Here is a 50,524-nt window from a genome sequence, read left to right as displayed (position 1 = left end):
AAGGTCCCTGGCTGAATCAGCTTGATGACATTATCGTTGGACACGGCGTATCACTCCTTCAATGGAGAAGTGGAGGCTCGAACACCCCCACGATACGCCGCCTTACCGATTCATGCTGTCACCAACTTTCGGCCATAGCTCCGGCAGCCGGCGAGGCGCCGCCTACTTATAAGAGGGCTCACGGATGCAGACGCGCCAGGTAACGCGGTTTGTTATGCTTGATCGGCATTCCTGGCGCGAAGCAACGGGGGGAAATAAATTGTTTAGGGACGCGAGGTCTGGCGCCATTCTTCTTGCAACCGCCGGCGCCGTCTCTGTCCTGCCGTTAGAACACGCCAAGGCCATGACCGATAAGGAGCAAATGCAAATGCTCCTCAACCAGGTCAGAGAGCTCAAAGCTCGGATGGACAAAAGGGACCGGGAAGAGCGTGAGCGTCGCCGCGTGGAAACGGCGAACGGCGGTTCAAACGCCAAGCAAACCGCCTCAAAGGAAATCGCGTCGAGCGGAACGGCAACGCCGCCGAATAAATTCCTCTACAAAGGTCTGGAGATCATACCGGGCGGCTTTCTGGCGCTGGAGTCCGTCTGGCGCAACCACTGGCTCGGCGCAGACGTCGCCACCCCATTCAACGCCATTCCCTATGGCTTCGCCACGGCCGGCCACACGGACGAGTTCCACTTCAGCGCGCGCGCGACGCGTCCCGCTCTCCTCATACGCGGGGATCTTAGTCCGACGACGCATATTCAGGGCTATTTCGAAACGGACTTCCTTGGCGCAGCCCAGACGGCGAACGCCAACCAAAGCAATTCATACAATCTCCGCGTTCGACAGGCCTACACGAATATCGACAATGACGATTATGGGCTTCATTTCACGGCAGGTCAGACCTGGTCGCTCATAACGATGAATTCTGCGGGGACCCGGCCGGATACGTCGTTACAGCCGCCGACGATCGACCACAATTACATGCCCGGCTATGTCTGGGATCGAAATCCTGGCGTCCGCATCTATAAGGACTTCGGAAAGCAATTTTGGTTGGCTCTGGCCGCAGAGGGCTCGGCCAACACCTTCGCAGTGCCCGGCCCAGGATTCGGGCCCGTCTCCACGCTCCTTCCAAACAACCTGGGGATTCCCGCGCCCGCGGTCCTCGGCCTGGCGACGAACGGCGGCGCATTCAATACTTTGAACACTTATTCCTTCAACCGACTTCCCGATCTCATCGGCAAGGTCGCATGGGATGCGCCACTCGGCGACCGGACGGTGCATCTGGAAGCGTTCGGGGTGGCGCGCGAGATGACCGAGCGCGTCTATTTCGGCAATCATCGAGTTTGGGCCGGCGGCGTTGGCGCCGGCGCAATCGTCCCGATCATTCCTAAAATCCTGGATTTTCAAGTATCGGGAATGGTCGGACGCGGGGTCGGCCGTCTTGCTGCGAGCCAGCTTCCCGACGCGACCTATTCCGTTTTCGGCGCGCTCGAGCCCCTCCATCAGCGCAGCCTGCTCGTCGGCCTGACATTGCATCCCACGCCGCAAACCGATGTTTTCGCATTCGCGGGCGGCGACATCGCCGGCAAGAACCCGCAAGTCGCGGCCATCAACGGCACGATCTATGCCGGCGGATATGGCAATCCGCTCTATAACAATGTCGGCTGTAGTCTGGAAAATCCCATATCGCAGGTTACGCCGGGCGTCGCCGCACCCGTTCCACTTGCTGCGCTCGGCAATCCCCTTTTCGGTTGTTCCGGACAGACCCACGCTTTGCGGGAACTCACCACTGGAGGCTGGCACACATTCTACGATGGACCGGCCGGCAAAATCAGGGTCGGCGTGCAATTCGCCCATATCATTCGTAACGGCTTCACCGCGGTCGGCGGCGCGCCACGCGGCTCCGAAAACCAATTATTGACCAGCTTCCGTTACTTCCCCTTCTAGGGCCGGATGGGGCTCTATTAATTTTGATGAGGGGTGATTCAGTCCTGACGCGTCTGAGCCTGTGCAATGAACTCGCACCCCCCATGCGCTTCATTGTTCGAAAGCCCATATCCGGCTCCAATCGCTTTTCATGCTGATGACGAACCAACCGTGCCGCTTCGCCTCGTCATGCAAGGACTGAGGAAAAGCCCCAATTCTGGTGTCAGGCAATCCGAGCGCCGGACCATAGGCGTATTCGCGCTGGGCGTCGTCGTGCAAAACCAACATTCCGAATCGCGCGCCGTCCCCCGACGTCGTGTATTCGAGCATCTGCCGGTCGCCCGTTGAGTTCCCGAATGCGGCGCGCGGCCGACGACCGATCATCAAATGGATTGCCTCGGGCTTGCCGGCGCCGACGTCGCTGAGCAGCGTATCGGGGCTCTCGATGAGAACGGGACGCCCACGCTCGTCATAACGGTAGCTTACGCTCTCCAGAGTCCCGACCACCTGCTCGGGCGGAACGCCATAGGTCCGCTCTGCATAGACCCGCACGAAATCTTGCCCGCCTCCGGTGACGATGTAGGTCCGATAGCCGTTGGCGCGCAGATGCTTCATCAACTCGAGCATCGGCAGATACGTCAGCTCGGTATAGCGGCGCCCCCAGCGCGGGTGTCTCGCTGTCTCAAGCCATTTCTCCGCATCCGCTCTAAACTGCTCGACGCTCATGCCGCTGGGCTGCACGGCCATGATCTTGATGAGCTCCTTCGTGGAAAGCTTCGATATCGCCGCCATGTTGCGAGAGAGCGCTGTCTTGAAGGGTTCGATCTTCGCCAGCGCGGGTCTTGCCTGTACGACGGCAGGCAGGCGATCCAGACAATACATCAACTGTGGATATATCGGATGGGACGCCCATAGCGTGCCATCCTGATCGAAGACCGCGATGCGCTCCTCGGGCGGGGCGAATTTCGTACTGGATGGATCGGTCGTCGCTCGAATGAATTCGACGATTGCATGTTTGGTCGGACCTTCGTTCCATGACGGAAGCGGATCGCTTCCCGCCCTGACAGACGATCCCGCCATCAGGCATGTTGTGACCATCACAGCGATCAGGAATCTCAATCGAACCAGCGCTTTCATCAGTCCTCCCTGATAAGCCGACAGTCGTCCAAAGCGCGCCTCCGACGACGTCGCATGTCAGCGCTAACGAATGCTCGACGATAGACGATGGGCGAGGCCATTTATAAGCGATTTGCGTGATCGATTGTGGTTGCCATCCCGACGCGAACATGAGTCGCCTTCGAGCCCGGCGCCTCGACTTTGGGAGCAGCTGCTTCGCGCCGAAAATCTATCGAGAGCCACAAGCGCCGCGACAAATTTGCAACGCTTGGCGCAATTCGTCGATGAAAGACGCGAGAAGATCGGAACAGAGCTTGATTTCATTCGTTGTTAGGATGACGCTCCTAAATCGGTTGTTCAGTGGTCCGTCTCTAAAGAAGGAGATTTCCAATGACCACCAGGAAGCTTCAGCGAAGGCGAAGCGCGATCAGGTCGCTTCTCCAGAACCTCGAAACTCGTCCGTTCTGCGGGGATCATTTGCCGCACTCCGGCGGATGGCTGAGTCAGCCCCGGCCGAAACTGTCGCGCGGCTCGTCCAGCGTCGGCGGTCAAGGCGATCGTCGATAGAGATTTGCGGCGGCGGCGCCTGTGAGCGCCTCAGCCGCGCCAGCATTGGACGCGGACAGCGTTCCGCAAGCGAACGCCCCGACCGTGGATGTAACGGCGGGGCGTTCTGCATAGAGCGGCAGAGGTCGCATGCAGCCTCGATAGAGGGTCCTTGGAGGCGGCGGCAGCTCTTGCCGCGGCGCTACTTTTCGGCTCGGGGGGATTCCGGCGCCTCCAGCACATTCTCAATCGGGCAGTCGAAGTCCCAGACAACGCCTGCGCTGTCGTATTGGAGGCTTGCATCCCCTCTCAGGTTCAGTCTGATCATGTCACGAATGACTGTGGACCCGAAGCCGTTGCGCGCGGGCGGAACGACCGTGGGACCCTCCGTCTCACGCCAGCGCATCGTGAAGCGCCGGCCTTCGCCATCGTGCTCGCGGACGCCCCATTCGATGTCGACGCGGCCATCCGAATTGGACAGAGCGCCATATTTGACGGCGTTGGTCGCCAGCTCATGCAGCGCCATGCTGAAAGATTGCGACGCCGCGGCCGAGATGATCAGCGGCGGGCCCGTTAGCGCGATGCGATAGCCGATCAAATCCTCCAGATGGGCGAGCTGCGAGCGCACGAGATCGCCTAGCGGGACGCCTTGCCAATCGCTGGCGACCAGCAGGTCCTGATTGGCGGCGAGAGACAAAATGCGCTCCTGAAATGTTTCCTCGAAGTCGCGTCCTGAATCGCCCGCGGTCGCTCGTGCGATGGCCAGCACGATGCTCAACATGTTTTTCGAGCGGTGATTGAGCTCGCGCATGAGAAGAGCGCGCTGTTCCTCCGCGCGCACGCGTTCAGTCACATCCCTCGATAGCACGGCGACTCGCGGGCTTTCCGCTTCCTCGATGCGGAAGACAAAGGCGTCGTAGATCTTGCCGAGCGCGCGCGCTCTGCGGACGACGCGTTCGGCGTTCCCGGACACCCCGACTCTGCCGATCGTATCGATCCAATCCTTTTCCAGGCTGGGCGCAAGCGCGCGACCGCTCCGCCCTTCAACGTTCTTCAGCCCGGTAATCGCCTCAAATGCTGGATTGACTTCAAGGAAGCGGTAGTCGACCGCATGACCTTCCTCGTCATAGAGCGGCTCGACCACCGTGAAGCTTTCGTCAATGGATTCGAACAGCAGGCGGTACCGCGACTCGCTGTTGCGCAGCGCCTCCTCCGCGCGCGCCCGCTCAATCGCCGACCACGTTCGCTCGGCGACATCTTCGGCGACCGCCGCCTGAGCGGCGCTCCACGTCCGCGGTAGCCGCGAATGAACGGTAACCACCGCGACCAGCCGGTCGTCCTTGACCAGCGGCGCGGCCAGAAAAGCGGAAATCGAACGGCTTTCGAATGACCTTAGGGTCTCAGGCGCCGCCGTGCGCGGGTCGTTGCGGACGTCGCTGACGACGATTGTTTTGCCACGCTTGAGGTCTGCGATCAGGGCCTCCCCCCAACTCTCGAGACGATGGCGGCCGGCGCTGCCTGGCGCCGCGCCGTCGTTCCAGTCGTGCTCAACAGTTGCGTATTCGCCGGCCTCGTCGATCTCCGCATAGGCTGCCTGGTTGGCTTCGAGGCGCCGGCCCAGGACCCCGCTTGCCGCAGCCTGAATCGCCACGGGATCCGCCAGCGGGCGCAAACGGTCATTCAGATCGATGAGGAGATTTTGCCGAGCCTCGCGGTCCCGACGGTTCACCTCGCACGTCAGCTGCTCCATCGTGTCGCTTATGGCGAGTAGGATCAGGTTAAGCTGGTCGAGCCGACGGCCATTCAGCAGCATCACGCGAGGACCGAAGCCTTGGAACACGTGTTCGATCTGGTAGTCGTCGAAACTCTGGCGGCGAGGGAGAATGTCCTCAAGCAGCCGTCGCAGCTCCGGGGTGTCCCACTGGCCATTGCCCAGCTCGTAAACGAGACGTCCTTCCGTCTCTTTGGGGTCTCCACCGAAGAGACGATAGAAGGGCCGATTCGCCGAGTGAACCGTGAGGTCCCAGTGGAGAACCAATAGCGCTTCACGCACGCTGTCGATCAGTTTCTCGGCGAATTCTATTCGGCCATCGAGTTCATCACGGAGCCGCTCACGCTCGGTGTCATCGGATATCGCAAGCAGGATGCAATCTTTTTCATCCGGCCTGCGGATGCGCTTGGCCTTGAGCCGCAGGATGCGCCGGCCGACACCTTCGAAGACCTGTTCGACGCGGTAATCCTCGATCGTACTGTCCCGCTCCACAATTTGTTCAAGCAGGCGCCGCAGCTCCGGAATGTCCCATTGCCCGTCGCAAATCCCATAAACCGGCCGGCCGACTGTCTCCTCGCGCGTCACCCGAAACTGGCTGAGAAACGCCTTGTTGGCGACCTCGACCGTGAGCTGTGAATCGAGCGCCAACAGGGGCAAGCCCACGGTCTCCAGGATCGAGCTCGCATAGGCGGAAATGTCCGTCTCGGTTGACATGCCTACCGAACTCAGATCGACGATCGCCCTCGCGAAAGGTAAGGCGTTTGGACGCGAGAGGAACCCCGTAATGCGGAAGGCAGGCGGGCAAGGGGGTGCGATCGTCCGGCGAATCTCGATTATGATGCCCGTCAATCGCCATTCACTGTCGATTCGAGGGGAAACGTGCTTTTAAAATTCTGGATGTCGCAGACGACGCTGGTCATGGCGCTCATGCTCACATTCGCCATGGCCGCCGTCGCGCTTTTCCTGTGCTGGCTTAGCTTCGCCTCGCGCTTTGCCGCCTATGTGCAGAACTGGAAAGGCGTCGTGCCGCCCTTCGTGGCCGTCCCGGCGACCCTGTTTGGCCTGCTGATGACGTTCCTCTCGCAGGACGTCTGGGACGCAAATCGCAGCGCCTATCGCGCCATCGCCATGGAGCGCGAGCAATTGGCGACGCTCGCGGCGCTTTCGGGCAATCATGGACTCAACGCGGATGATATTCCGCGCGCCGTGCGTGACTATGTGGAAACCGCCGTTGGCCTCGAATGGAAGACCATGGAAGACGGCAAAGAATCGCCGGAAACCGAGGCCGCGCTGAACAGACTCACGCGCGCGGTCGCCAGCGCGCGAATCGAGCCGGCCTTTCAGCGCGCGCTCGTCGATACGGTGATGCGTTTGCGATCGGCGCGGGAACAGCGACTCGCGATTGCGGGGGCCTTTCCCGACGATCGCAAATGGGCGGCGGTGATCATCATCGCCTTCATCACGCAAATCGCCCTTGCGATCGTGCATCTCGACCGCCCGAGGCCTCAGCTTCTCGCGCAGGCGATTTTCGCTTTGGCGGCGATCGTCCCCATATCGCTCGTCGCATCCGTGGACGATCCCTATTCGCCGCCCAGTGCGGTGAGTTCGGAGCCGCTTGCGCAACTCCTGGAGCGCTATCCGCAAAAGTGACCGGGCCGCCCTCTGTGAAAGCGCCCTGCAGAGGCAGCTAAGAGTTCCAAGAAAATTGCATTAACCTTCAACGAGCGGCGAGGCGCGTTGCTGCGCCGAACCCGGGTTCGATCGAGACAGCCAAATGGTCGAAATACGAAAGGTGGTTGGAACCGCTTTTGTCGTGGCGGAATTCCGCAATGATGAAAACAAGGAAGCTCATCCGCTCTACCGCGATCCCTTTGTCCACCTGTTCCTCAATCGGGAATCGAAAGAGGCGGCGGATCGCATTTCTCAATCGTTCCCGCCGATCAGGAACAATGTGCGACTGAGGACGCGCTACTTCGACGACCGGCTTCGTCTTCAGATCGATCAAGGATGCCGACAGATCCTCATACTTGGCGCCGGACTCGACACAAGGCCGCAGCGGATCGCGGCCGAAGGCGTCGCCTATTTCGAGATCGATGCTGCAGAAACCCAGGCGTTCAAGAAGGCGAAACTCGAAGCAAGCGATGTTGATCCCAATACGAAATATATCGGGGCGGATTATGTGACGGATGGAATGATCGGTCTCCTTGGTCGAAACGGATTTGATTTCAAACTTCCCACGCATGTCATATGGGAAGGGAACACGATGTATTTGGATGAAGCGGCGGTCTGCCAGATCTTGACGGACCTCATGCGCCACATCAAGAGCTGCTCGGCGTCCTTCGACTATATGGCTGAGGATGTAGTCAACAACGCCACTGGCGATCCTGAAATCACCAGCGTCGTCGAGAGATTCGCCGCCATGGGCGCTCCTTGGACGTACGGGATCGAGAATCTTGCGGAGCAAGCCGCGCGGTGCGGGGCGAGCGTGCTCGATCGTTGCACAGTCGCCGACCTTCATCGGACCTATTGGCCGGATCAGCCGTTAACGTCGCCTCTTTACGGGCGATATTCGCTTTGCACGGTGGGGAATGCTGTAACTTTGCAGTAGGGTCGCGCCGGGCCTTTCCCAGCGCTACATGGATTAAATCACAAAATAGGAGCCCTCTATGCCCCAAGGCGTTCGCTTCACAGGCGCTTACGAAGTCTCAGCGTTGCCGGCGCTGATCCCGGGAAGCTGGTATATTGGGTTTGCATGCAAAAAGTGCGGTCAGCACTTCGCCATTTTGACCGAGCCTACAGGCACGGGCGCTTTGGAGATATCCGGGCCCGCGACGTTCAGCGTGACGTGTCCGAACTGCGACACACGCGGCGAATATTCCGCGACCGACATTACACAGTTTCAGGCGGCTCAGGGCGGCCCATCGTCGACCGCCTGAGGCGAGTCGCCGTCCCCTGGCGGCCCCTCACTTGCCGCAACAGCGCTCGCGGCTCAACCGGCCCGTTCGTAATGGGCGGTGAAGTGCCGCAGAAATGGCGCCTGTTCAGTGATCCGGTAGGCTTCGATTGACTCGCGCTGGCGGCCGATGGCGTCCAGCACTTCAATCAGATAGTCGAAATGGCTCTGCGTATAGACCCGGCGAGGGAACGCCAACCGCACCAATTCGTGCGACGCTGGGATTTCCTCTCCCCCCTCTGGCGCAGGCTTTCCAAACATGACGCTGCCGAGCTCGACGGCGCGAACGCCGCCTTCGAGATAAAGCGCGTTGACGAGCCCGATGCCGGGATAGTCGCTGGCCTTCAGATGCGGGCAAAACGCGGCCGCGTCGATGAATATGGCGTGGCCGCCGGCTGGGCGCACGATCGGTATGTCGCGCGAGATCAGCGCCGACGCCACATATTCGACGGTCGCATGCCGATAGCGCTGATAGTCATATTCCAACGCTTCCAACAGGCCGACGGAGATTGCTTCCAGATCACGGCCGGCGAGACCGCCGTATGTCGGAAATCCTTCGGTCAGGATGAGCAGGTTACGGAAATCATCCGCCCATGAATCATTGTTGCAGGCCAGAAATCCACCGATATTTGCGAGCCCGTCCTTCTTTGCGCTCATCGTCGCCCCATCGGCGAACGAAAACATTTCCCGCGCGATTTCCAACAGGCTCCGATCGGCGAAGCCCTGTTCGCGCTCTTTGATGAAGAACGCGTTTTCCGCAAAGCGGCATGCGTCGATGATCAGCGGGATGTTATGCTTTTCCAAGATTTGCTTGACGCTCCGGACGTTCTCCATCGACACCGGTTGGCCTCCACCGGTGTTGTTGGTCACTGTCAGCATGCAGAAAGGAATATTTCCGGCGCCTTCGGCCTCGATCAACTGCGCGAGTCGCGCGAGGTCCATATTTCCCTTGAACCGTTTTTCAGAATGCAAATCGCGCGCTTCGGTCGACGGCAAATCCGTCGCGACGGCGCCGACATATTCGATGTTCGCGCGTGTCGTATCGAAGTGACCGTTGTTGGGAACGACATTCCCCTTTTTCAAACGCGTCGCAGCCAGAATGCGCTCGGCGGCGCGTCCTTGATGCGTGGGGAAAATATGTTTGAAACCGGTAATCTCGCGCACGGTTCGTTCGAAGCGCCGCCAGGAGCGACTGCCGGCGTAGCTCTCGTCGCCGAGCATGAGAGCCGCCCATTGGCGGTCGGACATGGCGCCCGTGCCGCTGTCGGTCAGCAGGTCGATGGTGACGTGGTCGGCGTCCAGAAGGAAGACGTTGTTGAACGCCCTGGCGAGAAGGACTTCACGCTCGCTGCGCGTGGTGATGGGCAGCGCCTCGGTCATCTTGATGCGAAACGGCTCGATGATCGTTCTCACGGGAATGCTCGCGATTGAATGCCGAAACCGACCGGGCTGTCGGCCACGTGCTCTTCAAATGGGCACCATCGCATGGCTGGTCCACTTCCTTTCGCCAAGCGCGAAGTGCCGGCATCGCCGCTTCTTTCAGAGGGGCGCGAGCTTCTTCGCTCTCGTAGATGATTCACTGGCGATCGTCGGGCAGTTCGCGAGCGTTCTGGCGTTCGCGCATTTGACGCGGCAAGCGCATGGCGGCGATCGGATGCCGACAGATTGCGCTAACCCTGCCGTGTCGCCCGGAAATGCAGCGACATCAATTATGGGCGACTGCGCCGTTCAACGGCGATCGTTACTGCTTCTCCCCGAGCCGTCCGAAAAACTTGCGAACCGAATTCGCGGTGCGCTTCAGAAAAGTGGAGAGGCCGTCGGTCTTTCGAGAGGCGTGACGGCTGGCGTTCCTGTCCTTGGCTTGCTGCTTCGGTTTGGCGTCCACGCCGCCATTGACCGCTCGGCGCTTTGACTCAGAGGCATTTTGCTCTTGTTCGGGCCTGATCTGCTCACGCGATCTTTCCGGCGCGACGGCCGCAGGCTCCGCATTTGAATTCTTGTCCGGCTTTGCAGTCGAGGCGCCTTCAGGGACGCGCGGAACGGGCGACGGCAGAGTCGCCGCTGGCGCAGCCTCATTTCCAGGGAGAGCCTTGTCTCCCTGCTCACGCTCTTGGGATGGAGACGGCGCTTTGATGCCCGGCGCGGCGCCCGGCGCAACAGGATTCTGTTTTGATCCTTCTGAGGTTTCGGCCGGAGGCGCGGCAATGATTGCGGCGTCGCTCGACCCTGCCGGCGCGGCGCGGCTCGGATGTGTCGGCGCGTCGTTTGTCGGCGCGCTCCCATTCTCCATGGGCTTTGTCGCCGGGGCGTGCGACGTCTCCGCCTTGGGCAATGCGCCTTGGCTGCGATTGATCGTTTGCTTTTTTGTCGGCGGCGACACGCCGGGCGCGTTAGCGCGATTGGTGGAGTCGACAGGGCCCCACAGCGCTGTTGTGAGGCCAATGACGGAAACCAAACCGCCAACAACGACGAGGCTGGCGATCATGATGATCCGGCCGGCGCGACTCGGCCGCTTGTCGAGAACCGTTCCGTCGTGGCGGCTTACAAGAGGTACAAGTGCTGTTGCTGAAGCTTCATCATTGGCGCCCGCCAAGTGTTGGTTCGCAGACCCAAGATCCTCGGACAGGCTGATGCGCTCCACCACGAAGCCGCTATCCGATGGCGACGAGTCCAGATCTGAAATGGAATGGTCGTCGCCAACGCCCGCCGCTTCCGCTTCATCCGGTCTAGCGATCGTTTCTCGTCGCCGTTCTTCTTCCTGGTGACGCTTGAAGCCTTCGATGAGCCAGTTATCGACCGGAACTTCCTTGCTTGCCGTATGCGCGCTACGGGATTGATGACTCGCCGCTTTTGCGCGCTCCTCCTCTTGCCGGCGCCTGAAGGCTTCAGCGATCCAGTTACCGCCGGATCCGTCGTGAGCGCGGCGCGTTTCGGCGATGTCGACATCGCCTGGGGAAGAGCCGCGCTCGCCGCTTCGCCGCGCGTCTTCGCGGCGTTTCAAGGCGCCGAGCGTCCAATCGCTTTCGAGAATTTCTTGCAAAATCTCATCCCCACTCACCGGCTCCGCTCCTGCGCTCAAGGCTGCAGCGACGATCATCCGGGAACGCATGAGGTCTACACCAATGTTCGATGCTAGCCGACTGAGGGCGTGCGTCAATGATCCTGGGCTAGACTCCAACTTGGTCAAGTTGGAGGCGCGCCAAATGTCGGCTCGAACAGCCCCATAACGCAAGCGTCGCTCAAACAGGGGCAGCCGCGATCGAACGTCCAATGCCGAGCTTACGACACGCCATGTGGAGTCGCCATGTGGTGTCGCCATGTGGACGCGCCATGTGACGGTGGCGCAGAAACGGCCATTCGAGGTAAGCTCTCGCTGGAGCGGGAAGAGATACAAAAGAGCTGGAACGCCGCGGCGGCCGCGCCTGGTGGCCACGACGGAAGCGAGTTCAGAAATTTAGACAAAAGGAAACAGACTATGCGGACCGTCCTCAAATTTTCGATTGCGCTGGCGTTTGTTGGAATCTCCCATCCCGCACTGGCGGCCCAGTGCGGACGCTCGGCGGCGGGCTTCGACAATTGGAAGCAGGAATTTGCTCAGGAGGCGCGCGGCCAAGGCATAGGTCAGGCTGGCATCAGCGCGCTGATGGGCACCCATTACAACGCGGCGACGATTTCCGCCGATCGCGGCCAGAAGAGCTTCCGCCTTTCGCTCGACCAATTCCTCGCCAAGCGCGGCGGCTCGGCCATCGTGTCGCGCGGCCGCGCGCTCAAGCGGTCTTACGGCGGACTCTTCGCCCAGATCGAGCAGCGCTACGGCGTGCCGCCGGGGCCCCTTCTCGCGATCTGGGGAATGGAGACCGGCTTTGGCGCGGTGCATGGCAACCAGCACGCGCTGTCGGCTGTCGCGACATTGGCCTATGACTGCCGCCGCTCCGACTATTTCACCGATCAGCTCTATGCCGCGCTGACGCTGGTCGATCGCGGCGCGCTGTCGCCGAGCGCCCGCGGCTCGATGCATGGCGAAATCGGCCAGACCCAGTTCCTGCCGAAAAACATCCTGAACTACGGCGGAGGCGGCAATCTCGACAGCGCGGCGCCCGCGCTCAACGCCACGGCGAATTTCCTTCACGCCCATGGCTGGCGCGCCGGCGGCGGCTATCAGCCCGGCGAAAGCAATTTCGGGGCGATCCAGGCGTGGAACGCGGCCTCGGTCTATCAACAGGCGATTGCGCAGATCGGCCGACAGATCGACGGCGGCGGCGCCTCCCAGTGACGCGCCAAGCCAAAAAAACGCCGGCGCAATTGGCGCCGGCGCTCATTCCAAAAGCGCCCGAGGCGAGGCGCTATCACTCAGCCGGAGTCGCCTCGGGTCCGTGATCCTCGTCTGGCGCAGTCGGCGGAGGCGGCGGCGGGGGTTTGTGAGCCTTGGCCGCAGCCGTCGTCTCGCGACGGCGATGGACGAGATAGATCGCGAAGGCGGCGACCGTGCCGAGGCCGAGCGTAAGATAGATCGGCAGGGCGCGCATGAAGCTCTTTCCCACCGAGAAGGGGAAGCGCGACACCCAACGCTCTCCATGATCGCCTGTGACGGTGACGATGCCGACGAAATACCCGGGTTCATTGAACGTATGTTCGAAATTAATGGTGCCCGTCGGGTAGCTCTTGGGTTCCCGGTAGGCGACAGTGACGGCCTGGAGATCCTCGTTTTCCTTCTCCTCCCCGCCGACATCCTTGACGATGCGCAGTTCGACCTTCATGTCGCGCAGCTCTTCCTGCTCCGCGTCGAAAACCATGATGATCGGCCCGGTGGCCGGAATGTCCTCGCAGAATTCGTTCTTGGACGCCTCCGGCAGATAGCCGGTGAAATTCATGATATCCGGGCCAATGAAGAGCCGGCACCGGCCTTCGGCCGCCCCCAAGCGCCCATGCGCCTCGGCCGGAGCGGGCGCGCCGGCGACCAGCGCCACGACGCCAGCCGCGGCCAAAAAAATCGCGAGGCGAACGCCTCTCGCGAAACGGCAAGCGCCCTGCGGCGTGAAGCGATCTTCGCCCACGTCCGGCGCGGGATGCGCTTCCGGATTTCCACCATCACGCATGATGACCTCCTGGGTCTTCGTGTGACAAGAACACGCGACTCTCAGAAATGTTGCCTTCGCGCCGCACAGCCCGCCCCCGTAAAGCTTACGCTCCAGGGAGCCGCTCTAACAACGCCTGAGGCTTGATGTTAGCGGATTTCGCCGCATCAGCAAGGGTGCGACGATCAGTCGCTGTTTCCGCGCTGCGCAACGTGGCGGGTCCACCCCGCGCGCGGCGCTGTCGGGATCGCCGGCGCTCAAACGAACGCCGCGCCGAGGAATCGATTTTGCAGCGCGAAAATAAAATTGACCAAAATCAGAAAAAATATCGTAAGTCTGCTCTCCGTCGTGAAACCACGTTAAAAACCACCTTAACAAGAGTTCATTCGTGGAAAGCTTGCCACCCAATTAAGGCGGAGCCATATTCAGCGCGAGGCTGGGGTGCGCTTCCCATATTGCGAAACGCGGAACAGCCAACCAGACCAAGAGGATCACATGTCCAACTTCGACCGCAACACCAGCTTCGGCTACGGGCGCGGGGTCGCGCGGCCGACGACGGCTGAGATCGACCAGGGCCTGCGCGCCTATATGCTTGGCGTCTATAATTATATGACGCTCGGCCTCGGCGTGACCGGGCTCGTCGCGCTCGGCGTTTACATGCTTGCTGTCGCCAAGGTGGCGCCCGGCGCGATCGAGCTGACATCCTTCGGCCACACGCTCTACGCCACGCCCCTCCGCTGGGTGGTGATTCTGTCGCCGCTGGCGTTCATTTTCTTCATGGGCGCGCGCGCGAACACGATTTCGGCGGCGACGGCCCGCAATCTCTTCATCGCCTTCGCGGCGGTGATGGGATTGTCGATGTCCTCGCTTCTGCTCGTCTTCACGGGCGTATCGGTCGCGCGGGTATTCTTCATTACCGCCGCAGCGTTCGGCGGGCTGAGCCTTTATGGCTACATGACGCAGCGGGATCTGTCGGCCTTCGGCTCCTTCCTGGTGATGGGCGTCTGGGGGCTCGTGATCGCCGGCCTCGTCAATCTGTTCCTGCAGTCGACTGGCCTGCAGTTCGCGCTGTCGATCATCGCGGTTCTTGTGTTCGCCGGCCTGACGGCCTGGGACACGCAGAACATCAAGGACATGTATTACAGCAGCGACAGCTATGAAGTCGCGCAGAAGAAGAGCGTTTTTGGCGCGCTCTCGCTCTATCTGGACTTCATCAACATGTTCCAGTCGCTGCTGTTCCTGTTCGGCCAGCGCAACAACTAAACGGTCGACCAGACCGATTGAGAGCCCCGCTTCGGCGGGGCTTCTTCTTGCGTACGCCTCTGCGGGACGGCCCGCCTGTGGCAGACGCGCCGAGCGACCTAACGAGGACCCTTAATGGCGGACGTCACATTCCCGGCTGCTGCGGCGGCGGGATTACTGTCCTTCCTCTCCCCCTGCGTCCTGCCTCTGGTGCCGCCCTACCTGACCTATCTTGCCGGCGTCAGCATGGAGGATCTCGAACTCGAGACCCGCTCCCGCGCGCGGCGCGACATTCTGCTGTCGTCGATTCTGTTCGTTCTTGGCTTTACGACGGTCTTCGTCGCGCTTGGCGCGACGGCCAGCGCCTTCGGCGGCGTGCTGCGCGCCAATCTGCATATCCTGTCCTGGGTCGCGGGCGGGATTATCATTCTGATGGGCTTGCACTTTATCGGCCTGCTGAAGGTCAGCCTCTTGTATCGCGAGAAGCGCGCCGAGATCACGAAGCCGATAGGGCTTTTCGGCTCCTATGTCATGGGCCTCGCTTTCGCCTTCGGCTGGACGCCCTGCATCGGGCCGATCCTCGCCGCGATCCTCGCCGTCGCCGGAACGCAGGAGACGGTGACGCTCGGCGCCGCTCTGCTCGCAACCTATTCGCTCGGCCTCGGTCTGCCTTTCATCCTGGCCGGCTTGGCGCTCGGCCGCTTCCTCGCTTTCGTCGCGCGTTTCCGCCGGCATTTCGGCAAAGTCGAAAAAATCGTCGGCGTGCTGCTCGTCTTTACCGGCGTCGCCTTTCTGACTGGCGGCGTGCAGGAGATGTCCTATTGGCTACTGGAGCTGTTTCCCGGGCTCGCCAAGCTCGGATAGGCGGAACGCAAAACCCGCTCTATGACGAGCATCGGCTGCCGGAGATCGACCGGCTGCGCGGCCTCGTCATGGTCCTCATGGCGCTCGACCACATGCGCGACTTCTTCGACGCGGACGTCATGCGCTTCTCGCCGACGGATCTCGATCACACCTATCCTTTTCTGTTCTTCACGCGCTTCATCACGCATTTCTGCGCGCCGACCTTCACCGTTCTCGCCGGCGTGAGCGCCTATCTCTACGGCGTGAAGGTGAAAGACCCCGCGGCGCTTTCGAAATTTCTCGCCGCGCGCGGTCTGTGGCTCATCCTGCTCGAAGTCGCCGTCATCAGCCCGATCTGGAGCATGGGCTGGGGCCGGATCGAACTGGCGACGCTTTGGGCGATCGGCTGCAGCCTCGTGGCCCTCGCCGCCCTCTCGCGCCTGTCGCCGCGAACCGTGCTGCTCGTCGGCGTCGCGATCATCTTCGGCCATAATCTCCTCGATGGGATTCACGCCGCCGACCTTGGCGCGTTCGGACCGTGGTGGTCTCTGCTGCACGAACCCGGCAAACTGCCCTTCGGCGCGCCGGGCGGCGTCCTCTATCCGGCGCTTCCCTGGATCGGCGTCGGCGCGCTGGGTTACGGAATCGGGCCGCTGTTCCTCAAGCCGGCGATACGGCGCGACCGCACGCTCTATCTCGCCGGCGGCGCGGCGCTGGCGCTTTTCGTCGTGCTGCGATTCTCCAATCTCTACGGCGATCCGCGTCCCTGGAGCGTGCAGCGTGACTCCATTTTCACCCTGCTCTCCTTTCTCAACGTCACGAAATATCCGCCCTCGCTTCTCTATCTTCTGGTGACGCTTGGCGGCGCGGCGTTGACGCTGCCCGCGTTGGCGCGCGCCGGCGAAAAGATCGGCGAGGCGCTGACGGTCTTCGGCCGAACCCCGTTGTTCTTTTATGTCCTGCATCTTTACGTCGGCGCCTTCGCGGCGCTGGCGCTCACCTTGGCGCGCGGCTATTCCCTGCAGGACGTCGCCGCCTGGGCAAAAGGCGCAGGCCCGCCGCCGGAATTCGGCGCGGGGCTCGCGGGCGCTTACGTCGCGTGGATATTGATTGTATTGGCGCTGTACCCGCTGTGCCGCTGGTTTGCGGAGGTGAAGCGCCGACGCCGCGATCTCTGGTGGCTGACGTATTTGTGACGACGCGGCGCCAAGTTGGCGCACGGCGTCGCCATTAAGGTTTCGGCGTAAGCCGCCTTGGTGGTCGGGCAGCGCGCTTGTATAGAGGAACCCGACCCAGGAGCGCCGGTTCCCGCTCACATGAGGGCTTACGCCAGAAGGCGGGAAAAACGGAATGCTTGAAAAGCTGGTCGCCTTTTGCCTCCGCTGGCCTTGGACAGTGGTTTTGCTCACTCTCTGTCTGACGGCGGGGGGCGTATATGTCACCGCTGAGCGGTTCGCCATCGATACGGAGACCGGAAATCTGTTCTCGCCAGATATCCCCTGGCGCAAGAATGAAGCGGCGCTCTATAAAGCCTTCCCGGACCTCCTCGACGTCATCGTCGTCGTCATCGACGGCAAGACCAGCGAAGAGGCCGACGACGCCGCGAAACGTCTCAACGCGGCCCTGCAGGGCAAGCCCCTCCTGTCGCGCGTATGGCGCCCGGACGAGCACGAATATTTCCGCAAGAACGGCCTCTTGTTCCTGCCGGTCCCCGACATCGAAAAAAATGTCGGCGTGATGATCGGCCAGCGCGACGTTCTCGAACCGCTCGCCGAAGATCCAAGTTTGCGCGGCCTGTCGAGCGTGCTCGTCGGCAACTTCAAGTCCGCCTCGGGCAGCGAACGCGCCATGAAAATGTACATCAGCGGCGTCGAGGAGTTTTCCGCCGGGATCGAACAGGCGCTCGCTGGAAAACAGGCGGAGGTCGACTGGGGCAAGCTGCTGGCGTCGAGCGGAAGCGCGCCCGCCGCGCCTGAAATGGACAAGCGGCGCATCGTGATCGCCAAGCCGGTCGTCGATTATTCCGACCTTGAGCCGGGCGCCGACGCGATCAGGCTGGTGCGAAAGACAGCGGCCGACCTGCATCTCGACGAGCAACACGGAGTCAAGCTGCGCTTGACGGGTCAGGTGCCGCTCGCGGACGACGAATTCGCCACCATCTCGGAAAACATGACTCTCAACACCACTGGCACGCTCGCCGTGGTGACGCTCATTCTGTTCGCCGCGCTGCGTTCGCCAAAGCTGATTCTCGCTGTCCTCGCCACCCTGCTCGCCGGTCTCGCGATCACGTCAGGGCTCGGGATCTTGATGATCGGCCGCTTCAACCTGATCTCGGTCGCCTTCGCCGCGCTGTTCATCGGGCTTGGAGTCGACTTCGGCATTCAGTTCGCGACCCGCTATCGCGAAGAACGGCACAGCGACGACAATCTCGAACGCTCCCTGCTTTCGGCGACCCGGGGCATCGGCAGCTCGCTCACGCTCGCCGCGGTGTCGCTGCTCGCGGGCTTTTTCTGCTTTCTGCCGACCTCGTTCAGCGGCGTGTCCGAACTTGGACTCATCGCGGGCGTCGGCATGATCGTCGCCTACATCGCGACTCTCACATTCCTGCCGGCGGCGATCAAATTGCTGCGCCCGCGCGCCGAGCATGTGCCGATCGCGACCACCTCGCTCGCCGCCGTGGACCACTGGATCGCGCATCACCGGGCCTTCGTGCTGATCGCCACGGCGATTGTCGTGCTCGCCGGCATGCCGGCGCTGATGCATCTGACCTTCGACTCCAATCCGATGAATCTGCGCGATCAGAGAGTGGAATCGGTCGCGACGTTTCTCGATCTCTCCAAGGACCCCAAGACGGCGCCGAACAAGATCGAGGTGCTCGCGCCGTCGATCGACGCCGCGCGCGAAATGGAAAAGAAGATCGAGGCGCTGCCTGAAGTCGATCACGTCGACTCGATCGACTCCTTGGTCCCCAAGGATCAGGACGACAAGCTCGCCCTCGTCGACATGGCGGTTTCGCAATTGCGCGGCGTGCTGAATCCCAAGATGAAGTCGCCGCCAAGCGACGCCCAGACCATCAAGACGCTAACGAACGCCGCCAAGGCGCTGCGCCGCGCGACGGCGAAGAAGCCCATCCCCGCCGTGACGCGCTTCGCCGACGACCTCGACGCTCTCGCCAAGGCGAGCCCGGAGACGCGCGCCATGGCGCGCCAGGCGGTGTTCGGCGGCTTCGACAAGATGCTCGGCGAAATCCGTCAGGCGCTGCAAGCGCAGCGCGTGACGATCGAAACGCTGCCCGAGGATTTGCGTCGCGACTGGATTTCCGACACCGGCCTGGTGCGCGTCGAGGTGACGCCCAAAGGCGACAGCAACGACCGTGTCGTCATGACCGAATTCGCGCAAGCGATGCAAGCCATCGCGCCGGACGCGAGCGGTCCGCCGGTGATCGTGTCGGAAGCGCAAAAAACGATTACGCGCGCGTTTCTCGAAGCTGGACTCTACGCCTTTATCGCGATCTTCATCATCTTGGCGGTGGCGCTGCGCAATCCGCTCGACGTCGCCTTGACGCTGGGCCCGCTGGTGCTCGCCGGCATCATGAGCCTTCAGGCCGCCGACTTGCTCGGCATGTCGCTCAATTTCGCCAACATCATTGCGCTGCCGCTGATGTTCGGCGTCGGCGTCGCCTTCCACATCTATTATGTGATCGCTTGGCGAAAGGGCGTCGTCGACATGTTGGCGTCGAGCCTGACTCGCGCCATCTTTTTCAGTTCTCTAACGACGGGCACCGCTTTTGGCAGCTTGATTCTGTCGAGCCATCCAGGAACGGCGAGCATGGGCCAGCTTCTCGCCATTGCGCTGTTCTTCACATTGCTCGCCGCCTTCATTATCGTGCCGGCGTTTCTTGGCCCGCCGCGCGCCCCAGCACCGGATGCGGGGGACGTGGCTTGACGGAGTCGGCGTTCCGCCGTTCGCTACTTTGAGCGAATCATATTCATCGCAACCGAACAGAGGTCCGGCGTCATGAGAAAAGCACTTCTACGCATCGCGATGGCGACGGCCCTCTGCGCCCCCACGGCGGCGTACGCCGTCGACGCCGTTTACGGCGTCTGGGTTCGCGAAGGACATCCGAACGACAAGCTGGAATTCTACGACTGCTCGGGCAAGCTTTGCGCCAAGGGGATCGAGGCGATGCCAGATGGCTCACCGGCCCCGCAGGTCTTGCGCGACGCCGCCAAAACAACGCCCAACCACTGGGAGGGCGAGATCAATGATCCCGAGAGCGGCAAGACCTACATCGGCAAGATCGCGCTTGATTCGCCGACGTCGCTGACGATGACCGGCTGCCTCGTCGCCTTCCTCTGCCAAAGCGAGACCTGGACGAAAGTTTCCGGACCGACCAAGCCGGCGGCCGACGCCAAGCCCGCCGGTCAGCCTGCCGCCAAAACGGCCGCGCCCCCGCCGGACGCGAAGGAGCCTGCTGCGGCGAAACCCGCAGCCCACGAACCAGCGGCCAAGGAGACGGCGAAGCCTGCAGCCAAGGCGACGAAACCGGCGAAAGGCAAGACGACAGCCCCGCCAGCCCAAACTGAATAGCGGCGCGCTCCAGCGCGCGGCGGGGACGGCCTTACCGATAGGTAACTTGACCGTCGCAGCGCGCCGCGCGAGCTTAGAATTCACAGCTTTTCGCGCGTTGACGGCCATCGCGCGCCTCCCCGCCGCCGCTTAGAGGCCCGCAACTCGTCGCTCGTCAGGTCTTCGGTCGAGCGATACGAGTTCGCGAGTTGCAGAGACGAGCGACGGGCCTTCCCCACGCCTCCACTGGCGCTTAAGGAAGGGGACGCTCAGGCCGTTCCCGCGGTTCCTCTGGAGACGTCTGCTACTTGACCGCGCCCGCTCCGTCTCGCTCTTCTCGACCAGCGCTGGCGGCCGCCGCGACGCTCGCGGCGGCGCTCGCCGGCTGCGATCTGGAATGGGACAAGCCCAAGCTGTCGGCGCCGCCGCCGGCGCGGTTCATAGAGGCGAAGCCGCAGCCGCAGCCGCCGATTTCCGGGGGACGGAATTTCGCTGTCAAATTCGGCTCGAAGGAGCTGACCGGGCTCGTCGAGCGCGCGCTCGACGACAACCTCGACCTCGCGGCGGCGATCGCCCGCATCACGCAAGCCGACGCTCAGGCGCGCATTTCAAGCGCCGCGCAATGGCCGTCGGTCTCCATGACGGATATCGCCCGCACGACGCGGACTCCCGGCACGACGATCAACGTCGGCTCCGCGAGTTCCGGATTTAATCCGTCCACCACGTCGAGTTCGAGTTCGAGTTCGACCTCTACCTCGAGCTCCGGGTTCCGCGCGCGCAATTTCGGCTTTTTCCAACTTGGCCTGACCGCGAGCTATGAAGTGGACTTCTGGGGCAAGAACGAGGACGCCTCCATGGCCGGGCGCATCCTCGCCAACGTCTCGCGCTTCGACCGCGACGTCGTCGAAATCTCGACCGTCGCCGCCGTGCTGAACGCCTATTTCCAGGTGCTCACGGCCCAGGATCGTCTGCGCATCGCCCGCCAGAACGTCACGATCGCCCAGCAGGTCATGGACGCCATCAACGCAAGGCTCGAAGTGGGGGTGGCGACCGTGCTCGACACGTCGCAACAGCTAACCATCCTTGCCCAGCAACAGGCGACCATTCCGCCGCTCGAACAGACCCTGCGCCAGACCCGCAACAATCTTGCAGTGCTGCTGGGACAGACGCCCGAAAGCATGACCATCAGGGGCGGTTCGCTGACTCGGTTGAGCTTTCCTCGGATTGCGCCGGGTCTGCCGTCGGAAGTGCTGCTACGCCGCCCCGACGTGGCCGAGGCGGAAGCGCGACTCGCGTCGCAGGAATTTTCAGTGTTGCAGGCGCGGGCCGCCTTTTTCCCGTCTCTAACCTTGACCAGCCTCTATGGCTTCCAGAGCGCGCTGCTCTCGACGCTGCTTTTGCGGCCGGACGCCATCGCCATACAGCTCGCCGGGACGATCACGCAGCCGATGTTCGACGGATGGAATCTGCAGGGGCAATATGACCTGCAGAAAGGCCGCTACTCGGAACTCGCGGCGCTTTACCGCAAGCAAATTCTGACGGCGTTGTCCGATACCGAGAACGCGCTGATTGCAATACGCGAGACGGACCGCCAGATGAAGTTCCTGAGCGTCGCGGTGACGGCCGCCCGCCGCGCATTGGAGGCGGCGGAAATGACTCTGCGGGAAGGGACAATCGACATCGTGACGTTGGCGCAGACGCAGACGAGTTATTTCCAGACGCAGGAGCAGCTCGCCATCGCGCGGCTCTCTCATTTTCAGGCGGCGACGAGCCTTTATCAGGCGCTCGGCGGCGGCTGGGGGCCGACGACCCGCGAAATCGAGATCGCCCGCTCCAACGCGGCCTATGAAGCCGACAGGGGACCATGGCCATGACCCGCGTCAGCCGAAGGGCGCTGCTCACGATCGGCGCGCTCGCGCTCGCCGTCGCCCTGGGCTGGGCGTATCAGGCCGGAAAGATTCCCGGATTCGGCGCCAAGGACCAGGGTCCCGGCGCGGCGCGTTCCGGCGGTCCGCGCGGCGACCGTATCGTTACGGTGACGACTGCGAAGACGCGTCTCGACGACGTTCCCGTGACCATTGACGCCGTCGGCACCGTGCAGGCGCTCAACACGGTGACGATCCGCACGCAGGTCGACGGGCGGCTGCTGCGCCTCACCTTCACCGAGGGACAGGACGTCCGCAAGGGCGACATATTGGCCGAAATCGATCCGGCGCTCTATCAGGCGCAATATGATCAGGCGGTCGCCAAGAAGGCGCAGGACGAGGCCAATCTCGCCAACGCCCGCGTCGATCTCGCCCGCTATGAAAGGCTCGTCGTCGGCAATTTTGCGTCCAAGCAGCAGCACGCCACCCAGAAGGCGACCGTCGCTCAGCTCGAAGCGCTGGTGCGGGCCGACAAGGCGGCGATCGACAACACCAAGACGACGCTCGACTATGCGACGATCCGCTCGCCGATCGACGGGCGCGCCGGCATCCGCCTCGTCGACGTCGGCAATATTCTGCATGCCTCGGACCAGACCGGCATTGTCGTCATCACGCAACTCAAGCCGATCTATGTCGTATTCACCCTGCCTCAGCAGGCGCTGCCCGCGGTGCAGAAGGCGCAGGCTCAGGGAAGGGCCAAGGTCTCGGCGCTCAGTCCGGACAATGCGACGCCGATCGAAATCGGAGAGCTAAGCGTCATCGATAACCAGATCGACCAGCAGACGGGAACGGTGCGTATCAAGGCGACCTTTGCGAATCAAACGCTGTCGCTCTGGCCCGGCCAATTCGTCAATGTGCGTCTGATGCTCGACACGCTGAAAAATGTTATCGTGACCCCGAGTCCTGCGGTGCAGCGTGGGCCGAACGGGGCTTTCGTCTATGTGGCGGGCCCTGACAATATCGCGACAATGCGCGAGGTGACGACGGGTCGCCAGGACGAGAAAATCGCCGTCATCGCTTCGGGGCTTCAGCCCGGCGAGGTCGTCATCACCAGCGGCTTCTCCCGGCTGACGGACGGCGCAAAAATTCAGATCATGAATGCGCCTTCGGCTGCAAGCGCCGACGATGTCGGCGCCAGCAGCGAAGACCAGCGTTCAAACGCGGCGCGCGGAGCGCCGACCCGACGCACGCGAGGTAATCGAACGCAAAGATGAACGTATCTGCGCCCTTCATCCGCCGGCCGGTGGCGACGTCGCTCTTGGCGTTCGCCGTGCTGCTGTTTGGCATGATGGGGTATTTGCGACTTCCCGTCTCGCCGCTTCCGCAGGTCGATTTTCCGACCATTCAGGTGACGACGCAGCTCCCCGGCGGCAATCCCGATACGATCGCATCGCTGGTGACGGCGTCGCTCGAACGGCAGTTCGGCCAGATCCCGTCGCTGACCAGCATGTCGTCGCAGAGCTCTTTCGGGCTTTCGCAGATCACGCTGCAATTCGATCTCGACCGCAACATCGACGCGGCCGCGCAAGACGTTCAGGCGGCGATCAACGCCGCCGCCTCGACGCTGCCGCGCAATCTCCCCTATCCGCCGGTTTACGCCAAGGTCAATCCCGCCGACACGCCAATCCTGACGCTGACGCTGCGTTCAAAGACCGCCACCCTGCGCGATTTGAGCGATCGCGCCGATACGCTGATCGCGCCGCAGCTCTCGCAGGTCTCCGGAGTCGGCCGCGTGTCGGTGCAGGGCGGCGTCCGGCCGGCCGTGCGCATTCAGGCCGATCTTGCGCGCCTGGCGGCCAATCGCATCGGCATGGAGGATTTGCGCCTCGCCATCGCCGCGGCGAACATCGCCGGCGCCAAGGGCTCGCTTGACGGCAGGCGACAGTCATACATGCTGGACGCCAACGACCAGATTCTGCACGCGAGCGAATACAACGACATCATCGTCGCCTGGCGCAACGGCGCGCCGGTGATGCTTCGCGACGTGGCTCAGGTCATCGACGGCCTGGAGAACGCCCGCGTCGGCGGCTGGCACAATGGCGAGCAGACGGTCGTTCTCGACGTGTTGCGCCAGCCGGGCGCCAACATCATCAACACGGTCGAGCTGGTCAAGAGCGAACTGCCGCAGATTCAGCGGGCGCTTCCCGCCGGCATGTCTCTGGAGATCGTCAACGACCGTACCGTAACGATCCGCGCCTCGATTTTCGAGGTGCAGCTGACGCTTGTCATCGCCTCGGCGCTCGTCGTGCTCGTCGTGCTGATGTTCCTGCGGAGCTGGCGGGCGACGGTCATCGCCGGCGTTAGCCTGCCGCTCTCGATCATCGCCACATTCGCGATCATGTGGGCCGCGGGCTTCTCGCTCGACAATCTGTCGCTGATGGCGCTGACCATCGGCACGGGCTTCATCGTTGACGACGCGATCGTGATGATCGAGAACATCGTGCGCAATATCGAGGAAGGCAAAGCGCCGCGTCAGGCCGCGCTCGACGGCGCGCGCCAAATCGGATTCACGGTCGTATCGCTCACCGTCTCGCTTATCGCCGTCTTTATACCGCTGCTGTTCATGACCGGCATCGTCGGACGGATGTTCCGCGAATTCGCGCTGACGTTGACGATCGCCGTCGTCATTTCGGCGGTGATCTCGCTAACGCTGACGCCAATGCTTTGTGCGGCGCTGCTGCGGATGTCGCCGCCGCGGGGACAATCGCGATGGGAGACGCTTTCGCTGGCGCTCGATCGCGCTTATCACGTCTCGCTCGATTGGGCGCTCAAGCGCGAGAGATTCATGCTTGCGCTCACCGTCGCGACTCTGGCGCTCACCGTCGCGCTCTACGCCGTTATTCCCAAAGGCTTCCTACCGCGACAGGACACCGGCGTGCTGTCGGTGGTTTTAGAGGCCTCGTCGGACGCGTCCTTCGATAAGATGACGGCGCTACAGGCGAAGATCGCCGAAGAGTTTCGCCGCGACCCGGACGTGAGCGGCGTGACATCGGTGCTCGGCGTCGGCCCCCTCAATGCGACGACCAATGTCGCGCGGCTCACCGTGATGCTGCGTCCGCATGACGAGCGCCGGGAGAACGCCGAAAAGATCGCCGACCGTCTGAAGGCGGCGGGCGAACAAACGCCGGGCGTCACGCTTTACGTCCAGCCGGTTCAAGACATCCAGATTACGACGCGGCCAAGCCGGTCGCAATTTCAATATACGCTGACCGCCGCTGACGGCGGCGAATTGCTGACGTGGTCCGGCCGATTGCTCGATCGACTGCGCATGACCCCAGGCTTGCGTAACGTCGCCGCCGAAACGCAGGAGGGCGGTTTGCGCACGCTGATGCGAATCGACCGCGACAAAATGGGGCGGCTCGGCATTACGGCGCAAAATGTCGACGACGCGCTGAACGACGCCTTTGGGCAGCGGCAGATTTCGATGATTTACACGCAGTCGAATCAATATCGCGTCATTCTTGAAGCTGCGCCTCAATATCTGCGCGACCCGTCGGCTTTGGAGAAGCTTTATGTCGCGCCGCTTGGCGGCGGACCGCAGACGCCGCTTGCGACTTTTGCGCGCCTGGAAAATCTCTCCGCGCCGCTTTCCGTCGCGCATCAGGATCAGTTTCCAGCCTCGACAATCAGTTTCGATCTTGCCGAGGGCTATTCGCTTGGCGACGCGGTGAAAATGATCGCCAACGCGGAAGCCGCAGTCGGCATGCCGTCGTCAATCGTCGGCGTATTCAGCGCCGACGCCGCCGAATTCAACAAGTCGCTGGCGAGCCAACCCTGGCTCATTCTCGCGGCGATCGTGTCGATCTATATCGTGCTCGGCGTTCTTTACGAAAGCTTCGCCCATCCCTTCACCGTCCTGACGACCTTGCCGTCGGCGGGCGTTGGCGCGCTGCTCGCGCTGCTCGCCTTCCACATCGAGATGTCCATCGTCGCGCTGATCGGCGTCGTTCTGCTGATGGGCATCGTCAAGAAGAACGCGATCATGATGATCGACTTCGCGCTGGACGCCGAGCGCGACGACGGGCTCTCGGCGCGCGACGCGATCGTGCGCGCCTGCCATCTGCGCTTCCGTCCCATCATGATGACGACGCTTGCCGCGCTCTTCGGCGCGCTGCCGCTCGCACTCTCGCATGGGCCGGGCAACGAGTTGCGCATTCCGCTGGGCGTCGCGATCATCGGCGGCCTGCTGCTCTCGCAGGCGCTGACGCTTTACACGACGCCGGTCATCTATCTCGCCGTGGAGCGGCTACGTGTGCGGCTCTCGCCGCCGGCCGAGCCGCCAGCCGCGGAGGAGTTTGAACCGATCGGCCAACTGCCGAAGCCGCCAACCCGCGAGGCCGCTGAGTGAACGTCTCCGCGCCCTTCATCACGCGGCCAGTCGCGACGACGCTGCTTGCCGGCGCGTTGTTTCTGCTGGGAGCCGTCGCCTATTTTTTCCTGCCCGTCGCCAGCCTGCCGGAGGTGGATTTTCCGATCATCGGCATCTCCGCCCAGCGCCCGGGCGCCGATCCGCGGACGATGGCGGCGTCGGTCGCGGCGCCGCTCGAACGTCGCCTGTCCACCATCTCCGGCCTGAATGAGTTGACTTCGACCAATTCACTCGGTTCGACTCAGATCATCGCCCAGTTCGACATCTCGCGGCCGATCGACGCCGCGGCGCGCGACGTGCAGGCGGCGCTTAACGCCGCGCTCACCGACCTGCCGACCGATCTGCCAACGATGCCGACCTATCGAAAGGCAAGCCAATCCAGCATGCCCGTGCTCGTGCTGGCGATGACCTCCGACACATTGCCGACGAGCGCCATTTTCGATGCCGTCGACTCCGTGATGCTGCAGCGCGTTTCGCAGGTTCCGGGCGTCGGCGAGGCGCGCCTCGCCGGCGCCGAGCAGCCGGCGATCCGCGTCCAGGTCGACAGCGCGCGGCTCGCCGCCATGGGGCTCGGCGTCGACGCCGTCGCCAATGCGCTCAACGCCGCCAACGCCCACTCCTCCGTGGGGGCGCTCGGCGGCGATAGGAGGGAGATCACGCTCGCCACGACCGATCAGCTGTCGACGCCTGACGATTATCGCAACATCGTCATCGCATCGCGCAACGGCGCGGTGGTCAAGCTCGGCGACGTCGCCACGGTCGAGCGCGGCGTCAAAAACCGCAACGCCGCCGGCTGGTTCAACGGCAAGCCCGCCGTGCTGCTTATCGTCACCAAACAACCCAACGCCAATGTGATCGAAACGGTCGATCAGATTAAGGCGCTGTTGCCGCGGCTTCAGGAATGGATACCGAGCGGCATCAAGATCGACGTGCTCGCCGACCGCACGCAAACGATTCGCGCCAGCATTCATGACATTCAGCGCACGCTGGCGATCTCCGTCCTGCTGGTGATGATGGTCGTCTACGTATTTCTGCGCCGTTCGACGCCAGTCATAGCCGCCGGCGTCACCGTGCCCCTTTCTCTGGTCGGCACTTGCGCGGCGATGTGGGCCGCCGGTTTCTCGCTCGATAATCTATCGCTGATGGCCCTGACGGTCTCGGTCGGCTTCGTCGTCGACGACGCTATCGTCATGATCGAAAACATCCAAAGCAACGCCGAGCGCGGTCTGAACCGCATGGAAGCGGCGCTGGTGGGCGCGAAGCAGATCGGCTTCACCGTCCTTTCGATCAGCCTCTCGCTCGTCGCCGTTTTTATACCGCTGCTCTTCATGGAAGGCGTGATGGGCCGGCTGCTGCGCGAATTCTCCTGGACGCTGACCTTCGCGATTGCGATTTCAACGGTCATCTCCCTGACAGTGACGCCGATGATCTGCGCGCGCTTGCCTGCGCATCGCGAGAAGCCGCCATCGCGCTTCGATCGGATCGTCGAAGGCGCTCTCGACACGGTCGTCGATCTGTATGCGCGCAGCCTGCGGCCGGTGATCGATCATCCGTGGGCCACCCTTATTGTCGTTGTCGTCTCGATCGCCTGGACGGTGCGTCTCTACGAAACGATCCCCAAGGGCACGCTGCCCCAAGACGATATCGGCCTGATCAATGGAACCACCGAGGCGTCTGGCGACGTGTCTTTCGCCGAGATGGAGCGGCTGCAAAGGCTCGCGTCTGATACGCTGCTCGCTGATCCGGATGTGGCCAATGTCGGCTCGTTCATCGGCGCGAAAAGCTTGACCGCCTCGATGAATCAGGGCCGGCTGTTCGTCGCCTTGAAGCCGGCGGACGAACGGCGTGCGTCGAGCAAGGAGGTGATCGCGCGCCTGCGCGGCCAATTCGCGAAAATCCCCGGCCTCAGCGTGTTCATGGTGCCTTCGCAGGATCTGCGAAAGGGCGGGCGGATGAGCAAGTCGCAATATCAGTTCACTCTGTCGAGTCCGTCTGTCGAAACTCTCGAGACGTGGCGCGACAAGGTGGTGGCGCGCCTAAAGCAGGCGCCCGAGCTTGTCGACGTGACCACCGATCAGGAGCGCGGCGGCCTTCGCGCCAAAATCGTCATCGATCGCAACGCCGCCTCCCGCATGAATGTGCAGATCGCCGCCATCGACGCGGCGCTGAATAGCGCGTTCGGCCAACGGCAGGACGCGATCATCTATACTCAGCGCAACCAATATCGCGTGATCTACGAAACGCCGCCCGAACGGCAGCGAGACATTCGCGACCTCGCCGGAGTCTACGTGACGTCGACGACCGGCGAGCAGATTCCGCTGACCGCGCTCGCCCATATCGAGCGCAGTTCGACGCCGCTCGTCGTCAATCATCAGGGCGTGGTGCCGGCGACGACCATTTCCTACAATGTCGCGCCCGGCTACAGCCTCGACGCGACCGTCGCGGCGATCGAAACTGCGATTGCAGAACTCAATCCGCCGGGTGGCCTGCGCGCCGAATTCGCAGGCGACGTCGCGGATTTCCGCAAGGTGGCGGCGGGAATGGCGGCGTTGATCATTGCCGCTCTGCTTTCGGTCTACATCATTCTCGGCATTCTCTACGAAAGCCTCATTCATCCGATCACGATCATCTCGACGCTGCCGTCCGCCGGTCTCGGCGCGCTACTGTCGCTCGAACTGTTCGGCGTCGAATTCACCATCATCGCCTTCATCGGCATTTTGCTGCTGATCGGCATCGTCAAGAAAAACGGCATCATGCTCGTCGACTTCGCCTTGCAGGCGGAGCGCGACGGCGGCATGTCCGTGCATGACGCGGCGCTCGCGGCGGCGCGCGAACGCTTCCGTCCCATTCTGATGACGACGCTCGCCGCGATTTTCGGCGCGCTGCCGCTCGCCTTCGCGACCGGGATCGGCGCCGAACTCCGGCGTCCGCTCGGCATCACCATCGTCGGCGGATTGCTGCTCAGCCAGGCGCTGACGCTCTACACGACGCCAGTGATCTATCTGCTGATGAGCAGGCTTAGGCGCAAAAAACCGGCGACGCCGGCGCACCAGCGCATCACGCCGCTAAAAGCCCACGGCGCTTGACGTTAGAGGGCGCCGCGAAAAAGTGGACGCCGGTTTTTCGCGTAAAGCGCGCTCTAAGTTTTTGGAATCGATCACGTCATCTGCGCTTAGGCGATTCCGCCTAAACGCAGCGTGATCTAGTGCGCCGGCGTTTGCGGCGTTTCGAAGAAGAAGCGCAACACCTGGGCCGCGCCGCAATCCTCGATCGGAATGTGCCAGAATTTCGAATCGAGATCCGGAAACCGCTCCATCGGCAGCTGGATCTGCGTGAGCCGCGCGTGATTGTCGAAGCCGCGCAGCATGGCGCGTTCGAACAGTTTCAGCAGCTGCTCTTCGCAGTCTGGCACTTCCGTGACGGTGAGAATGATGTTGTTGGCGAGGGGGAAGTCTTTCTCGAACAGCTGTTCCAAATTAACCGGCGCCATATTCGCGTCTCCGACGCCCCCTAATTGGAGCTTCGACTATCAGGCGGTTCCTACGCTCCAACCCTTTCACGCGTCACGCTAAAAAGCGAACGACGCTAACAGGTTGTCGATCGAAGTCCACAGGAAAGCCGGGCTCAGCCTTTCAGTTATTTAAGGCGGGTTTGTGGACGGCCAATTCTCCCCAGCTGTCCTCGAAGATCAGATTCTCCAACGGCAGACGCGAGGCCCAGCGTTTCGCTTCGAGCTCCGGCAGCTTGTAGGCCTGCGCGACATAGCCGACGCAGAGATAGGCGACGATGGCTATCTCATTGGGAATCCTGAAGATCTGGCGCAGATCGGCTTCCCTGACGATGCTTACCCAGCCGACGCCGACGCCTTCGGCGCGCGCCGCCAGCCATAGATTTTGAACTGCGCAGGCGGTGCTGAGGATATCGGTGTCCGGCTGCTGCGTGCGCCCGAGCCCGGTCGCGCCGAACCGCGCGCGATCGCAGGTGACGCAGATATTCAGCGGCGCCTTGATGATCCCTTGCAGCTTGAGGCTGCGATACAGCGAGCGACGCTCCGGCTCCAGCGCCTGCTCCTCGGCTTCACAGGCGCGTTGAAAGGCCGCGTAGGCGGCGCGTCGCTTCTCGACGTCCCTGATAATGATGAAATTCCATGGCTGCATGAAACCGACGGAGGGCGCATGGTGCGCTGCGTCGAGGATGCGCAGCAGAACTTCGCGCGGCACGTCGTCAGGCAGGAACTCGTCACGCACGTCGCGGCGCGTGTGAATGACGCGGTAGATCGCCGCGCGTTCGGCGTCGCTGAAGGCGTCGGCGGGCGCAAGACCCGCTTGCTCCTCATCCGGCTTCGATGACTCAGCCGCCATCGACGCTCTCCAGCGCCGCGGCAAGCCGCGCCCAGGCGGACTCGTTTGGCGGCAGACCGAACCGCAGCCCGTCTGGCCTGTCGGCGAAGCCTCGGGTCAATATGCCATGCGCGGCGAGACGCGCAAACCAGCGGGAGGCGTCCGAACGCGCCGCCAGCCGAAACAGAGTTGTCCCCCCGACAATCTGGAAACGGGCCTTGGTCAGCAGCGCGTCGAGGCGCGCAGCCTCGCCCGCGCAGGCTCGCGCCGCGCCTGTGCGCCATGCTTGATCCGCAAGCGCGCGGGCGCCGATGGCCAGCGCCGGACCGGACACCGCCCAGGGTCCGAGCGCGGCGCGCAGCTTCGCCCCGCGCGCATGCGAACAGAGCGCGAAGCCCAGCCGCAATCCGGGAAGCCCATAGGCCTTGCCGAAGGAGCGCAGCACAACGAGGCTCTCATTCTGCGCGAAACGCGCGACGCTCGCTTCCGGCGTGAAATCCATGAAGGATTCATCGACGATCAGCACACCGCGTTGCGACATTTGCGTGGCGGCGGACAATATGTCCTGCGTCCCGACCACGCGTCCGTCCGGATTATTGGGAGTGACGATCACGCCAACGTCGGCGTTCGCAAGCGAGTCTAATGTTTCCACCATATCGACCTGCGCGCCCATTGCCGCCCAACAGGCGGCGTGCTCGGCATAGGTGAAGCCGAGGATCGCGACGCGTTTGGCCGGGAAAACGCGCGGCAGCATCTGAATGAAGGCTTGCGCGCCGCCGCCTGGAACGACGTCGGCTCCGGCGGGCGCGCCATAGGCCTTGCGCGCGGCGCCGTCGAGGGCGGCGAAAGCGTCATCGTCCGGAAGGCGCGTGAAAACCTCATCGGCAAGCAGCGGCAGCGGATAGGCGCGCGGATTGACGCCCGTCGACAGATCGATCCAGGGTTGCGGCGCGTCGGGAAAAAGCCGCCGCGCGGCGTCGAGTCGCCCGCCATGCGCGACGAGCGGCGGCGCGCCGATTGCCGAATGCGCCGTCATCGCGCCATCTCCCACAGCGCGTCGAGATCGATATGGCGCGCGCAATGCGCCGCAAGCGCGTCAAGCGTCTCTTCGATCGACTCCTCGTAACGCAGCGACGATTGCGGCGCGCCGAGCGTGCGCAGCAGCGACGCGCGCAAGCAATCGTCCGCGAAGATTCCATGCGCATAGGCGCCCGCCAGACGCCCGTCGCATGAGCTCGCGCCATCCGCGCGACCATCCGCCAGTTGGAGCGTCGGCCGCGCGCAGTCGGGACCGGCAGTTGCGCCAACATGCATTTCGTAGCCGCAGAACGGCGCGTCGAAAAGCGGCGCGTGGCCGCTGACCGGGGCCAGCGCTTTTTCTCCCGTCAGCGTCGTTTCAATATCGAGGAGACCCAATCCCTGCGCTTCGCCGGCGGCGCCTTCGACGCCGAGCGGATCGCGGATGACGCGGCCCAGCATCTGATAGCCGCCGCAAATGCCGAAGACGCGGCCGCCGCGGCGCACATGCGCGAGAATGTCGATATCCCAGCCATTGGCGCGTAGCGCCGCCAGATCGGCGATCGTCGCTTTCGAGCCCGGCAGGACGACGAGTTGCGTCTCCGGCGACAGCGGCTCTCCGTCTTTCAGAAAGACCACGCGCACGCCGGGTTCGGCTTTCAGCGGATCGAGATCGTCGAAATTGGCGATATGCGGCAAGAGCGGAACGGCGATCACGACGCCGTCGCGCTGATCGCGGCTGCTCGTGCGCAGTCCGAAGGCGTCCTCCGCCGGAAGCCGCGCCGCAGCCTCAAAAAAAGGCACGAGGCCGAGCGAACGCCAGCCGGTCCGCGCTTCGACGAAACGCAGGCCATCGTCGAACAACGAGGCGTCGCCGCGAAACTTGTTGACGATGAACCCCTCGATCATCGCCGCGTCGTCATCGCCGAGCGCCGCCTTGCAGCCGACGAGCTGGGCGATGACGCCGCCGCGGTCGATGTCGCCGACCAGCACGACCGGAACGTCGGCTTCACGGGCGAAGCCCATATTGGCGATGTCGTTCTTGCGCAGATTGATTTCGGCGGCGCTGCCGGCGCCTTCGACGATGACAAGCTCGGCTTCAGCCTTCAGCCGCCCGTAGCTTTCGAGCACAGGCTGCATCAGGCGCGGCTTCAAATCCTGGTAGTCGCGCGCCTTCGCCTGGCCGACGACGCGTCCCTGCACGATGATTTGCGCGCCCGAGGCGCCTTGCGGTTTGAGCAGCACGGGATTCATGTCGATGCGAGGCGTAAGCCGCGCGGCGCGCGCCTGCAAGGCCTGGGCCCGGCCGATCTCGCCGCCGTCGCTCGTCACCGCGGCGTTGTTCGACATGTTCTGCGGCTTGAAGGGCGCGACCCTGACGCCGCGATTGGCGAAGGCGCGCGCGAGCCCGGCGACGAGCAGCGACTTGCCGACGTCGGAGCCCGTGCCCTGGATCATCAGCGTGCGGCTCATGACGCGAGGAAAGCCATCGCCGCGTCGATGCTATGCGTCGTCGGGGCGTCCGCGCTTGCCGGCCGCGCGATCATGACGACGTCAAGCCCGAGCGCCCGCGCCGCTTCGATCTTGGCGTAGGCGAGCGCGCCGCCGCTGTTCTTGGTGACGACGATCTCGATGCGCCTCTCGCGCATCAGCGCGATCTCATCCTCCAGCGCGAAGGGACCGCGGCCGAAGATCACCTCGCAGGAGGGCGGCAGGTCGGCGGCCTGCGGCGGTTCGATCACCCGCAAGAGATAGTCGTGCTGCGGCGCGGTGCGAAAATCGGCGACGCCCTGCCGGCCGATCGCGAGAAAGACGCGGCGCGGCGCCGCGCCGAGCGCGCGCGCCGCCGCGGCGTTGTCGTCGACGTCGATCCAGCGATCGCCGTGCGCAGAGACCCATGGCGGGCGCGTCAGGACGAGCAGCGGCATGCCGGCGGCGGCGCAGGCGGCCCGGGCGTTGGCGGAGATGCGCGCGGCGAAGGGATGCGTCGCGTCGACGACATGCGAGATGCGCTCCTCGACGAGATAGCGCGTCAATCCTTCGACGCCGCCGAACCCGCCCACGCGAACCGGCAGATCATGCGCGCTCGGCGCGCTGGTGCGTCCGGCAAGCGAAATGACGCCGTCGAGACGCGAGTCGGCGGCGATCCGCGTCGCAAGCGCGCGCGCTTCGCTCGAGCCGCCGAGCACGAGCGCGCGGCGCCGCTCGATCGCTGCGGAGAAAAGAGATGGCGTCGAATACGACTCTCTCACGCCGAATTCCATCGCTCCATTCACTCACATCGCAGCAGAACTGATTGACCGCTTCGCGGATGTCTTTCCCGACGCGCGGAAGCGCGATCGGAAATCCAGGGCCAAATCCGAGCCTCGCAATGCGGCTCTGGATTCCCGATCGGGCCTTTGGCCTGTCGGGAATGACAGCCCCAAGGCGCTGGCGGTCGGATTTATATCACCGCTTCGTCCCGGAGGGGCTCACTCTGCGGCGAGTTTCACCGCGGTTGGCTGGCGATATTCGGCCATGAGCCGCTCGCGCTCAGCGTCCGCCGCCGCGATGTGGCGGGCCTTAATGTGGCCAAAGCCGCGAATGTATTCCGGCACACGCGCCAGCGCGACGGCGCCCGCGTGGTTTTCCCGCGTCAGCGAAGCAGAAAACTCATCGAGCAGCGCTTCGTAATCCTTCAGCAACCTGCCCTCGACCACCCGGTCGTGGTCGAAGCGGAAGACGTCGAACCAGGTGTTGCGCAAGCTCTTCATTCGCGCCAACACGCGCAGCACCTTGAACATCCAGGGTCCGAAGGTGATCTTGCGCGAGCCGCCGAAGTCGGTCTTGCGCTGCAGCGACGGAAAATTCGGCGCGAGATGCAGTTCGAGACGCAGATCGCCGTCGAATGTTTCCTCGAGCTGGCGCTGGAAAGCGCCGTCCGTGTATAGCCGCGCAACCTCATAATAGTCTTTCGTCGCCATCAGCTTGAAGAGATAGCGGGCGACCGCTTCGGTGAGTTCGCGTGAACCCGGCGCGCGCGCGGCCTCCAATTGGGCGATCTTCTCGACGCGGGCGCGATAGCGCGCGGCGTAGGCCTCGTTCTGGTAACCGACGAGAAAAGCCGCGCGACGTTCGATAATCTCATCGAGCGTCTTCGAGTTCTCGCGATCGCCGTTGGGCTGGCGCAGCGACTTAACGGTGGCGAGCACGCTGCTCAGATCATGCGCGGCGCGCCGACCCCACAGAAAGGCCGATTGATTCATCGGCACGGATTCGCCGTTCAGTTCGATGGCGCGCAGGATCGCGGCGTCGGACAGCGGCAGATAGCCCTTCTGCCACGCATAGCCGAGGATGAAAATATTTGCGGCGATCGAGTCGCCGAGCAGCGCCTGCGCGAGCGCCGTGGTGTCGATGAAGGTCGACTCCGGCCCTGCGGCCCAGCGGATCGCCTGCTTGATCTCTTCCGAAGGCAGCACGAAGTCCGGATTGCGCTCGATATCGCCGGGAAACACCTCGGCGCTGTTGACGAGCACCGCCGTCTTGCCCTGCTCGACGGCGGCGAGCACCTGCTTCGCGCCGGCGACGACGAGGTCGCAGCCCAGCAGAAGATCGGCTTCGCCCGCGGCGATGCGGATGGCGTGAACCTCCGCCGGCGTGCGGCCGATTTTCACGTGGCAATAGACCGCCCCGCCCTTCTGCGCGAGGCCGGCCATATCGATGACGCCAACCCCTTTGCCCTCGAGATGCGCAGCCATGCCGAGAATGGCGGAAACGGTGACGACGCCCGTGCCGCCAAGCCCGGCGATGAGAACGCCGTAGGGCACGGCGCCGATTTCGGCGATCGCAGGCTCCGGCAACGCCGGCAGTCCGCCGTTATCCTGCGTCGAGGGCAGCGGCGCCTTTTTCATGCGCCCGCCATGTACGGTGACGAAGCTCGGGCAGAACCCCTCGAGACAGGAAAAGTCCTTGTTGCAGGCCGACTGGTCGATCCGTCGCTTGCGGCCGAATTCGGTTTCGACCGGCTGCACCGCGACGCAGTTCGACGCCGTGCCGCAGTCGCCGCAACCCTCGCACACGAGTTCGTTGATGATGACGCGCGAATCCGGATCGCTCATCAGCCCGCGCTTGCGCAGGCGACGCTTTTCGGTTGCGCAGGTCTGATCATAGATCAGCACGGTGACGCCGTCCGTTTGCGCCAGATCGCGCTGCACTTCGTTGAGGACATTGCGATGATGGATCGTCAGGCCGGGCGGCCAGCCGATCGTCGGCGCATATTTGCCAGGCTCATCGGAGACAAGGGCGATCTTCTGCACGCCTTCGGCCGCGACCTGCCGCGCGATCGTCTCGACGGTCAGCTCGCCTTCATGCTTCTGGCCGCCGGTCATCGCGACGACGCCGTTGAAGAGAATCTTGAAGGTGATGTTGGTGTTGGTCGCGACGGCAAAGCGGATGGCGAGCGACCCTGAATGATTATAGGTGCCGTCGCCGAGATTTTGGAACATATGCTTGCGCGTCGAGAACGGCGCTTCGCCGATCCAGTTCGCGCCTTCGCCGCCCATATGGGTGTAGCCTTCCGTCGAGCGGTCCATCCATTGCGCCATGTAATGGCAGCCGATGCCGGTGTAGGCGCGCGAGCCCTCGGGCACATGGGTCGACGTCGAATGCGGACAGCCGGCGCAAAAATGCGGCACCCGAACGGTGACGTCGGTCATCGTCCGGCGGCGATCCTGCAGCTTCTCGAGCCGGCGCACGCGCGCCTCCAGCTCTTCGAGCGGATGATATTTCAACAGCCGTCGGCCGATGGCGATGGCGACGTCATTGGAGTCGAGCGCGCCCTTGACCGGGAACAGCCACTCGCCGCGCTCGTCCTTTTTGCCGATGCAGAGCGGCTGATGCGGCGCGCCGTATAGTTCCTCGCGCAGCTGCACTTCAATGAGCGAGCGCTTCTCCTCGACGACGATGATGAGGTCGAGGCCGCGGGCGAATTCACGCAGACCTTGCGGCTCCAGCGGCCAGGGCGCGGCGATCTTGTAAAGGCGCAGACCGAGATCGTTCGCCTTCACCTCGTCCAGGCCGAGATCGTCCATCGCCTGGCGCACGTCGAGATAGGACTTGCCGACGGTGATGACGCCGATCTTCGGATTGGCGCCGCCGGACGTGATGATACGGTTCAACCGATTGGCGCGGATGAAGGCGAGCATCGCGTCGCGCTTGCTCTCCTGCATGCGCTCTTCCTGCGCGAGAACCGGATCGCCGGGGCGGATGTTGAGGCCGCCCGGCGGCATGAAGAAAGATGGGGGGGCGATCGGGCGGATGCGGTCGAGCGAACCGTCGATCGAGGCCGTCGACTCGACCGTATCCTTAAGGAGCTTCAGACCGACCCACACGCCCGCGAAACGCGACATGGCGAAGCCGTAAAGCCCGTAATCGAGAATTTCCTGCACGCCGGCCGGCGACAGGATGGGGATCATCACATCGACGAAATGGTAATCGGACTGATGCGCGGTGGTTGAAGATTCCGCGGTGTGATCGTCGCCCATGAGGGCCAGCGCGCCGCCATGGCGCGACGTGCCGGCGAGATTGACGTGGCGGAAAGCGTCGCCGCTGCGGTCGATGCCTGGACCTTTGCCGTACCAGAGCGAGAAGACGCCGTCGTATTTGCCTTCGCCGCGCATCTCGGCCTGCTGCGCGCCCCAGATGGCGGTCGCGGCGAGATCCTCGTTGAGCCCCGGCATATACAAGATATTATTGGCGTCGAAGAGCGCCTTGGCCTTGTGCATCTGCGCGTCGACGCCGCCGAGCGGCGAGCCGCGGTAGCCGGTCACGAAACCCGCGGTGTTCAGTCCGGCGCGGCGGTCCGCCTCCTTCTGCATAAGGAGCATGCGCACGATCGCCTGGGTGCCAGTGATCAGAACGCGGGACCTATCGAGATCAAATCGATCGGAGAGCGACGCCTCGGCGAAGGCGGAGCCGGTCTTTGCGTCGCTGGCGGCGATGTCCGCCATTACTGCTCTCCTGCAAGAAATCGGGGCGAAGCGCGCTTGGGACTCTTGCGCTCACACGCTAAAAGCAAGGATCAACCCGTGAACGAATCCGGTTTAAAGACCCAGCTGGGCGGCCTTCCGCCGCAGAGGCGCCCACTAGCGCCGATTCTACACCCGCCACCTTATGCCACACGGAAGCGCCTTTTCAAGGACGGATCTGCTAGCATGCACAGGCTCGAAGCGGGAGTCAGCGCCGCGTTTTCGCCGCCTTCGCCGCCTAAGCGCGAGACTCGCATGAAGCTGAAAATCAACTCGATTCTTATCCTTTTGACCTTGGCGGCGGGGATTGGCGCGGCCTCGGCCCATCCGCATGTCTGGGTGGCGGTGCGCAGCGAAGTCGTATTCGCGCCAGACGGCAAGATCGCGGGCGTTCGGCACGCCTGGGAATTCGACGAGATGTATTCGGCCTATGCGGTGCAGGGCCTCGGAAAGGACGGCAAGCCGCCCACCCGGGAAGAACTTGCGCCGCTCGCCAAAACGAACGTCGAGTCGCTGGCCGAATTCGAATTTTTCACCTTCGCCAAGCAGAACAGCGCCAAGCTTGCGTTCAAGGAGCCGGAGAATGTGACGCTCGACGCCAATGACAAAAAGATCGTCACCCTGCGCTTCTTTTTGCCGCTGCAGACGCCGGTCACGGCCAAGAAGCCGTTCTCCTTTCAGGTCTATGACCCGACCTATTTCGTCTCCTTCGGACTGGAAAAGAAGGATCCCGTGACCCTTGCGGGAGCGCCGGCCGGATGTTCGCTAAGTCTTGTCGAACCTGCGCCGCTCATGGCGAACGAAAACCAGAAACTGAGCGAAGCGTTCTTTCAGAACATGTCGCCGGGCGCCGATTTCGGCATGAAGCTGGCGACGCGCGCGATCGTGGCCTGTCCGTGAAAAGCGGGCGTAGGGTGGTTTGGCTCGGCGTGGCCGTCGCGGCGCTGGCCGCGATCGCCGCCGCATCGGCCTGGGGCGCGCCGCGCCATCCATTTGCGGTCGGCGCGCAAGAGTCGACCGCGGCGGCGACGGGCGTCGCCGGGCTTATCCTTGCATGGCAAAGCAAGTTTCACGCTGAACTGCACGCAGCGGTCCGCGCGCTGAAGACCGATTCTTCCGCGTTCTTCGCGCTCGCCGCGGCGAGTTTCGCCTATGGCGCCTTTCACGCCGCCGGCCCCGGCCACGGCAAAGCGGTGCTTGCATCCTACATGCTCGCCAATGAAACAGCCCTGCGCCGCGGTCTGCTGCTCGCGGCGCTCGCCGCGCTGCTGCAGGGACTGGTCGCCATCGCCGTCGTCGGCGCGGCGGCGACGTTGTTCCGCGCGACCGCGAATCAGATGAGCGACGCGACTCACTTCATCGAGCTTGCGAGCTATGCGGCGGTCGCGGCGCTCGGCGCGCGCCTCGCCTGGGTGAAAGGCCACGCGCTATCGGCGGCCCTCCGTATGCCCGCAATCGCGCCGGCGGCGCGCGGCTTCGTTTGCGAGGCCATCGACGACCCGACGCATGTGCATGACGCGACCTGCCGCCACGCGCCAGACCCTTCGACATTGGGAGGACCGAAGTTTCGCCTCGCCGACGCCGCCGCGACCGTCGTCGCCGCCGGCCTGCGCCCCTGCTCGGGGGCGATTCTGGTGCTGGCGTTCACCCTGTCGCAGGGGCTTTTCGCCGCCGGCGCCGGGGCGGTCATCGCCATGTCGGCGGGAACGGCGATTACGACGGGCGCCCTGGCCATGACGGCTGTCTACGCCAAGAGCGCCGCGATGCGGTTTGGCGCGAAGGATTCGCGGCGCGCGGTGATCATCGCCCGCGGCGGCGAGTTCATCGCCGCAATTCTCGTTCTGGCGCTCGGCGTTTCGCTGCTCTTCGGCCTCGGGCCGGCGCCGCCCGGGACGGCATGACGCGGCTCGCGGCGATGCAACATAATGATCGCCGCGAGAATGGCCTCATTCGAGGCGAGACGCGCTATCTTGAACAAGAACACACAGGCGGAGCGGACGATTCGCGTCGCGCGCTTCACGCCCGCGAAGCCGAGGACGACATGACCAACGCAGAAAAAATAGAGGACCCTTACGTCAAGCGGCCCTGGCTTTCGTCCTACCCCGCTGGCGTCCCGGCGGACATCGACGAATCTTCCTATTCGACGCTGGTCAATATGTTCAACGCGAGCGTTACGGAATTCGCCGACAGGACCGCGATGGAGAGTTTCGGCGCGACGCTCACCTTCGAGGAGCTCGGCCGCGCCGCGGTGGCCGTCGCCGCCTGGCTGCAGACGCGCGGACTGAGAAAGGGCGATCGGGTGGCGATTATGTCGCCCAACGTCCTCGCCTACCCGGCGACGCTTTTTGGCGTCCTGCTGGCCGGCGGCGTCGTCGTGAACGTCAATCCGCTGTACACGCCGCATGAGCTCGAGCACCAGATGAACGACTCCGGCGCGCGCTTCTTGTTCGTGTTCGAAAACTTCGCGCATACGGCGGCCGCCGCCTGGCCGCACATGAAAGTCGAACGTGCGGTGATTGTGAAGCCCGGCGATCTGATGGGGCTGCGCGGACTGATCGTCAATTTCGTCTCGCGCTGGGTCAAACGCATGGTCCCCGCCTATCGGCTGCCCGGCTGCGTCGGCTTCGCGCATGTGTTGCAAGCGGGCGCCGAGGAGCCGTTCAAGCCGCCGCCAGTCGGGCCGGAAGACATCGCCTTTCTGCAATACACCGGCGGCACCACCGGCGTCGCCAAGGGCGCCATGCTGCTGCATCGCAACGTCGCCGCCAATGTCGAACAGTCATGGACCTGGCTGAAGCCCTACCTCGAAGGTAAGCCGCTGATCATGGTGACCGCGCTGCCGCTCTACCATATTTTCGGACTGACCGCCTGCCTGCTGCTTGTGGTGAAGACCGGCGGTTGCTGCCTGCTGATCGCCAATCCCCGCGACATCAAGGGCCTGATCGCGACGCTACGGAAATCGACGTTCACATTGTTCTCCGGCGTCAACACGCTTTATGCGGCGATCGCCGACCATTCCGCCGCCGGCTCGGTCGACTATTCCAATCTTCTCCTGACCATCTCCGGCGGCATGTCGACCCAGGAGGTCGTGGCGCAAAAGTGGAAGGCCTTGACGGGAAAGCCGATCGTCGAAGGCTATGGACTGACCGAAACGTCGCCGATCGTGACGATCAACAAGCCGACGATCGCCGAATTCACCGGCGCGATCGGCTATCCGGCGCCGTCGACGGAAATCTCGGTGCGTTCGCCCGAGGGCGAGCCCGTTCCGCTCGGCGAGCGCGGCGAACTCTGCGTCAAGGGCCCGCAGTTGATGGGCGGCTATTGGCGCAGGCCGGATGAGACGGCGAACGCCCTGACCCCCGACGGTTTTCTCAAGACCGGCGACATTGCGGTGATGGCGCCGGACGGGCTCATCAAGATCGTCGATCGGTTGAAGGACATGATCCTCGTCTCGGGCTTCAACGTCTATCCGAACGAAGTCGAATCGGTCCTGGTCGAACACCCCAAGGTGAAGGAAGCAGCGGTCATCGGCGTGCCGAACGAACATTCCGGCGAAGCGCCGATGGCGTTCGTCGTGGCGCGCGATCCAAGCCTCACGCGCGAAGAGTTGCGGGCCTTCGCGCATGAGCAACTGACCAGCTACAAGGTGCCGCGTTATTACGAATTTCGCGAGAGCCTGCCCAAGAGCAACGTCGGCAAAATTTTGCGGCGCGCGCTCAAGGACGAATTTCTCGCGCGCAAGAATGCCGTCGCCGATGAGGGACGCGGCAAGAGCGTGAGAACCGAACTCAAAGGCTGACGATCGCACTATGCAGATCCGCCGAAGCAATCGGCCGCCTCGTTGATCGCGTCATAGACGAGATCGAGTTCGGCCGCCTCAACGCAGTATGGCGGAAACACATAGATCGTCGGCCCGAGCGGGCGCAGCACGAGCCCGCGCGCATTGAAGAAGCGCATGAGATCGAGCGCGATCGTCGCAAGATAGCCGCCGTCCGCGACATTGAGATCGAGCGCCGTGATGATTCCGAGCTGACGCGCGTTCGAGAAGCGCGCGTCATCGGCAAAGCGCGCTAAGCGCGTCGCCTGCATGTCGCACAGCGCCGCGACGCGGGCGGCGGGTTCGCCCGTCGCCCAGACGTCGAGATTAGCGAGCGCCGCGGCGCAGGCGATCGGATTGGCGGTATAGGAGCTCGAATGAAAAAAGGCGCGGGCGCGTTCCGGCGATAGATGCGCCTCGAAAATCTCCCGCTTGCACATGGTGACGGCGAGCGGCAGCGCGCCGCCGGTGAGACCCTTGGCGTAGCAGGCGATATCCGGCACGACGCCCGCCTGCTCGCAGGCGAAGAGCGTTCCCGTGCGGCCGAAGCCGGTCATCACCTCATCGGCGATGAACAGCACGCCGTAACGCGCGCAGATGCGCTGCATCTCCGCGAGCGTATCGGCGCAATAGATGAGCATGCCGCCCGCGCCCAAGATCAGCGGCTCGACAAGCAAGGCGGCGGGTCTGTCGCGACAGGCGCGCTCCAGCGCGTCGAGCGTCTCCTGCGCGCGCCCGCGCGAGGGGAAGGGAATGCGCGAGACCTCGTAGAGCAGCGGCTCGTAAGGCGCGTTGAAGGGCGAGCGCGCGCCGACGGACATCGCGCCGATCGTATCGCCATGATAGCCGTGTTCAAGCGCGACGATGCGCGTGCGCGAGTCCCCGCGATTGCGCCAGAAGCCGAGCGCCATCTTGATCGCCACTTCGACGCAGGTGGAGCCGCTGTCGGAATAGAACACGTAGTCGAGGCCCGGCGGCGTCAGCGCCACAAGGCGCCGCGCCAGCGCTTCCGCCGGCTCATGGGTGAAGCCGGCGAAGATGATCTGATCGAGTCGCTCGGTTTCTTCGCGGATCGCCTGCATAATGGCAGGATGGCGATGGCCGTGGGTGATCACCCACCAGGACGAGATGGCGTCGAGAAAGCGCGCGCCGTCTTCGGCTTCGAGCCAGGCCCCTTCGGCGCGCGCGATCTTGAAGGCGCCGGGCTGCAGCGCATGCTGCGTGAACGGCCGCCAGACTGGGGACTCTGTGACGATGCTCACGCGCCGCTCCCGAAAGCGTCGCGCGCGATTGCGGCGTTAAACGCCGCGCCGAGCCTTTTTTTATTCAGAGGATCGAGCTTCGGCAACCGGCCGAGAATGCGCGCGCCGCCGATCGTCTCGATCGAATGCTGCGCATCGGCGTCGGCGTCGCCGACGAAAATGATTCCGGCAATCGAGATTCCGCGTCTGCGCAATGCTTCGAGCGTGAGCAGGCTGTGATTGATCACGCCGAGGCGCGTGCGCGCGACGAGTATGACCGGCAAGCGCCAGCGTTCGAGCACATCGATGGTCAGCGCGCGATCGCTGAGCGGCGTCATCACGCCGCCGGCCGTCTCTATGATCAGAGGACCGTCGCATGGCGGCGGATTCAGCGCGGCGGCGTCGATTTCGACGCCCTCGTCGCGCGCGGCAAGATGCGGCGAGACCGGGCGACGCAGCCTCCAGGCCTCTGGGAAAATATGCTCGGCCGGCGCGCCCGAAAGCCGCGCGACGATCTGCGAGTCCGTCTCGCCATCGAGGCCTGACTGCACCGGCTTCCAATAATAGGCGTTGAGCGCCCCGACGATCGCGGCGGAGACGACGGTCTTCCCGACGCCCGTATCCGTTCCCACAATCACGAAGCGGCGCTTCATGGTTCGAGCCTCGCGAGCTCTTCGCCAAGATGCGCGATCATGCGCGCGACGTCATCTTGGCGCGCATGCAGCGTCAGCGCGATGCGCAAGCGAGCGGAGCCGTTCGGCACCGTTGGCGGACGGATGGCGCGAATGTCATAGCCATGCGCCTGCAGGCGCGCCGCAAGCGACGTCGCGCGGACGTCGGCCCCGACGATGATCGGCTGGATCTGGCTGCCCGAAGGTTCGATTGCGCAGAGCCGCCGCAGCTCGGCCCCGGCGAAATCGATGCGCGACATCAAGTCGGCGCGCCGATCGTCAGCCGCTTCGATGATCTTGAGCGAGGCGCGCACGCAAGCGGCCATAACGGGCGAAGGCGCAGTCGCGAAGATAAAGGACCGGCAGCGGTTGACCATGAAGTCGCGCAGGACGCGCGGCAGACAGAGCAGACCGCCGGCGACTCCCAGCGCCTTGCCGCAGGTATGCAAAGTGACGATGTTCTCCGCGCCTTCAAAACGCGCGGCGAGTCCGCGGCCGCCTGGGCCATAGACGCCCGTCGCATGCGCCTCGTCGATCAGGAGAAAGGCGTCGTTCCTCGCGGCGAGCGCGAACAGATCATCGAGCGGCGCCTTGTCGCCGTCCATGCTGTAAAGGCTTTCCACGACGATCCAGATTCGCCCGGTTCCGCCCTTTTCGCGCCAGGCGCGGATCGCGTCCTCGGCGGCGCCGACGTCATTATGGGGGAACTTCGCATTCGGCGCGCGCGCCAATCGCATGCCCTCATGGGCGCTGGCGTGCGCGAGCGCGTCATAGAGAATGAGATCGTCGCGCTGCGGCGCCGTGGAGAGCAGCGTCTCGTTGGCGGTAAAGCCGGCGCTGAAATACAGCGCGCTTTCCGCGCCAAAAAAACGCGCCGCGTCCTCTTCCAGCGCTTCATGCTCCGGATGATTGCCGCGCAAAAGTCTCGAACCGCCGGCGCCGACGGGAACGCCGCGCGCGAGCGCCGTCGTCACGGCCGCGGCGAGTTCCGGCGACTCGGCCAAAGCCAGATAATCATTCGACGCGAAATCCAGTCCGGCGCGCGGGGCGAGCGTGCGCAGCCTGCCGCGCGCGGCGAGGCTCGCAAGATCTTGCGCGTAGCGCTCAAGCATGAAAGGCCGATGCTCGATCAGGAGAAACGCTCCCAGGCGGCCTGTCGGGAAACGCCCAGGACCTTGCCGATCGCCGTCCAGCTCACCTCGCGTTTGCGAAGCGCCGCGATTTGCGCGTGGATCAGCGAATGCAGCGCCGCCACGCTGGCCTCGCTCGCCTTGATCGAGGTCAGCAGCTGCTCGTCGGTGAGGTCGTCCCAGCTTTTGAACGGCGAAGGCGCGGCGTCAAGGATCTTGTTGCAGACCCCGACGCAATCTTCGCAAATGTAGCCACCGGCTGCGCCGCCGATGAGCCGCGCGACCTGCGTCTCTGACTTCTTGCAGAATGAGCAGCGCAGCTTACGTTTGGGAAAGGCCAGCATCACAGCTCTCGCATGTCCAGGGCGATCGTGTGTCAAGCTGATCTTGACAGCCTGCAGGACCGCCGTCAAGTCGTCCTTGACAAGGGCGCACTTGAAACGTGCGCCCCGAACCGCGATCTAAGGAGAAGCGTTTTCCACCGATAGGAGCCGCGATGAACGCGCAGATCGACGCAAACGCGCCTCCCTCCCGCGTTCCCTGGCCGCCGATTTTGATGGGGCTGACGCTCGCCGCCGGGCTGGCGCTCGACGCCGCGACAGGGGCTTCGCTCATCGATCGCGCGTCCTCCCCGCTGCCGCAGCTCGCCGGCGCGGCGATCGCCGTCCTCGCGCTGGCGAATGACGTCTGGTGCTTCCGCATCCTCTCGCGCCATCAAACAACGATCATGCCGCATCGCGCCGCGTCCTTTCTCGTGACCGAGGGGCCGTTCCGCTTTTCCCGCAATCCGATCTATGTGTCTCATGTCGCCCTGATCTTTGGACTTGGTCTGTTCCTCGGCTCGCCCTTCACGCTGTTGTTAACGCCTGTTCTCGCTGTTGGGCTGACGAAGCTGGCGATCGAGCCCGAAGAGCGGCATCTTGTTGAGAAATTTGGCGACGACTATCGGTCCTATCTGGCGCGCACGCGGCGGTGGCTTTAAACTGATGCGCGAGGGCGTTGCGAATGAGGCGGCAAGCATGAACGCTCAAACTCCTTTACCGGGCGGCGAACGCCTTGATTTCACCGTTCGAGGCATGACCTGCGCCTCCTGCGTGTCGCATGTCGAAAAAGCGCTCGCGCATACGCCGGGCGTTAACGCCGCCAGCGTCAATCTCGCCACTGAACGGGCGGAAGTTTCGCTGGCGCCGGGGGCGAGTCTCACGCAACTCGTAAAGTCGGTCTCGGACGCGGGCTACGAGGCGGTCGTCGAGACGATTGAGATTGGCGTCGGCGGCATGACCTGCGCCTCCTGCGTCTCGCATGTCGAAAAGGCGCTCAGCGCCGTTCCAGGCGTGATGGAAGCGAAAGTCAATCTCGCGACCGAACGCGCGACCGTGCGCGCGCTCGCCGGGCCAGGCCTGACCGACCGCCTGCGCCGGGCGATTTCACAGGCCGGCTATGAGCCACGAGCGATCGAAACCGATTCCGGCGGCGCCGATCGCGAGAAGATGCGACGTGAGGAAGAGATGCGCGCGCTGCGCTTCCGCCTCATCGTCGCCGCCATTCTGACGGCGCCGATCTTCGTGGTCGAAATGGGCGGGCATCTCATTCCCGCCGTCCATCACTGGACGATGCGCGTGATCGGCGAGGCGAAGATCCGCGAGATTTCCTTCCTGCTCGCCAGCGTTGTGCTGTTTGGCCCCGGCCTGGTTTTCTTCCTCAAGGGAATTCCGTCGCTGTTGCGGCGCCAGCCCGACATGAACGCCCTCGTCGCCACGGGCACGCTCAGCGCCTATCTCTATTCGGTCGTCGCGACCTTCGCGCCCCATGCGCTGCCGGCCGGCTCGGTGCATGTCTATTATGAAGCGGCGGTCGTCATCGTCACGCTGATCCTGTTCGGCCGCTACCTCGAAGCGCGCGCCAAGGGTCGCACGTCGGAGGCGATCCGCGCGCTGGCGCGGCTTCAGCCGAAGACCGCCCGCGTGGAGCGCGACGGCGCCGCCGTCGACGTCGATATCGACGACGTGAGGGTCGGCGATATCGTTCTGGTGCGGCCGGGCGAGCGCATTCCGACCGACGGCGTCGTCACGCAGGGCGCGTCCCATGTCGATGAGTCGATGGTCACCGGCGAGCCGGCGCCCGTCGCCAAGCGGCCGGGCGCCGCCGTCACCGGCGCGACCGTTAACGGCTCCGGCGCCTTCGCGTTTCGCGCCACCCGCGTCGGCGCCGATACGATGCTCGCCGGCATCATCCGCATGGTCGAGCAGGCGCAGGGCGCCAAGCTGCCGATTCAGGCGATGGTCGACCGCGTCACCGCCGTCTTCGTTCCCGCTGTTTTCGCCGTCGCGGCGCTGACCTTCGTCGTCTGGATGCTGATCGGTCCGGAGCCGCGCCTCACTTACGCGCTCGTCAACGCGGTCGCCGTGCTGATTATCGCCTGCCCCTGCGCCATGGGGCTGGCGACGCCGGCGGCGATCATGACGGGAACAGGCCGGGCGGCGGAGCTCGGCGTGCTGTTTCGCAAGGGCGAAGCCCTGCAGACGCTACGCGACGTGACCCTCATCGCCTTCGATAAAACCGGCACGCTGACGTATGGCAAGCCGCGCCTGACCGATCTCGTCGCGACGCCCGGCCAGCAGGAGAACGAGCTTCTGCGGCTTGCCGCGAGCGTCGAGGCGCAATCCGAACACCCCGTCGGCGCGGCGCTGGTCGTCGCGGCCAAGGCCGCGGACCTTTCGCTTTCGCCTTGCGCCGAGTTCAAATCCGTGGCGGGCATGGGCGTCACGGGAATCGTCGACCGCAAGACCGTCGCCATCGGCGCCGAGCGTTTCATGACGACGCTTGGCCTCGACGCATCGCCCTTCGCGCAGCACGCCCAGAGGCTCGCCGAGGAAGGCAAGACGCCGCTTTACGTCGCGGTCGACGGGAAGCTTGGCGCCATACTCTCCGTCGCCGACGATCTAAAGCCGACGAGCCGCGCCGCGATCGACGCGATCCATTCGCTCGGCGTCAAAACCGCGATGATCACCGGCGATGACGCGCGCACGGCGAAAGCCATCGCCGCGAGACTGGGCATTGACGAGGTCGTCGCTGGCGTCCTTCCCGACGGAAAAGTCGCGACGCTCGAGCGCCTGCGCGAGGCCAACAGGATCGCCTTCGTCGGCGACGGCGTCAATGACGCGCCGGCGCTCGCCGCCGCCGACGCCGGAATCGCCATCGGCACGGGAACCGACATCGCGATCGAAGCCGCCGACGTGGTGCTGATGTCGGGCGATCTCGCCAAGGTGCCGGCGGCGCTGGCGATCTCGCGCGCGACGATGCGCAACATCCAGCAGAATCTGTTCTGGGCGTTCGGCTATAACGTCGTCCTCATACCGGTCGCGGCAGGCGCGCTCTATCCCGTCAACGGCATGCTGCTCTCGCCGATGTTCGGGGCGGCGGCCATGGCGCTGTCGAGCGTTTTCGTGCTGACCAATGCGCTGCGCCTGCGCCGCTTCAAGGCTCCGGTCATCGCAAGCGCCGACCACGGCCCGCAAGCGACGCCGATCGAAACGCAAGCGGTGGATAAGGAATTCAAGGAGGAAGCAATGACGACATTCAATGTGCAAGACATGACCTGCAATATGTGCGTGAAACATGTCACCAAGGCGGTGCAAGCCGTGGAGCCGAACGCCGACGTCAAGGTCGATCTCGCCACCGGCAAGGTCGACGTGACGCCGGCGCCGAAAGACGCGAAGGCGCTCGCCAAGGCGATCAGCGAAGCGGGCTATCCGGCGCAGGTCGCCGCGTGAATTTCGCGACGAACCACGGCGTGAGCGCGCGATGACGCCGACAATGACGCGCTCGCTCGCCGGCAAGACGCTCTTCATCACCGGCGCGAGCCGAGGAATCGGCCTCGCCATCGCGATGCGCGCCGCGCGCGACGGCGCGAATGTCGTCGTCGCAGCGAAGAGCGTGACCGAAAACCCGAGAATTCCCGGCACGATCTACACGGCGGCGGCGGAGATCGAAGCGGCGGGCGGACAGGCGCTCGCCGTGCCCTGCGATATTCGTTTCGACGATCAGGTCGAGGCGGCGGTCGGTCAGGCAGCGTCCTGCTTCGGCGGGATCGACATCCTCGTCAACAACGCCAGCGCCATCGATCTGCGCGGGATCGACGCGCTCGAGATGAAGCGCTTCGATCTGATGCATCAGATCAACGCCCGCGGGACCTATCTGTGCTGCAAGGCGGCGTTGCCGCATCTGCGCCGATCCGCCAATCCGCACATTCTCACACTATCGCCGCCGCTGGATTTGAACCCGAAGTGGTTTTCTCCCAACCTCGCCTACACAATGTCGAAATATGGGATGAGCCTCGTGACGCTCGGCCTCGCACGCGACCTCGCCGCCGACGGCGTCGCGGCGAATTCGCTATGGCCGGAGACCGCGATCGCGACCGCCGCCGTCGGCAATCTTCTCGGCGGCGACGAACTGCTGCGCCGGTCCCGAAAGCCCGAGATCGTCGCGGACGCCGCGCACGCCATTCTGGTTCGTCCCGCAAAGAGCTGCAGCGGCAATTTCTTCATCGACGTTGGCGTTCTGGCGGAAGAAGGCATGACCGACTTCTCGACCTACGCCGTCGATCCGAGGGTTGACGCCGTGCTCGACTTTTTCCTCGACGCGCCGATCACCGCAAAGGTGACGAAGTCGGCGTTTCACCTCGGCAAATAACGCTACCCCAGCGCGGCTGCGCCAACTGCGATCGTATAGGCGCCGACCGCGGCGACGATCGCGCCTGAAACATAGGGGGCCCGGGCCGCCAGCGCTTCCAATCCCGGCCAGCGCGACGCGGCGTGACGCATGCCGAGCGCCGCCGCCACCCCGACAAGCACGAGGGTCAGCGCCAGACCGACGCTGAAGCAGAGCACGAGCAGCGCGCCGAGCCCGATGCGGCCGACCTGCAGGCAGAGCAGCAGCACGGTAATCGATGCGGGACAGGGGATGAGCCCGCCCGTCAGGCCGAAGAGAATGATCTGTCCGGTCGTCACCCGGCGACTGGCGAAGCGCCGCTCAATATCCAACGCATGTTCGCGCTCATGCGCGTCAGCGTAGACGGTGGGATCGACGTCGAGGAGTTCGCTCTCGAATTCCTCTTCCTGATGGCTATGCGGCACGCCGCCGTCATGGACGTGAACATGGGCGTGAACATCGCCGTGAACATCGCCGTGAACATGCCCGTGAATATGGGCGCCGTCGTGCGAGTGGCCATGCGCCGCGCTGGCGTCGGCCGGAAGCCGTCCGCGCTCATGCGCGGGCGCCGTCACGGCGCCTTTGGCGGCGATATCGCGCCAGCTTCGCCACATCATCCAAACAGCGACGGCGAAGATCAACGCGCCAGAGACAATCTGCAGATAGGGTTCGTTCGCTTCGACGTTCAGTTGCGCGCCGAGATAAAGCCCGGTCAGCGCCACGGCCCAGACGATCGCCGTATGGGAAATTGTCGCCGCGACGCCGAGCAGGACCGCCTGCGCCACGGTGCCGCGAACCGCGACGATGAACGCCGCCATCATCGTCTTCGAGTGGCCCGGCTCGAGTCCGTGCAGCGCGCCCAAGGCCACCGCGCTCGGCGCAAAAATCCAGGCGTTCGCCGCGCCGGCGCGAAAGACTTCGGAGAGGTCGGACATCGTGCTCGCCGTGGGCTCCTCAGGCGCAATGCCGAGGCGATGGAAGGGGCGCGGCCTCTCGGCGACGCTCGAATGCTCCGCCGGTCACGAGGCAGCCTTAACCCCGTATTTTATAGTGAGCGGCGCTTGATGAAACAAGCGCCCGCAGAAACAGAGAAATAGAAGCCGCACGGCGCCTGGGCGCGAATGTTCGCATTACGCAGGATTTCGCGGGGCGCCTGCAGGACGCCGCTTGACGATCGGCGCAGCGCCGTCGCGCAGCAGACGCGTCAGAAGTTCGCGCAGAAGGCGCGTCGTCATCGGAAGCTGCGCTTGGTTTGCGCGACAGGCGGCGCGG

36 protein-coding genes are annotated in these 50,524 nt (G+C 63.8%); 20 read left to right on the top strand and 16 right to left on the bottom strand.

Annotation, left to right across the window (positions count from 1 at the left end):
• Positions 1 to 367: 367 nt before the first annotated feature.
• Positions 368 to 1,933: a hypothetical protein gene (locus tag ACR65T_RS07525; RefSeq protein WP_434495896.1), complete on the top strand. Its 1,566-nt coding sequence runs from the start codon at positions 368 to 370 to the stop codon at positions 1,931 to 1,933.
• Between the two features lie 90 nt (positions 1,934 to 2,023).
• On the opposite strand, the gene ACR65T_RS07520 is transcribed toward ACR65T_RS07525, so the two are convergent.
• Entirely contained in the window at positions 2,024 to 3,049 is a 1,026-nt protein-coding gene (locus ACR65T_RS07520) for an HAD family hydrolase (protein WP_434495895.1), read from the bottom strand.
• A gap of 727 nt (positions 3,050 to 3,776) precedes the next feature.
• Positions 3,777 to 6,059, bottom strand: coding sequence for an HWE histidine kinase domain-containing protein (locus tag ACR65T_RS07515; protein ID WP_434495894.1), 2,283 nt, complete (start codon positions 6,057 to 6,059; stop codon positions 3,777 to 3,779).
• A 165-nt stretch (positions 6,060 to 6,224) separates the two neighbouring features.
• On the opposite strand from ACR65T_RS07515, the gene ACR65T_RS07510 reads away from it, so the two are divergent.
• Together ACR65T_RS07510 and ACR65T_RS07505 are read left to right on the top strand one after the other, a co-directional pair.
• A complete protein-coding gene (locus tag ACR65T_RS07510) occupies positions 6,225 to 6,995 on the top strand; it encodes a hypothetical protein (RefSeq protein WP_434495893.1) in 771 nt (256 codons plus the stop codon).
• A 124-nt stretch (positions 6,996 to 7,119) separates the two neighbouring features.
• On the top strand, positions 7,120 to 7,953 hold the full coding sequence (locus ACR65T_RS07505) for a class I SAM-dependent methyltransferase (protein WP_434495892.1): 834 nt from the start codon (positions 7,120 to 7,122) through the stop codon (positions 7,951 to 7,953).
• Between the two features lie 381 nt (positions 7,954 to 8,334).
• Here ACR65T_RS07505 and ACR65T_RS07500 read toward each other — a convergent pair whose 3' ends face one another.
• Together ACR65T_RS07500 and ACR65T_RS07495 are read right to left on the bottom strand one after the other, a co-directional pair.
• A complete protein-coding gene (locus ACR65T_RS07500; RefSeq protein WP_434495891.1) occupies positions 8,335 to 9,711 on the bottom strand; it encodes a tryptophanase in 1,377 nt (458 codons plus the stop codon).
• 328 nt (positions 9,712 to 10,039) lie between these two features.
• Positions 10,040 to 10,783: a hypothetical protein gene (locus ACR65T_RS07495; RefSeq protein WP_434495890.1), complete on the bottom strand. Its 744-nt coding sequence runs from the start codon at positions 10,781 to 10,783 to the stop codon at positions 10,040 to 10,042.
• A 201-nt stretch (positions 10,784 to 10,984) separates the two neighbouring features.
• Between ACR65T_RS07495 and ACR65T_RS07490 the strand changes: the two genes are divergently transcribed.
• Positions 10,985 to 11,434 carry a hypothetical protein gene (locus ACR65T_RS07490; protein WP_434495889.1) on the top strand — a complete coding sequence of 150 codons (450 nt, stop codon included), beginning with the start codon at positions 10,985 to 10,987 and terminating at the stop codon, positions 11,432 to 11,434.
• Positions 11,435 to 11,773: 339 nt separating this feature from the next.
• Entirely contained in the window at positions 11,774 to 12,571 is a 798-nt protein-coding gene (locus tag ACR65T_RS07485) for a lytic murein transglycosylase (protein ID WP_434495888.1), read from the top strand.
• A 73-nt stretch (positions 12,572 to 12,644) separates the two neighbouring features.
• Here the strand turns inward: ACR65T_RS07485 and ACR65T_RS07480 are convergent, their stop codons facing one another.
• Positions 12,645 to 13,394: a hypothetical protein gene (locus ACR65T_RS07480; protein WP_434495887.1), complete on the bottom strand. Its 750-nt coding sequence runs from the start codon at positions 13,392 to 13,394 to the stop codon at positions 12,645 to 12,647.
• A 474-nt stretch (positions 13,395 to 13,868) separates the two neighbouring features.
• Here ACR65T_RS07480 and ACR65T_RS07475 point away from each other — a divergent pair, with 474 nt between their 5' ends.
• The 9 genes from ACR65T_RS07475 (at position 13,869) to ACR65T_RS07435 (ending at position 29,407) form a co-directional block, all read left to right on the top strand.
• Positions 13,869 to 14,636, top strand: a complete 768-nt coding sequence (locus tag ACR65T_RS07475; RefSeq protein ID WP_434495886.1) for a Bax inhibitor-1/YccA family protein — start codon at positions 13,869 to 13,871, stop codon at positions 14,634 to 14,636.
• Between the two features lie 114 nt (positions 14,637 to 14,750).
• Complete coding sequence (locus tag ACR65T_RS07470; protein WP_434495885.1) at positions 14,751 to 15,479, top strand: cytochrome c biogenesis CcdA family protein; 729 nt, start codon at positions 14,751 to 14,753, stop codon at positions 15,477 to 15,479.
• Complete coding sequence (locus tag ACR65T_RS07465; protein WP_434495884.1) at positions 15,437 to 16,654, top strand: DUF1624 domain-containing protein; 1,218 nt, start codon at positions 15,437 to 15,439, stop codon at positions 16,652 to 16,654. The genes ACR65T_RS07470 and ACR65T_RS07465 overlap by 43 nt, the downstream gene beginning before the upstream one ends.
• A 154-nt stretch (positions 16,655 to 16,808) precedes the next feature.
• Positions 16,809 to 19,403: an MMPL family transporter gene (locus ACR65T_RS07460; RefSeq protein WP_434495883.1), complete on the top strand. Its 2,595-nt coding sequence runs from the start codon at positions 16,809 to 16,811 to the stop codon at positions 19,401 to 19,403.
• A 72-nt stretch (positions 19,404 to 19,475) separates the two neighbouring features.
• Complete coding sequence (locus ACR65T_RS07455) at positions 19,476 to 20,048, top strand: DUF2147 domain-containing protein (protein WP_434495882.1); 573 nt, start codon at positions 19,476 to 19,478, stop codon at positions 20,046 to 20,048.
• A gap of 287 nt (positions 20,049 to 20,335) precedes the next feature.
• Positions 20,336 to 21,901 (top strand): efflux transporter outer membrane subunit, encoded by a 1,566-nt coding sequence (locus tag ACR65T_RS07450; protein WP_434495881.1) that lies wholly within the window; start codon positions 20,336 to 20,338, stop codon positions 21,899 to 21,901.
• Positions 21,898 to 23,166, top strand: a complete 1,269-nt coding sequence (locus ACR65T_RS07445) for an efflux RND transporter periplasmic adaptor subunit (RefSeq protein WP_434495880.1) — start codon at positions 21,898 to 21,900, stop codon at positions 23,164 to 23,166. The genes ACR65T_RS07450 and ACR65T_RS07445 overlap by 4 nt, the downstream gene beginning before the upstream one ends.
• Positions 23,163 to 26,300, top strand: coding sequence for an efflux RND transporter permease subunit (locus ACR65T_RS07440; RefSeq protein ID WP_434495879.1), 3,138 nt, complete (start codon positions 23,163 to 23,165; stop codon positions 26,298 to 26,300). The genes ACR65T_RS07445 and ACR65T_RS07440 overlap by 4 nt, the downstream gene beginning before the upstream one ends.
• Entirely contained in the window at positions 26,297 to 29,407 is a 3,111-nt protein-coding gene (locus tag ACR65T_RS07435) for an efflux RND transporter permease subunit (protein WP_434495878.1), read from the top strand. The genes ACR65T_RS07440 and ACR65T_RS07435 overlap by 4 nt, the downstream gene beginning before the upstream one ends.
• Before the next feature lie 116 nt (positions 29,408 to 29,523).
• On the opposite strand, the gene ACR65T_RS07430 is transcribed toward ACR65T_RS07435, so the two are convergent.
• The 6 genes from ACR65T_RS07430 to ACR65T_RS07405 form a co-directional block, all read right to left on the bottom strand.
• The gene (locus ACR65T_RS07430) at positions 29,524 to 29,811 is read right to left on the bottom strand and encodes a hypothetical protein (RefSeq protein ID WP_256035532.1); all 288 of its coding nucleotides are present in this window, start codon (positions 29,809 to 29,811) and stop codon (positions 29,524 to 29,526) included.
• Positions 29,812 to 29,953: 142 nt separating this feature from the next.
• Positions 29,954 to 30,682 (bottom strand): 5,6-dimethylbenzimidazole synthase, encoded by a 729-nt coding sequence (bluB, locus tag ACR65T_RS07425; RefSeq protein ID WP_434495877.1) that lies wholly within the window; start codon positions 30,680 to 30,682, stop codon positions 29,954 to 29,956.
• On the bottom strand, positions 30,672 to 31,697 hold the full coding sequence (gene cobD, locus ACR65T_RS07420) for a threonine-phosphate decarboxylase CobD (protein WP_434495876.1): 1,026 nt from the start codon (positions 31,695 to 31,697) through the stop codon (positions 30,672 to 30,674). The genes bluB and cobD overlap by 11 nt, the downstream gene beginning before the upstream one ends.
• Positions 31,694 to 33,151 carry a cobyric acid synthase gene (locus ACR65T_RS07415; protein ID WP_434495875.1) on the bottom strand — a complete coding sequence of 486 codons (1,458 nt, stop codon included), beginning with the start codon at positions 33,149 to 33,151 and terminating at the stop codon, positions 31,694 to 31,696. Before ACR65T_RS07415 ends, cobD begins: the two co-directional genes overlap by 4 nt.
• Positions 33,148 to 33,942, bottom strand: coding sequence for a cobalt-precorrin-6A reductase (locus ACR65T_RS07410; RefSeq protein ID WP_434495874.1), 795 nt, complete (start codon positions 33,940 to 33,942; stop codon positions 33,148 to 33,150). Before ACR65T_RS07410 ends, ACR65T_RS07415 begins: the two co-directional genes overlap by 4 nt.
• Positions 33,943 to 34,149: 207 nt before the next feature.
• The gene (locus ACR65T_RS07405; protein WP_434495873.1) at positions 34,150 to 37,665 is read right to left on the bottom strand and encodes an indolepyruvate ferredoxin oxidoreductase family protein; all 3,516 of its coding nucleotides are present in this window, start codon (positions 37,663 to 37,665) and stop codon (positions 34,150 to 34,152) included.
• A 204-nt stretch (positions 37,666 to 37,869) separates the two neighbouring features.
• Between ACR65T_RS07405 and ACR65T_RS07400 the strand changes: the two genes are divergently transcribed.
• The 3 genes from ACR65T_RS07400 to ACR65T_RS07390 all read left to right on the top strand — a co-directional run bounded on the left by ACR65T_RS07400 (position 37,870) and on the right by ACR65T_RS07390 (position 41,482).
• Positions 37,870 to 38,583 (top strand): DUF1007 family protein, encoded by a 714-nt coding sequence (locus ACR65T_RS07400; RefSeq protein ID WP_434495872.1) that lies wholly within the window; start codon positions 37,870 to 37,872, stop codon positions 38,581 to 38,583.
• A gap of 14 nt (positions 38,584 to 38,597) precedes the next feature.
• On the top strand, positions 38,598 to 39,584 hold the full coding sequence (locus ACR65T_RS07395; protein WP_434495871.1) for a nickel/cobalt transporter: 987 nt from the start codon (positions 38,598 to 38,600) through the stop codon (positions 39,582 to 39,584).
• Positions 39,585 to 39,724: 140 nt separating this feature from the next.
• Entirely contained in the window at positions 39,725 to 41,482 is a 1,758-nt protein-coding gene (locus ACR65T_RS07390; RefSeq protein WP_434495870.1) for an AMP-binding protein, read from the top strand.
• 8 nt (positions 41,483 to 41,490) lie between these two features.
• Here the strand turns inward: ACR65T_RS07390 and ACR65T_RS07385 are convergent, their stop codons facing one another.
• Genes ACR65T_RS07385 through ACR65T_RS07370 form a run of 4 tightly spaced genes read right to left on the bottom strand, consistent with a single transcriptional unit; the run spans position 41,491 to position 44,886 of the window.
• On the bottom strand, positions 41,491 to 42,762 hold the full coding sequence (locus ACR65T_RS07385) for an adenosylmethionine--8-amino-7-oxononanoate transaminase (RefSeq protein WP_434495869.1): 1,272 nt from the start codon (positions 42,760 to 42,762) through the stop codon (positions 41,491 to 41,493).
• The gene (gene bioD, locus ACR65T_RS07380) at positions 42,759 to 43,394 is read right to left on the bottom strand and encodes a dethiobiotin synthase (RefSeq protein ID WP_434495868.1); all 636 of its coding nucleotides are present in this window, start codon (positions 43,392 to 43,394) and stop codon (positions 42,759 to 42,761) included. Before bioD ends, ACR65T_RS07385 begins: the two co-directional genes overlap by 4 nt.
• A complete protein-coding gene (locus ACR65T_RS07375; RefSeq protein ID WP_434495867.1) occupies positions 43,391 to 44,524 on the bottom strand; it encodes an 8-amino-7-oxononanoate synthase in 1,134 nt (377 codons plus the stop codon). The genes bioD and ACR65T_RS07375 overlap by 4 nt, the downstream gene beginning before the upstream one ends.
• Positions 44,525 to 44,541: 17 nt before the next feature.
• Positions 44,542 to 44,886: a ClpX C4-type zinc finger protein gene (locus ACR65T_RS07370; RefSeq protein WP_434495866.1), complete on the bottom strand. Its 345-nt coding sequence runs from the start codon at positions 44,884 to 44,886 to the stop codon at positions 44,542 to 44,544.
• Between the two features lie 152 nt (positions 44,887 to 45,038).
• On the opposite strand from ACR65T_RS07370, the gene ACR65T_RS07365 reads away from it, so the two are divergent.
• From ACR65T_RS07365 to ACR65T_RS07355, 3 genes are read left to right on the top strand one after another with little or no spacing between them, the layout of a single operon-like run.
• Positions 45,039 to 45,524, top strand: a complete 486-nt coding sequence (locus tag ACR65T_RS07365; RefSeq protein ID WP_434495865.1) for a methyltransferase family protein — start codon at positions 45,039 to 45,041, stop codon at positions 45,522 to 45,524.
• Positions 45,525 to 45,561: 37 nt separating this feature from the next.
• Positions 45,562 to 48,315, top strand: coding sequence for a heavy metal translocating P-type ATPase (locus ACR65T_RS07360; RefSeq protein WP_434495864.1), 2,754 nt, complete (start codon positions 45,562 to 45,564; stop codon positions 48,313 to 48,315).
• Positions 48,316 to 48,358: 43 nt separating this feature from the next.
• Positions 48,359 to 49,234 (top strand): SDR family oxidoreductase, encoded by an 876-nt coding sequence (locus tag ACR65T_RS07355; protein ID WP_434495897.1) that lies wholly within the window; start codon positions 48,359 to 48,361, stop codon positions 49,232 to 49,234.
• Between the two features lie 2 nt (positions 49,235 to 49,236).
• Here the strand turns inward: ACR65T_RS07355 and ACR65T_RS07350 are convergent, their stop codons facing one another.
• The gene (locus tag ACR65T_RS07350) at positions 49,237 to 50,187 is read right to left on the bottom strand and encodes an urease accessory protein UreH domain-containing protein (protein ID WP_434495863.1); all 951 of its coding nucleotides are present in this window, start codon (positions 50,185 to 50,187) and stop codon (positions 49,237 to 49,239) included.
• Positions 50,188 to 50,524: the final 337 nt, after the last annotated feature.

This window comes from Methylocystis sp. (assembly GCF_051061285.1).
In the GTDB taxonomy this organism is placed as follows: Bacteria; Pseudomonadota; Alphaproteobacteria; order Rhizobiales; family Beijerinckiaceae; genus Methylocystis.
The sequence above is the reverse complement of the archived record's forward strand: the minus strand, read 5'-3'. Positions and strand labels throughout refer to the sequence as shown.

Coding starts and splice junctions, on each gene's coding strand:
- ACR65T_RS07430 (WP_256035532.1), bottom strand. CDS start 29,811: ATGGCGCCGGTTAATTTGGAACAGCTGTTCGAGAAAGACTTCCCCCTC.
- ACR65T_RS07495 (WP_434495890.1), bottom strand. CDS start 10,783: ATGATCGCCAGCCTCGTCGTTGTTGGCGGTTTGGTTTCCGTCATTGGC.
- ACR65T_RS07370 (WP_434495866.1), bottom strand. CDS start 44,886: ATGCTGGCCTTTCCCAAACGTAAGCTGCGCTGCTCATTCTGCAAGAAG.
- ACR65T_RS07355 (WP_434495897.1), top strand. CDS start 48,359: ATGACGCGCTCGCTCGCCGGCAAGACGCTCTTCATCACCGGCGCGAGC.
- ACR65T_RS07520 (WP_434495895.1), bottom strand. CDS start 3,049: ATGAAAGCGCTGGTTCGATTGAGATTCCTGATCGCTGTGATGGTCACA.
- ACR65T_RS07445 (WP_434495880.1), top strand. CDS start 21,898: ATGACCCGCGTCAGCCGAAGGGCGCTGCTCACGATCGGCGCGCTCGCG.
- ACR65T_RS07505 (WP_434495892.1), top strand. CDS start 7,120: ATGGTCGAAATACGAAAGGTGGTTGGAACCGCTTTTGTCGTGGCGGAA.
- bluB (WP_434495877.1), bottom strand. CDS start 30,682: ATGGCGGCTGAGTCATCGAAGCCGGATGAGGAGCAAGCGGGTCTTGCG.
- ACR65T_RS07475 (WP_434495886.1), top strand. CDS start 13,869: ATGTCCAACTTCGACCGCAACACCAGCTTCGGCTACGGGCGCGGGGTC.
- ACR65T_RS07525 (WP_434495896.1), top strand. CDS start 368: ATGCTCCTCAACCAGGTCAGAGAGCTCAAAGCTCGGATGGACAAAAGG.
- ACR65T_RS07400 (WP_434495872.1), top strand. CDS start 37,870: ATGCACAGGCTCGAAGCGGGAGTCAGCGCCGCGTTTTCGCCGCCTTCG.
- ACR65T_RS07460 (WP_434495883.1), top strand. CDS start 16,809: ATGCTTGAAAAGCTGGTCGCCTTTTGCCTCCGCTGGCCTTGGACAGTG.
- ACR65T_RS07360 (WP_434495864.1), top strand. CDS start 45,562: ATGAACGCTCAAACTCCTTTACCGGGCGGCGAACGCCTTGATTTCACC.
- ACR65T_RS07455 (WP_434495882.1), top strand. CDS start 19,476: ATGAGAAAAGCACTTCTACGCATCGCGATGGCGACGGCCCTCTGCGCC.
- ACR65T_RS07440 (WP_434495879.1), top strand. CDS start 23,163: ATGAACGTATCTGCGCCCTTCATCCGCCGGCCGGTGGCGACGTCGCTC.
- ACR65T_RS07490 (WP_434495889.1), top strand. CDS start 10,985: ATGGTCGTCGCCAACGCCCGCCGCTTCCGCTTCATCCGGTCTAGCGAT.
- ACR65T_RS07375 (WP_434495867.1), bottom strand. CDS start 44,524: ATGCTTGAGCGCTACGCGCAAGATCTTGCGAGCCTCGCCGCGCGCGGC.
- ACR65T_RS07515 (WP_434495894.1), bottom strand. CDS start 6,059: ATGTCAACCGAGACGGACATTTCCGCCTATGCGAGCTCGATCCTGGAG.
- ACR65T_RS07470 (WP_434495885.1), top strand. CDS start 14,751: ATGGCGGACGTCACATTCCCGGCTGCTGCGGCGGCGGGATTACTGTCC.
- ACR65T_RS07405 (WP_434495873.1), bottom strand. CDS start 37,665: ATGGCGGACATCGCCGCCAGCGACGCAAAGACCGGCTCCGCCTTCGCC.
- ACR65T_RS07390 (WP_434495870.1), top strand. CDS start 39,725: ATGACCAACGCAGAAAAAATAGAGGACCCTTACGTCAAGCGGCCCTGG.
- ACR65T_RS07415 (WP_434495875.1), bottom strand. CDS start 33,151: ATGAGCCGCACGCTGATGATCCAGGGCACGGGCTCCGACGTCGGCAAG.
- ACR65T_RS07350 (WP_434495863.1), bottom strand. CDS start 50,187: ATGTCCGACCTCTCCGAAGTCTTTCGCGCCGGCGCGGCGAACGCCTGG.
- ACR65T_RS07410 (WP_434495874.1), bottom strand. CDS start 33,942: ATGGAATTCGGCGTGAGAGAGTCGTATTCGACGCCATCTCTTTTCTCC.
- ACR65T_RS07485 (WP_434495888.1), top strand. CDS start 11,774: ATGCGGACCGTCCTCAAATTTTCGATTGCGCTGGCGTTTGTTGGAATC.
- ACR65T_RS07365 (WP_434495865.1), top strand. CDS start 45,039: ATGAACGCGCAGATCGACGCAAACGCGCCTCCCTCCCGCGTTCCCTGG.
- ACR65T_RS07480 (WP_434495887.1), bottom strand. CDS start 13,394: ATGCGTGATGGTGGAAATCCGGAAGCGCATCCCGCGCCGGACGTGGGC.
- cobD (WP_434495876.1), bottom strand. CDS start 31,697: ATGACGGCGCATTCGGCAATCGGCGCGCCGCCGCTCGTCGCGCATGGC.
- bioD (WP_434495868.1), bottom strand. CDS start 43,394: ATGAAGCGCCGCTTCGTGATTGTGGGAACGGATACGGGCGTCGGGAAG.